The organism is Vibrio sp. SCSIO 43009, assembly GCF_023716525.1.
Lineage (GTDB): Bacteria > Pseudomonadota > Gammaproteobacteria > Enterobacterales > Vibrionaceae > Vibrio > Vibrio alginolyticus.
In genome coordinates, this window is sequence record NZ_CP071843.1 from 173,014 (window position 1) to 229,931 (window position 56,918).

At 45.2% G+C, this 56,918-nt stretch carries 57 protein-coding genes, 1 pseudogene and 1 riboswitch (1 of these 59 running past the window's edge); of the genes and pseudogenes, 22 read left to right on the forward strand and 36 right to left on the reverse strand.

What is annotated here, in order from left to right; translation table 11 throughout:
* From J4N43_RS16435 to nfsA, 4 genes are all read right to left on the reverse strand, one after another.
* Positions 1–1,980: the 5' portion of a polysaccharide biosynthesis tyrosine autokinase gene (locus J4N43_RS16435; protein WP_033906668.1), read on the reverse strand. It extends 180 nt beyond the left edge of the window; 1,980 of the gene's 2,160 nt are visible here — the first part of the coding sequence; it begins with the start codon at positions 1,978–1,980; its stop codon lies off the left edge, out of view.
* A 29-nt stretch (positions 1,981–2,009) separates the two neighbouring features.
* Positions 2,010–2,450, reverse strand: coding sequence for a low molecular weight protein-tyrosine-phosphatase (locus tag J4N43_RS16440; protein ID WP_033906669.1), 441 nt, complete (start codon positions 2,448–2,450; stop codon positions 2,010–2,012).
* Between the two features lie 69 nt (positions 2,451–2,519).
* Positions 2,520–3,641, reverse strand: coding sequence for a polysaccharide export protein (locus J4N43_RS16445; protein ID WP_053350000.1), 1,122 nt, complete (start codon positions 3,639–3,641; stop codon positions 2,520–2,522).
* 418 nt (positions 3,642–4,059) lie between these two features.
* Entirely contained in the window at positions 4,060–4,782 is a 723-nt protein-coding gene (gene nfsA / locus J4N43_RS16450) for an oxygen-insensitive NADPH nitroreductase (RefSeq protein WP_053350001.1), read from the reverse strand.
* A gap of 195 nt (positions 4,783–4,977) precedes the next feature.
* On the opposite strand from nfsA, the gene J4N43_RS16455 reads away from it, so the two are divergent.
* Both J4N43_RS16455 and J4N43_RS16460 read left to right on the forward strand, forming a co-directional pair.
* On the forward strand, positions 4,978–5,619 hold the full coding sequence (locus J4N43_RS16455) for a MarC family protein (RefSeq protein WP_005374889.1): 642 nt from the start codon (positions 4,978–4,980) through the stop codon (positions 5,617–5,619).
* Positions 5,620–5,809: 190 nt separating this feature from the next.
* The gene (locus tag J4N43_RS16460; protein WP_053350002.1) at positions 5,810–6,682 is read left to right on the forward strand and encodes a patatin-like phospholipase family protein; all 873 of its coding nucleotides are present in this window, start codon (positions 5,810–5,812) and stop codon (positions 6,680–6,682) included.
* Between the two features lie 54 nt (positions 6,683–6,736).
* On the opposite strand, the pseudogene gbpA reads toward J4N43_RS16460, so the two are convergent.
* The 3 genes and pseudogenes from gbpA to J4N43_RS16475 form a co-directional block, all read right to left on the reverse strand.
* Positions 6,737–8,200, reverse strand: a pseudogene (gene gbpA / locus J4N43_RS16465) (N-acetylglucosamine-binding protein GbpA).
* 98 nt (positions 8,201–8,298) lie between these two features.
* Positions 8,299–8,399: riboswitch (cyclic di-GMP riboswitch) on the reverse strand.
* Positions 8,400–8,671: 272 nt separating this feature from the next.
* The gene (locus J4N43_RS16470; RefSeq protein WP_053350004.1) at positions 8,672–9,172 is read right to left on the reverse strand and encodes a fasciclin domain-containing protein; all 501 of its coding nucleotides are present in this window, start codon (positions 9,170–9,172) and stop codon (positions 8,672–8,674) included.
* An 80-nt stretch (positions 9,173–9,252) separates the two neighbouring features.
* On the reverse strand, positions 9,253–10,734 hold the full coding sequence (locus tag J4N43_RS16475; protein ID WP_053350005.1) for a cryptochrome/deoxyribodipyrimidine photo-lyase family protein: 1,482 nt from the start codon (positions 10,732–10,734) through the stop codon (positions 9,253–9,255).
* Between the two features lie 108 nt (positions 10,735–10,842).
* On the opposite strand from J4N43_RS16475, the gene J4N43_RS16480 reads away from it, so the two are divergent.
* The gene (locus J4N43_RS16480) at positions 10,843–11,148 is read left to right on the forward strand and encodes a DUF6482 family protein (protein ID WP_005374898.1); all 306 of its coding nucleotides are present in this window, start codon (positions 10,843–10,845) and stop codon (positions 11,146–11,148) included.
* 68 nt (positions 11,149–11,216) lie between these two features.
* On the opposite strand, the gene trhO is transcribed toward J4N43_RS16480, so the two are convergent.
* The gene (gene trhO, locus J4N43_RS16485; protein WP_047102398.1) at positions 11,217–12,197 is read right to left on the reverse strand and encodes an oxygen-dependent tRNA uridine(34) hydroxylase TrhO; all 981 of its coding nucleotides are present in this window, start codon (positions 12,195–12,197) and stop codon (positions 11,217–11,219) included.
* A gap of 455 nt (positions 12,198–12,652) precedes the next feature.
* A complete protein-coding gene (locus J4N43_RS16490) occupies positions 12,653–13,948 on the reverse strand; it encodes an alpha/beta fold hydrolase (protein WP_053350006.1) in 1,296 nt (431 codons plus the stop codon).
* A gap of 210 nt (positions 13,949–14,158) precedes the next feature.
* Here J4N43_RS16490 and J4N43_RS16495 point away from each other — a divergent pair, with 210 nt between their 5' ends.
* Complete coding sequence (locus J4N43_RS16495) at positions 14,159–15,316, forward strand: D-alanyl-D-alanine carboxypeptidase family protein (RefSeq protein ID WP_024701007.1); 1,158 nt, start codon at positions 14,159–14,161, stop codon at positions 15,314–15,316.
* 85 nt (positions 15,317–15,401) lie between these two features.
* Here J4N43_RS16495 and J4N43_RS16500 read toward each other — a convergent pair whose 3' ends face one another.
* A complete protein-coding gene (locus tag J4N43_RS16500; RefSeq protein ID WP_033906680.1) occupies positions 15,402–18,059 on the reverse strand; it encodes an alpha-amylase family glycosyl hydrolase in 2,658 nt (885 codons plus the stop codon).
* A gap of 129 nt (positions 18,060–18,188) precedes the next feature.
* Positions 18,189–19,652, reverse strand: coding sequence for a helix-turn-helix domain-containing protein (locus J4N43_RS16505; RefSeq protein ID WP_172677726.1), 1,464 nt, complete (start codon positions 19,650–19,652; stop codon positions 18,189–18,191).
* Between the two features lie 167 nt (positions 19,653–19,819).
* Here J4N43_RS16505 and nfsB point away from each other — a divergent pair, with 167 nt between their 5' ends.
* Together nfsB and J4N43_RS16515 are read left to right on the forward strand one after the other, a co-directional pair.
* Complete coding sequence (gene nfsB, locus J4N43_RS16510) at positions 19,820–20,473, forward strand: oxygen-insensitive NAD(P)H nitroreductase (protein WP_031411911.1); 654 nt, start codon at positions 19,820–19,822, stop codon at positions 20,471–20,473.
* A 69-nt stretch (positions 20,474–20,542) separates the two neighbouring features.
* On the forward strand, positions 20,543–20,833 hold the full coding sequence (locus J4N43_RS16515; protein WP_025504417.1) for a putative quinol monooxygenase: 291 nt from the start codon (positions 20,543–20,545) through the stop codon (positions 20,831–20,833).
* Here J4N43_RS16515 and J4N43_RS16520 read toward each other — a convergent pair.
* Entirely contained in the window at positions 20,830–21,753 is a 924-nt protein-coding gene (locus J4N43_RS16520; RefSeq protein ID WP_005374928.1) for a LysR family transcriptional regulator, read from the reverse strand. The genes J4N43_RS16515 and J4N43_RS16520 overlap by 4 nt on opposite strands.
* Before the next feature lie 132 nt (positions 21,754–21,885).
* On the opposite strand from J4N43_RS16520, the gene J4N43_RS16525 reads away from it, so the two are divergent.
* Positions 21,886–22,104, forward strand: a complete 219-nt coding sequence (locus tag J4N43_RS16525; protein WP_005374929.1) for a VF530 family protein — start codon at positions 21,886–21,888, stop codon at positions 22,102–22,104.
* A 526-nt stretch (positions 22,105–22,630) separates the two neighbouring features.
* Here J4N43_RS16525 and J4N43_RS16530 read toward each other — a convergent pair.
* Positions 22,631–23,083 (reverse strand): acyl-CoA thioesterase, encoded by a 453-nt coding sequence (locus tag J4N43_RS16530; protein ID WP_005374933.1) that lies wholly within the window; start codon positions 23,081–23,083, stop codon positions 22,631–22,633.
* Positions 23,084–23,293: 210 nt separating this feature from the next.
* Between J4N43_RS16530 and J4N43_RS16535 the strand changes: the two genes are divergently transcribed.
* Positions 23,294–24,058 carry a ferredoxin--NADP reductase gene (locus J4N43_RS16535; RefSeq protein WP_062730902.1) on the forward strand — a complete coding sequence of 255 codons (765 nt, stop codon included), beginning with the start codon at positions 23,294–23,296 and terminating at the stop codon, positions 24,056–24,058.
* Positions 24,059–24,238: 180 nt separating this feature from the next.
* Positions 24,239–24,685: an RDD family protein gene (locus tag J4N43_RS16540; protein ID WP_017634410.1), complete on the forward strand. Its 447-nt coding sequence runs from the start codon at positions 24,239–24,241 to the stop codon at positions 24,683–24,685.
* A gap of 59 nt (positions 24,686–24,744) precedes the next feature.
* Here the strand turns inward: J4N43_RS16540 and J4N43_RS16545 are convergent, their stop codons facing one another.
* The 10 genes from J4N43_RS16545 to J4N43_RS16590 form a co-directional block, all read right to left on the reverse strand.
* A complete protein-coding gene (locus J4N43_RS16545; RefSeq protein ID WP_062730903.1) occupies positions 24,745–25,416 on the reverse strand; it encodes a DUF2057 domain-containing protein in 672 nt (223 codons plus the stop codon).
* A gap of 216 nt (positions 25,417–25,632) precedes the next feature.
* Positions 25,633–26,781, reverse strand: coding sequence for an AI-2E family transporter (locus tag J4N43_RS16550; protein WP_017634412.1), 1,149 nt, complete (start codon positions 26,779–26,781; stop codon positions 25,633–25,635).
* Entirely contained in the window at positions 26,774–27,460 is a 687-nt protein-coding gene (locus tag J4N43_RS16555) for a potassium channel family protein (protein ID WP_017634413.1), read from the reverse strand. Before J4N43_RS16555 ends, J4N43_RS16550 begins: the two co-directional genes overlap by 8 nt.
* 16 nt (positions 27,461–27,476) lie before the next feature.
* The gene (locus tag J4N43_RS16560; protein WP_047102391.1) at positions 27,477–28,367 is read right to left on the reverse strand and encodes an efflux RND transporter periplasmic adaptor subunit; all 891 of its coding nucleotides are present in this window, start codon (positions 28,365–28,367) and stop codon (positions 27,477–27,479) included.
* Positions 28,368–28,379: 12 nt separating this feature from the next.
* On the reverse strand, positions 28,380–28,583 hold the full coding sequence (locus tag J4N43_RS16565) for a DUF1656 domain-containing protein (protein WP_005374946.1): 204 nt from the start codon (positions 28,581–28,583) through the stop codon (positions 28,380–28,382).
* A complete protein-coding gene (locus tag J4N43_RS16570; protein WP_062730904.1) occupies positions 28,583–30,226 on the reverse strand; it encodes a TolC family protein in 1,644 nt (547 codons plus the stop codon). The genes J4N43_RS16565 and J4N43_RS16570 overlap by 1 nt, the downstream gene beginning before the upstream one ends.
* Before the next feature lie 10 nt (positions 30,227–30,236).
* Positions 30,237–32,414 carry an FUSC family protein gene (locus J4N43_RS16575; protein ID WP_062730905.1) on the reverse strand — a complete coding sequence of 726 codons (2,178 nt, stop codon included), beginning with the start codon at positions 32,412–32,414 and terminating at the stop codon, positions 30,237–30,239.
* Between the two features lie 387 nt (positions 32,415–32,801).
* A complete protein-coding gene (locus J4N43_RS16580) occupies positions 32,802–33,671 on the reverse strand; it encodes a DMT family transporter (protein ID WP_062730906.1) in 870 nt (289 codons plus the stop codon).
* A gap of 141 nt (positions 33,672–33,812) precedes the next feature.
* On the reverse strand, positions 33,813–34,781 hold the full coding sequence (gene yidZ, locus J4N43_RS16585) for an HTH-type transcriptional regulator YidZ (RefSeq protein WP_047102388.1): 969 nt from the start codon (positions 34,779–34,781) through the stop codon (positions 33,813–33,815).
* Entirely contained in the window at positions 34,756–35,946 is a 1,191-nt protein-coding gene (locus J4N43_RS16590) for an MFS transporter (RefSeq protein ID WP_053350013.1), read from the reverse strand. Before J4N43_RS16590 ends, yidZ begins: the two co-directional genes overlap by 26 nt.
* 132 nt (positions 35,947–36,078) lie before the next feature.
* Between J4N43_RS16590 and J4N43_RS16595 the strand changes: the two genes are divergently transcribed.
* Entirely contained in the window at positions 36,079–36,549 is a 471-nt protein-coding gene (locus J4N43_RS16595; protein WP_053350014.1) for a GNAT family N-acetyltransferase, read from the forward strand.
* Between the two features lie 24 nt (positions 36,550–36,573).
* Positions 36,574–37,032 (forward strand): GNAT family N-acetyltransferase, encoded by a 459-nt coding sequence (locus J4N43_RS16600; RefSeq protein WP_053303884.1) that lies wholly within the window; start codon positions 36,574–36,576, stop codon positions 37,030–37,032.
* 34 nt (positions 37,033–37,066) lie between these two features.
* Here the strand turns inward: J4N43_RS16600 and J4N43_RS16605 are convergent, their stop codons facing one another.
* A complete protein-coding gene (locus tag J4N43_RS16605) occupies positions 37,067–37,579 on the reverse strand; it encodes a DUF2799 domain-containing protein (protein ID WP_053350015.1) in 513 nt (170 codons plus the stop codon).
* Between the two features lie 259 nt (positions 37,580–37,838).
* On the opposite strand from J4N43_RS16605, the gene J4N43_RS16610 reads away from it, so the two are divergent.
* The 4 genes from J4N43_RS16610 to J4N43_RS16625 all read left to right on the forward strand — a co-directional run bounded on the left by J4N43_RS16610 (position 37,839) and on the right by J4N43_RS16625 (position 41,822).
* A complete protein-coding gene (locus tag J4N43_RS16610) occupies positions 37,839–38,549 on the forward strand; it encodes a response regulator (RefSeq protein ID WP_053350016.1) in 711 nt (236 codons plus the stop codon).
* Positions 38,549–39,991, forward strand: coding sequence for a two-component system sensor histidine kinase CreC (gene creC / locus J4N43_RS16615; protein WP_053350017.1), 1,443 nt, complete (start codon positions 38,549–38,551; stop codon positions 39,989–39,991). The genes J4N43_RS16610 and creC overlap by 1 nt, the downstream gene beginning before the upstream one ends.
* 75 nt (positions 39,992–40,066) lie before the next feature.
* Positions 40,067–41,407, forward strand: a complete 1,341-nt coding sequence (creD, locus tag J4N43_RS16620) for a cell envelope integrity protein CreD (protein ID WP_053350018.1) — start codon at positions 40,067–40,069, stop codon at positions 41,405–41,407.
* Entirely contained in the window at positions 41,394–41,822 is a 429-nt protein-coding gene (locus tag J4N43_RS16625; RefSeq protein ID WP_053350019.1) for a ribosomal maturation YjgA family protein, read from the forward strand. Before creD ends, J4N43_RS16625 begins: the two co-directional genes overlap by 14 nt.
* A gap of 239 nt (positions 41,823–42,061) precedes the next feature.
* Here J4N43_RS16625 and J4N43_RS16630 read toward each other — a convergent pair whose 3' ends face one another.
* The gene (locus J4N43_RS16630; RefSeq protein WP_053350092.1) at positions 42,062–42,736 is read right to left on the reverse strand and encodes a fructose-6-phosphate aldolase; all 675 of its coding nucleotides are present in this window, start codon (positions 42,734–42,736) and stop codon (positions 42,062–42,064) included.
* Between the two features lie 256 nt (positions 42,737–42,992).
* Between J4N43_RS16630 and J4N43_RS16635 the strand changes: the two genes are divergently transcribed.
* Entirely contained in the window at positions 42,993–43,934 is a 942-nt protein-coding gene (locus J4N43_RS16635; RefSeq protein WP_053350020.1) for a glycyl-radical enzyme activating protein, read from the forward strand.
* Between the two features lie 2 nt (positions 43,935–43,936).
* Positions 43,937–46,375: a formate C-acetyltransferase/glycerol dehydratase family glycyl radical enzyme gene (locus J4N43_RS16640; RefSeq protein ID WP_158159423.1), complete on the forward strand. Its 2,439-nt coding sequence runs from the start codon at positions 43,937–43,939 to the stop codon at positions 46,373–46,375.
* 84 nt (positions 46,376–46,459) lie between these two features.
* Here J4N43_RS16640 and J4N43_RS16645 read toward each other — a convergent pair whose 3' ends face one another.
* Entirely contained in the window at positions 46,460–47,005 is a 546-nt protein-coding gene (locus J4N43_RS16645) for a TetR/AcrR family transcriptional regulator (RefSeq protein ID WP_025768600.1), read from the reverse strand.
* Between the two features lie 98 nt (positions 47,006–47,103).
* On the opposite strand from J4N43_RS16645, the gene J4N43_RS16650 reads away from it, so the two are divergent.
* From J4N43_RS16650 to J4N43_RS16665, 4 genes are all read left to right on the forward strand, one after another.
* Positions 47,104–47,577 carry an HPP family protein gene (locus J4N43_RS16650; protein ID WP_005374998.1) on the forward strand — a complete coding sequence of 158 codons (474 nt, stop codon included), beginning with the start codon at positions 47,104–47,106 and terminating at the stop codon, positions 47,575–47,577.
* Between the two features lie 138 nt (positions 47,578–47,715).
* Complete coding sequence (locus J4N43_RS16655; RefSeq protein ID WP_005374999.1) at positions 47,716–47,931, forward strand: TIGR02450 family Trp-rich protein; 216 nt, start codon at positions 47,716–47,718, stop codon at positions 47,929–47,931.
* 112 nt (positions 47,932–48,043) lie between these two features.
* Complete coding sequence (locus tag J4N43_RS16660; protein ID WP_005386881.1) at positions 48,044–48,421, forward strand: PH domain-containing protein; 378 nt, start codon at positions 48,044–48,046, stop codon at positions 48,419–48,421.
* A gap of 10 nt (positions 48,422–48,431) precedes the next feature.
* A complete protein-coding gene (locus J4N43_RS16665; RefSeq protein WP_017634431.1) occupies positions 48,432–48,650 on the forward strand; it encodes a DUF6500 family protein in 219 nt (72 codons plus the stop codon).
* Here the strand turns inward: J4N43_RS16665 and J4N43_RS16670 are convergent.
* The 9 genes from J4N43_RS16670 to fliD form a co-directional block, all read right to left on the reverse strand.
* Positions 48,647–48,934, reverse strand: a complete 288-nt coding sequence (locus tag J4N43_RS16670) for a hypothetical protein (RefSeq protein WP_005375002.1) — start codon at positions 48,932–48,934, stop codon at positions 48,647–48,649. The two genes, J4N43_RS16665 and J4N43_RS16670, sit on opposite strands and share 4 nt — an antisense overlap.
* 77 nt (positions 48,935–49,011) lie before the next feature.
* The gene (locus tag J4N43_RS16675; RefSeq protein ID WP_252094187.1) at positions 49,012–50,007 is read right to left on the reverse strand and encodes a flagellar motor protein MotB; all 996 of its coding nucleotides are present in this window, start codon (positions 50,005–50,007) and stop codon (positions 49,012–49,014) included.
* Positions 50,007–50,864 carry a flagellar motor stator protein MotA gene (gene motA, locus J4N43_RS16680; protein WP_005375006.1) on the reverse strand — a complete coding sequence of 286 codons (858 nt, stop codon included), beginning with the start codon at positions 50,862–50,864 and terminating at the stop codon, positions 50,007–50,009. Before motA ends, J4N43_RS16675 begins: the two co-directional genes overlap by 1 nt.
* Positions 50,865–50,874: 10 nt before the next feature.
* A complete protein-coding gene (locus tag J4N43_RS16685) occupies positions 50,875–51,603 on the reverse strand; it encodes a FliA/WhiG family RNA polymerase sigma factor (protein ID WP_005375008.1) in 729 nt (242 codons plus the stop codon).
* A gap of 12 nt (positions 51,604–51,615) precedes the next feature.
* Positions 51,616–52,116, reverse strand: coding sequence for a flagellar basal body-associated FliL family protein (locus J4N43_RS16690; protein ID WP_005375011.1), 501 nt, complete (start codon positions 52,114–52,116; stop codon positions 51,616–51,618).
* Positions 52,117–52,138: 22 nt separating this feature from the next.
* A complete protein-coding gene (locus J4N43_RS16695; RefSeq protein WP_053350025.1) occupies positions 52,139–53,212 on the reverse strand; it encodes a flagellar hook-length control protein FliK in 1,074 nt (357 codons plus the stop codon).
* Positions 53,209–53,529 carry a hypothetical protein gene (locus tag J4N43_RS16700; protein WP_005375013.1) on the reverse strand — a complete coding sequence of 107 codons (321 nt, stop codon included), beginning with the start codon at positions 53,527–53,529 and terminating at the stop codon, positions 53,209–53,211. The genes J4N43_RS16695 and J4N43_RS16700 overlap by 4 nt, the downstream gene beginning before the upstream one ends.
* Positions 53,513–53,899, reverse strand: coding sequence for a flagellar export chaperone FliS (gene fliS / locus J4N43_RS16705; protein WP_005375014.1), 387 nt, complete (start codon positions 53,897–53,899; stop codon positions 53,513–53,515). Before fliS ends, J4N43_RS16700 begins: the two co-directional genes overlap by 17 nt.
* A gap of 32 nt (positions 53,900–53,931) precedes the next feature.
* Positions 53,932–55,278, reverse strand: a complete 1,347-nt coding sequence (gene fliD, locus J4N43_RS16710) for a flagellar filament capping protein FliD (RefSeq protein WP_158159422.1) — start codon at positions 55,276–55,278, stop codon at positions 53,932–53,934.
* 416 nt (positions 55,279–55,694) lie between these two features.
* Between fliD and J4N43_RS16715 the strand changes: the two genes are divergently transcribed.
* Positions 55,695–55,982, forward strand: a complete 288-nt coding sequence (locus J4N43_RS16715; protein ID WP_005375016.1) for a hypothetical protein — start codon at positions 55,695–55,697, stop codon at positions 55,980–55,982.
* Between the two features lie 70 nt (positions 55,983–56,052).
* On the opposite strand, the gene lafA is transcribed toward J4N43_RS16715, so the two are convergent.
* A complete protein-coding gene (lafA, locus tag J4N43_RS16720) occupies positions 56,053–56,904 on the reverse strand; it encodes a lateral flagellin LafA (protein ID WP_005375019.1) in 852 nt (283 codons plus the stop codon).
* Positions 56,905–56,918: the final 14 nt, after the last annotated feature.

Genomic DNA, 56,918 nt, shown 5'->3' on the forward strand with positions numbered 1-56,918 from the left:
AGTTGTTCCTGCAAGCGCGCCAACAATGCTTGGGTCGGTAACTGCGAGTACAGGCGGCGTATCGATGATGACTAGATCGTATTCTTTTGATACTTGTTCTACAAATTCAACAAATCGTGGATGCATCAAAAGCTCTGATGGATTTGGTGGTACTTGACCACGAGTAACCACATCCAAGTTTTCAACTTGACTTGGCTTGATTGCGGTTGCTCGATCAATTTTTCCACTTAGTAAGTCAGATAACCCTTGCTCTGCTGTGAGGCCAAAACATTGCTGTAAATAACCTTTTCGCATGTCAGCATCCACCAAAAGGACTTTTTGACCCGTTTTAGCCGCAACGGCAGCAAAGTTAGTTGATACGAACGTCTTACCAATGGAAGGCGCTGGGCCTGAAATCATTAAGACATTGTTTTTGGCTTCCAACATTGCGAAGTGTAAGCTGGTTCGAAGTCCACGTAGTGCTTCAATTGATAGATCTGCTGGATTGGCATTTGCTAAAAGAAGTAAGTCTTTGTTGTTTTTGCGTTTTAGCTTGTTCGCGACTTCCAATTGTTGTGCCGATTTAGGAACACTTGCATATACAGATATTCCAGTTTGCTCAATTACATCAGGAGAAGTCACTCCACGATGAAACGCGGTTTTTACCAGAACAAATGCGACAGCTACCATGCCTCCAAGAAGAGTAGCCAAAACCACAATCAAAGGTTTTTTTGGTTTAATAGGAACGGCGTAAGATTGTGCATTGTCAATAATACGCACATTACCCACGGTGCCAGCTTTTATGATATTTAGCTCTTGAACTTTATTCAAAAGTTGGATGTAGATTTGCTGGTTTACTTCGACATCACGAGTCATACGCAAGACTTCGCGCTGTGTTTTTGGCAGTTTTTGAACTTGTTTGTTAAGACGCTCTTTCTCTTGCAGTAATGTCTGACGTTTGTCTAACAGCGATTTATAAGCTGGGTGGTCTTGGGTGAATTTTTGACTGATTTCACTTTCTTTAAATGTTAGCTCATTAAGTTGGGCTTCAAGTGCCACCATCACTTTTAGAGTCGATTGTGCTTCGAGATTTAAATCGATAGATTCGTTTTCTTGTCTAAAACTGTTCAATGTATCTTCTGAAATAGTTAGCTTGTCCTTAATCTCGGGTAAATGACCTTTAAGGAAGTTGAGGCTCTGCTCAGCTTCAGCTGAGTTTCTTCTAACATTCTGCAAAAAATAGTTTTGAACAACATCATTTAAAACAAGCTGATTGTGGTCTGGGTATTCACCTTCAATGCTTAGAGATACAATACCTGTTTGGCTACCTCTCTCTGAAATAGAAAGTTGTGAGGCTAACTTGTTGATAGCATCTAACTTGCTTATTTTACTTATTGTAAAAGTATCTTCATTTTGAGCATTGAGCTGGTTCACTTTTACACGATAGCCATTCATCTCAATCAGTTGACCAACTGAACCAGAAAGTACCATTTGGTCTTCAAGCATCAAGCTGAATTGACCTTTCTCGATGTCTGTAGCAATCAGTTGATGAGATAATCCTCTAGCCGTTCGAGGTACTTCAAACGTGGTCAAAGAAATGTAGTTTTGAGTACCGTTGATTCGTGCTAGACCTTTACCAACAAAAGGTAAGTAATCAGGAGTGGCAATGGTTGTTAAGTTAAACTTATCAACGGTATCGCCAAGAATCATTCTCGATTTAATTATTTCAATTTCTGTAGTTGCAGATGATTCGGCAGAAAAGAGTTCTCCCATGTCACCGACCATCGCCGAGATACCACCTGAACTCTTCTTTTCGATTTGTATTAACGCGTCGGCTTTGTAAATCGGAGTTGATAGCAACGCGACCGCGATACCTAATGTTGCAAAAAAGAGTGTAATGCTGATGATAAACCATTTCGCGTCTATCAATATGCCGAAGAGCTTGCCTAGGTCGATCTCATCATCAGCAAGAGCAGATGATTGTATTGTTTGGTTAGCCATTATTTTTTATTTCGCCAAGTGATCTGAATTTATATTTTTTTTGCCCATGCATGAGCAGCATTTTCAATCAGAGATAATGCATGCTCAAAGGCTTCTCTACTCTGTCTGTATGGATCTGGAATATCCACGGAACCTATCCAGTGACCAAATAACATTGCTTTACCTCTAGCCTCCGGTACCAGCTCCGTCAAAGCATCGATATGACCTTGTTCCATCACCAATATTAGGTCTTGCTTTGCGCACAACTGAGCGGTTAGCTGCTGTGCTTTGTGGTCTAGCAGGTAGATACCACGTTCTGACGCGACAAGTCTGGCGGTTTCATCTGCTGGCTTTCCGGTTAGGCGACTTTTTTCTACGGCAATACCCGCCGAAGAAATCTGTTTATTTGGGAGTAGTTGCTGTAGTAACCGCTCTCCTGTGGGGGAACGACAAATATTACCTACACACACGACAAGAATGTTCGAAAACATGTTTTGCTCCTTATAGACAACGTTTGAATGACTTGTTTATGTTCAAACAAGCCCTTCAGAATGCTTTTTCTATGGCCAAGTCCTGACTCGAAGGACGCCTTCTGTAAGTTCATTGAAGCCTGAGATGGTAGGTACTAGTTGTGCAATAACGCGATTCCAACGACTGATAGGCGCCGCAGTGACATAAACGATGTCATACGGTTTCAGAGCAAATTCAGTACCAATAACGAGCGCTGCCGCATCGGAGACATCAAGTTGATATATGTCGCCCAGTGAACCTGCGTCTTGTGACCTCCTAATTACGAATACACCTGTCGCATCCGCTGATATCTGATTAATACCGCCAACGTTGCTCAGAGCTTCCGTAAGGCTCATGCCAGCGCGATCTATTTTCAGTAGTTTAGGATCGTTAACTTCACCCATAACGAAAACCTTTTGTGAATCATTTCTTGGCACATGGATGATATCACCTGGTTGAAGTAGCCTATTTTCAGTGAGGTCGCCTTCTTGCATCAGCGCATAAAGAGATATGTTTTCAACTATGCCGTTTCTTGTCAGTGTTACATTTTTCCAGTCGGCGTTTTCGGCTAATCCACCTGCACGGTTAATTGCATCTAACAAGGTGAGTGGGATGTTGGTGATTGGTTGTTGTCCAGGATTACTTACTTCACCAGTAATGTAGGATTTTTTCGAACGAAAAGCTGCTACGCTGACATCCACTTGAGGACTTTCTATGTACTTTGCTAATCGGCGAGAAATATCAGCACGAATTTGACGAACGTTTTTACCCGCAACTTCAACAATACCTATATATGGATAGAAGATAGTACCATCAGCATGTACCCAGTTCCCCGCTTCAGCAGAGCTGCGATAAGAACCAGCAGGAATAGTTAGTTCTGGGTGATCCCAAATAGTAATGTTTAGTATATCTCCAGGGCCAACCTCATACTCATAAGCGTTAAGTTGGCGATCTAGTTCAGGGTTGGATTTGGCTTCTATCCCCAAACTTTTAAGTTGAGATACTTTATCAAGTGTAAGTGGAAAAACATTGAAATCAGAAGTGCGACTAACATTGCTGTCTTCGACGAAGTTTTTTCCATCTGTGGAAAGGTGACTACCGGGTACAGTACATCCAGAAAGAAGTACTGAGGAAAGCACTAAACTAGCTAGCTTTTTATGTTTGAAATTCATGTTTTTTCATTCATCTGACGTAAAGAGCGAGTTGCTGGTAGCAACATTCTTTTCCAGAAAAGACTTCACAACATAACCTTATAAGCACCACCTTCTTCTATTTATAAAGTGCCCAATAAGGGATTGATTGCATCTGGAAGCATGAACTCTAATGAATTTCAATGGTTAGAGCAATAGACAGTAATGCAGCAAGTGTCCAAATAAATATCGTATTTTTATGTTTTCACTTACAAGATTTCATATTGCGGATAAAAAACTTGTTCAATTAGCTCAAATTTTGTTTATTAGCTCTATATGTAGTGTTTTCTTTCTAAAATACAACCAAGAAAGTCTACCGACTAATTATCTCGTTGTATTAAATGGGATTATTAAAAATGTGACTCATGTCTCTTTTTTGTTTTGTTGTCTTTCGACATGGTCACTTCTTCGCTAACCCCTTCCCATTCAAATACGGAAGGATGTGCGGACGTGATTCGCCAGCCAGTTTACTGGTGACTTCTTGCGACCAAGTACTCTGTTTTTGATTGCTCGAACGGTTTGCATAGTAGTTTTGCATGGTTTGGTCATACGTCTGAATATCATCCAAGTTTAGGTCTTGATACTGATTCTCATGCACCACGACATGCTTAGGTAGGCGAGGTTTTACTTCAGGGGCTTGATCTGGATGACCAAGACACATACCAAATAAAATGGCGGTATTTTTAGGTAAACCTAATAATTCGTCTACTTTTGGGGCATTGTTTCGTAAACCACCAATATACACGCCTCCTAGTCCCATCGACTCCGCCGCAAGCAAGCAATTTTGTGCCATGATCCCCGAGTCTACAGCGCCTATTAGCGTTAACTCGGTAAAATCAGCTTGAACATCTGGGTTGATACTGGCATGGCGCTGGTAATCAATACAAAACACCAAAAACTCAGCCGCGCTTTCAACGTACCCTTGATTTCCGGCATATTGAGCTAATAGTGTACGTTTTTCTTTGTCGGTCACGCGGATAATTGAAACGACTTGCAACATGCTTGATGAGGACGCCGCAAGGCCGGCTTGAAGAATGGCATCTAATTGTTCGCTCTCAATCGGTTGTGAGGTGAATTTTCGAATTGAGCGGTGATTGAGAATTGTTTGAATCGTGCTGTTCATGGTGACTTAACATCCCCTGTTACGTGTAAAGGCTGAAGACTCACCTTAGCGACATTTGATGAGTCGGTAAACTATCTCAAAAGAAAAACAATGCTTGGCGCATAAGTGTGAAGGCGAATCGAGAATACACCACTCTTTCTGTTTGAGAGCGTATATACTGTTTTTAGAATCAATAATTTAAATGCAGTGGAAAATATGAAAGAACTCATTGTTCATACAGTTACGGTGTTTATGGGCTTCTTTGCCATCATGAACCCTATCGCCAATATTCCCATCTTTTTGAGTTTAACTGCTGATGAAGATAAAGAAACCATCCGTTCCATTGCGCTCCGCTCGGTTTTTATTGCATTTATTATCATCGCGATATTTTCTATTGCCGGTAAGTTAATTTTTGATTTGTTTGGTATCACGCTTTATGCATTGCGAATAACAGGCGGTATTTTGGTGTTTTTGATAGGTTTTAACATGCTTCAAGGTGATTCGACGCATCAAAAAACCAAAGAGAAGGCGTATTCACCAGCTCAGCAACGGGCGGCATTGAGTATTGCAGTGTCTCCACTGGCGATGCCAATATTAGCTGGGCCTGGAACGATTGCTACCGCGATGAACTTTGCGACAGCGGGTGGTTTCGATCAAACCATTATTACTATCGTTTCTTTCGCTGTCCTTTGTGTGATCACCTATGTACTGTTTTTGTTTGGAGACAAATTGGTCAAAGCGGTTGGACCAAGTGCTCTAAATGTTGTGACTAAAATGATGGGCTTAATTCTAGCGGTTATTGGTACTCAAATGTTCATTGATGGCGCGGGCGAAGCCTATAAAACGGTTTTCTCCTAGATTTCTCTTAGACCTTGCCACCTTGGTTAAGCCCGCAATTACATTTCTAACGGGTACGGATTTTTTGAACTTTAGTTTTCATTTTCTAAGAGAGAAATAAATAGACTTCACCTATTTCAATAATAAGAATATTCAATTGTTGTGATTGCACGAATTTCATTACTCTTTTGGCAAGGAGAATGGGGGAAATATGGCAACAAAAGCAATTGTAGTAGAAGGTGGCGCGATGCGAGGCGTCTTCGCAAGCGGAGTGTTAGATGCGTTTTTAGAGCAGAGTTATAAACCGTTTGATTTTGCAATCGGTGTATCTGCTGGTGCATCAAATTTGATTGGGTATTTGACCGACTACCCGCATCGCAGTATTAACGTCATTACTAAGCTGGTCACAAGTAAACGCTTTTTTGACCCGACTCGCTTCGTTAAAGGTGGGGACCTCATCGATGTGAAGTGGTTGTTTGAAGAATCTAATCGCTTGTATCCCGTCGATGAAAATAAACTGTTTAATGGCGTTCCTTTTCTCGCAGCGACAACAAATGTAGATACAGGGCAGGCAGATTACTATCGCGTGACACGTGATAATTTTCACCATGCGATTGAAGCGACAACAGCATTACCGATTGCCTACAAGCATACCCCTTGTTTTTCTGGCGGTTGTTATACCGATGGTGGGGTCGCTGACTCTATCCCAGTGCGTGAGGCTTATCGTCGAGGGGCTCGCGACATAACCGTAGTACTCTCTCACCCACTGAATTATGCCAAAAAGCCAGTTAAGACCACATGGCTGATGAAGAAACTTTTTGCGGAGCACCCCAAAATGGCGGATGCGATGTTAAGACGTGCAGATAACTATAATCAATCATTGGAGTTTATTCGTAACCCTCCACCAGGAACACATGTTAGGGTAATTGCCCCACCAGATAATTTTCATGTTCAGCGCTTATCAATGCGACAATCCGTTTTACTAGAAGGGTATGAAATGGGGCTGATTGAGGGGCGAGCGCATCTCACTAGTTTATCTGGTGTTTATGGTTTAGACCGGGAAAATTGTCATTTTTGCGTTTGATTATAAAAGAGCCTCATAGTGAGGCTCTTTTTACTTAACGTTCAAAAGGGTGATTTAGTTGACTTTATCCCAAGCCATCTGCCAGTGTGAACCTATTCCAGGCTCGTAATGGTTTGCGCTTTCTTTCCACTGCATACAGTAACCAGAGTATGGGAAAGGTTTACATTGATAAATGCCCCCGTCGCTGGCAAGCACTTTTGTGCCCGCCGTGTAGCTAGATAGTCCTTCAGGGAAGACAAAATCGTACTCACCAGATGGTGGCGGAGTAACTGACTCTTCTTTTAAGTGAAAGTCGAGTGTTTGCTGATCCACCAAGTTGCCATCTTTATCCTTAATACGTGTCACGAGCATATGGTGACCCGGCTCCGATTTACTTAAAGCGAGCGATATCGCCTCTACCGAGCCGTCTTTCATTTCGTTTGCCTAACTTGCAAGTGGTTCGCGATGGTGATTGTAAACGGTGAGTTCTGCATTTAAATCGCCTTCAGAAGTTAGTGTCAGATCCAACGTTGTCGGTGTTGACTCAATGATATACTCGTCTGCTAAGCCATCTACTGTGAGTGAGTATTCTGGAACAGGAGTTTCAATGTTATAGCCGATCTCTACTCGCTCAAGGCCGCTATTTGCTTGCAGATACACCGGATTAGTACCATAAACAGGAGTGAATTTATCCTCTGCATACTGCCCGGCTTGCAGTTTTGCTTGTTCTTGGTTTAGCTTAGTCGCGAGTGCGTAAGACCAGTTTTTCGCTTGGCCCATTGCTGCATCGGTAATTTCTAGTTCAGTTCTATACGCCACGTTTTCACCTGCTTGATCAAATACGCGTGTATAAACCGAATCCCCAATATTTAAATCCATTGTAGGAATAATTTGACCGCCTTGCTTCCAATCTGGAATAACGGGACTGCCACCATCAAATTTCACATCGATCACGTTATAAAATGAGGCTGCAGTGTCGCCAACATCCCATACTGCCAGGATGACATGGTATCCCTCGCGAGTAGGCACATTACATTGATGGCTTACCTGTTTCGGGGGTTGAACCATATTGCCGTCGACGACACAGAAAGGAGTTAGATCAAAAGAGTCTCGTGATAGTGAAGCGTTTGGGTTCCAATCAGGCTTGGTGATGTAATATTTCCAGTCGCGCGTCACGTGGTTAGCGGTAAATGTCCATTCAAAAGTTTGTGTACCTGCTTGAATAGGGCGTTTTACCCAACGGTCGGCAGTTTGCTCATCAAGGGCAGCTGCTAAAGCGGTTTCGGCACTCGCTATTTTACCATCGCGAGGCCCTGTTTCGGGAAAGCCATCAGGGCCTTCAACGCTTTGCGGTTCATATTGAATCGCACCGCAGTTATTATTTTTTTCGTTAGTATCTGGCGATGGATACTTACATAGTGCCGAGCGACTTGCAGCGACACCACCATTGGTTTCTGATACATAACCGTGAGCCGCAGCACCTGAGCTAATGCTTGCAAGTGCTAACGCGAGTACGGATTTGGTTGGAAATGATTTCATCACATGTCCTCTGTTATGGCTGACAAACTAATGTCACACCCCGGCGCATGCTGAGCATAAAGCAACGCTACAGAAATTGGACTTCTGTAACACTGAGTCATGGTAACCCCGCTATCATGAGCATTCTTTTAGATTTTTAAATGCTGACAGACCGGAAGCTTTGCGTCCCACCCTTTCGAATGGTTTGCCGAAATGTGATTGAGCAGCCAAAATTTAGCTTAAGAATTTACATGTGGAAAAGTAAACGTCACTGACATGGAATCCTGTTCTCAAATTGAAAGATAACGATATCTTAACCTCGTCAATATTATGCAGTATCGTATTGCAAGATATTGATTTTAATTTTGTTTTTATCTTATTAATAATCATGGAGAATGAATGGAGGTTTGTTGGGGATAAATGGAGAGGAATCGTGCTAAGGGTGGAAGAAGTTCTGTCTAAAGGGCGGAGTGTACCGCCCTCTGGATGGTGTTATTTCGGCATAATGACAGTATCAATCACGTGAATGACACCGTTTTTAGCTTTCACATCGGTTGCGATGACATTTGCATCGTTAACCATGACTTTATCGCCCATGGTTTTAATCATCACATCTTGCCCCTGAACCGTAGTCGCTTTGTCTAGCTTAACAAAATCGGCAGCCATCACTTTCCCTGGGACGACGTGATAAGTCAAAACAGATACTAACTTGTCTTTGTTTTCCGGCATTAAGAGCATGTCGACTGTGCCGTCTGGCAGTTTTGCAAAAGCGTCATCCGTTGGTGCAAAAACAGTAAATGGGCCTTCCCCTTTGAGAGTGTCAACCAGGCCCGCTGCTTTCACCGCAGCAACAAGCGTATTGAAAGAGCCATTTTCAGCGGCAACGTCGACAATATCGGCTTTCATCATGCCATGCTCATGAGCCTGAACGGGGAGCATAAAAGATAATGTCGCCATCAGTGTCGCCGCGATAACTAAGATACGTTTGAACATAATGTGTTCCTTACTAGTTGAGGGTACAACGGGTTCCCTGGAGTGTGTTTGCATTTGTACGCATCGTGATTGAAAGATGATCATCGCGTCCTACTTTCTTTTGAGGGTCTAACATGTCGCGCAAGAATTCGTCTGCCTTCTTGTTTCACATCAGCTCGTTTCCGCCACGTCCATAAGCGCTCTCTTGCTGCCTTAGCTGCTTTGTCTGGTGCGATAAAAGGTGCAAGGTAACGGCTATCTGGCTGCAATTGATACATGACAGCTTCCATCTGGGTCATTGTCCAGGGCTCGAATAAAAGAGGGGGAGGAACCATTTGTAACTCAGGTACCCACTTGTAGATGAACGTACCGTTAGGATCATGTTCTTGGGCTTGCTTGATCGGATTATAAATACGGATTGTGTTAGTCCCGGTTACTCCTGCTTGCATTTGGAATTGTGGGTAATGAATTCCAGGCTCAAAGTCGAGAAACAGTTGCGCTAAATGCGTTACACCTACTCGCCAATCCATGTTCATGTGGTGAGTAAGAAAGCTAACCAGCATGGCACGCATGCGAAAGTTAATGTAACCAGTGTGGTGCAAACAGCGCATGCAGGCATCAATCAAAGGTACGCCAGTATGCCCGGATTTCCATGCTGCTAACTTTTCTTCATCGAAAGTACTACTTTGTCTAATCAATGGTTCGTAAGCCCGATTAACGCAGTAAAACTCCATGTCGTATTCCGATTCGAATTTTTGGATGAAGTGACAGTGCCAATGAAGCCGTGAAGACAATGCAATTAAGCTGCGACGAAATCCAGCGACTTGCCAGTGTTTCAAAAGGTATTGATAAACTTCACGCAAGGATATGTTACCCCAAGCGAGGTATGGAGAAAGTCGAGTACAGGCTGTGCGTGAGGCTGTGGGACTAGAAATACTTCGATAGTAATCACGACCTCGACGATGGAAAAAGTCCTCTAGTGTTTTCCAAGCGAGCCGGCTTCCTCCCGTTTGCATTCCTTTGCATTTTGATAGCCAGGATGATGGTGGCGAAAACGAACAGCCGAGAGCTTCTGCATCCAATGAATGCAATAAGTCGGTTTGGAGCTCAATAGGGCTTATTGAGGCTCTCATGACAGAGTCCCAATGTTTGTCCCAACCTTGCCGGTTTATTGCACCTCTGATTACAGCACCGTGTTCGAATTCAAACCAGTCGATGTTCTGCTCATACAGCCAAGCGGCAACTTGTCGGTCTCGTTCAAAGGTGCAGTTGAGTCCTATTTCTTGGTGAGAAAAAACAGCGTTGATTTGATATTGCGCTTGAATTGATTGGAAACATGCTAAGGCATCGTCAAACAGCACCGTGATTCGATGCCCATACGCTTTGAGCGTTTCATCCATGTCTTGCAGTGATTGCCAAACAAATCGCCAGTGGCGCTCAGAATAGTGTGGGTTGTTCAATAGCAATGGTTCAACAATATACAAAAGCACAGTTGGGTGCTTTGTTGATAATGCTTGAGTTAGTGGTTGATGGTCAGTCAGCCTTAAATCTCGCTTTAACCACACGACATTGATTGTTTGCATCGGAATCCTCTTTGTTTCCGATGTTGTACGCAAGTAAACCGAAGAAATCTCATCCAATGATCGGTTTTATTCTACAAAACGTAGAGGTAACTTTCAGGGAGGTGACACATGGCAATACCATTGAGTAAGTTACAAAAATACTTCTATGTAGACAAATTGGTCATTCATTCGCTTGATCTCGCATTGTACCAGGCATCTGTCGTGATTGATGGAGAAGCGCAATTTATCACTGATGACAACGGTATCTTTTTGAGGGCTCATTCCCTGATCGAGATGCAAAAGAAGTGTAGGAATATCAAAGCAAATAAGCAGGTTCTAGTGCATCAAAGTGCTTATGATGAAATGGTGGGGCTACCCGAAGGCAAAAGAGACAATCAACTAGAGGTATTGGTGAGGGATACAAAATTGTATTGAAAGAGTATTGGTGCGTAGTAAAAGCGAGCCACCTTACGGCAGCTCGCTAAATATAAGGAGAGTTGGGCTTAGTCTTGTTTACGCTGCGCTTCTTTTTGCGCGTACTTAGCGGCACGTCGGGCTTCTCTTTGCTTGGCACTTTCACCACCAACATGCTGCTCGCCTCGCTGCTCTGCAAGAACAACTTGTTTTTCACGCTCGCGGAATCGAGCAATTTGTTCTTCTGAGTGTGTGCCGTGACATTTTGGACAGCTCACGCCTTGCTCGAACAATTCTGACTGTTTGTCTTCTTCAGTGATCGGTAGACGACAAGCGTTACATAAATCGTAATCTGCTTTTTCTAGCTGGTGGTTCACTGCAACACGACCGTCAAATACGTAACAATCGCCTTCCCACATGCTCTCTTCTTGAGGAACTTCTTCAAGATATTTAAGAATGCCGCCTTCTAGGTGGTAGACCTCATCAAAGCCCTGTTCTTTCATGTAAGCCGTTGATTTTTCGCAGCGGATACCACCGGTACAGAACATCGCAACTTTCTTGTGTTTTGCCGGGTCCATGTTTTCTTTTACATAGTCTGGGAATTCACGAAAGGTTTCAGTATTTGGGTTTACAGCGCCTTTGAATGTCCCGATCTCGATTTCGTAATCATTACGTGTATCGACAACAAACACTTCAGGATCAGCAATAAGATCGTTCCACTCTTGAGGTTTCACGTAAGTACCCACTACGTGGCGAGGGTCTATACCTTCAACACCTAATGTTACGATCTCTTTTTTCAGTTTCACTTTGGTGCGATTGAATGGCTGGGTCTCAGAATACGACTCTTTGTATACGGTGCCAGTCAAACGAGGTTCGTTGTTTAGCCACTCCAGTAGCGTATCAATACCTGCACGATCAGATGCAACAGTACCGTTGATACCTTCACTTGCCAGTAGTAATGTTCCGCGAATATGGTGTTTTTCCATCAACGCAAATAATGGCTCGCGTAGCTCTTGATAGTTATTCAGCTCAACAAACTTGTACAGCGCACAAACTACATACTGACTCATGAGGTTTCCTTTAAAAATACAGGTGGTCAACGACCTTAAAATTTTAGCGGCACGAAGTATACCTGACTAAACCAGTCGGAAATACGGACAAATTATACGGATATTATGAGTAGGCGGGGCCTGGCGGTCTTTGATAGGGGGAGCATGTCCGCAGGTGAAGCCGCTATGTGTTCAAATTATAAGCATTAATTATAGTGGGTTAGGTAGGTTGGAGCCGATACTTTTGGTTTAAATTTATGCTGTTTTGGGCCCTTCAAAAAAGTTAGGCGCAAGAAGCACCAAGTAATCACCGGAGTAATTGACAAGGAAAGGACATGTCGCAGTTTTATACATGAGGTGGTGAGGGATAAAGGTTTAGGGACAAAGAGTGAATGACTGATCGCCATTGTTCATAAACCGCTATAAACGCCTTTTCATCAAATACTAAAAAGGCGTATTTCTAACGTCTGTCCTGCTTATTTCAACGCAGCTGCGGTCTGTTTACCCATGGCAATGAGCCTGTCGAGAATGCGTTCACCGTCGGCACGTAAACCGTTGTGCTCGTACTCATTGGTGATCCACGCTTTTGAATTTGGTATTAACGCGAGCGTCTCTCGACTGATATCCATTTCAACAAACATATCATCGGCGTAAACGGCGCAACTGACAGGCACTTTGTTTTGAGCCAATTGTGTTTGATCGTACAGCGCAGCCCAATCTTCTTTCGCTGCCAATATTTCTGCGGTGTCTTTTAGTGGCTTGAGGTTAACGTATTGGTCGAACATCCATGGGAAGACCATTTCCCCCGTAAAGTAAAATGGCTTGCCAGATTCATAATTAAACTCTGATCGGGTTTGGCGAACGCGGTGCGCACTCCAATTCGACGCGAAGCTTTGACAGTAAATCGATTCATGCAAAATGGCGTAGATCGGGTTGGTTTGGAAGTTTTGCTGCGCCAACATATCGTTTAAGAACTCATAACGAAGTTGTGGTTTGCCGTTCACTTCAATCAACGCGCTTTCTAGCCAATAGTAAGTTGGTAAGAAAGTATCACTCACACCAAAGTTGATGCCGATTTGTTGAAATTGTTCCACCGTGAAGCGTTGACCATTTGGTAGGTACTCTTCATTTTCTAGCAAGTGATTCGCAATGTTTTGGCAAAGTTGCTGTGCATTGGGAAATTGTTGGAAGAATGCTTGGTTTTTCTCCATGGTGCGTTTGAAGGTGGCTTCATACACATCGTCGGCATGACGCGAGACTGATGGCACGCCACCCGTGATGTAGCTTTGCAGCAAGCTGTCTGGGAACAAAGACAAATAGGTGAGGGAACAAAAACCACCAAAGCTTTGACCTAAGATCGCCCATTTTTCGACGCCAAATTGCTCACGAATGTATTCCGCGTCGCGCACGATGTTATCCGCTCGGAAGTGGCTCAAGTAGTCTGCTTGTTGCTCTGGCGTGAGGTGAGCAAGCGTCTGATGATTAATTACGCTGCTGTTGCCCGTACCGCGCTGGTCGAGAAGCAAAACTCGGTACTCTTGCAGCGCGCGCTTTACCCAGCCGCTATTGCCGTTTTGACGCGGAGAGGGAAAGCCCGGCCCGCCCTGAAAGTAAACCAACCAAGGTTTGGTCGATTCTTCATCGCCGACTAGGCAAACCGCACGGGCGAAGACTTCAATGGTGCCTTTACTCGCGTCTTGGTAATCCAGAGGAACGGTAAAGCTGTGGGGAGTGTAATGCAATCCTGCGTCGATAAATGATTGAGCGTTCATTGTTATCTTTATTTCCTTATTGAGGGGTAGCGCTACTTTACTGCGAATGGCATGAAGAACCAATGCTATTTCCCAATCGCCTCTTCAGTTCTATACCTTGGTCAAATCAATGTAAGTTCAAGAAAATGAAACGATTAGCGACTGGTGCAACTGGTTGAGTGAGCTATGCTCAATAGAGTTGCGACAAAGTAAGAGCATGGAGGAAGTCGGATGAAAGTGTCACTGGCTCGATGGACAATTGTGACTTGTTTAATAAGCGTACCTACTTTTGCCGTTGTTACGCCCAACCCACCTCAGTTACAGGCAAAAGGTTACGTATTAATGGACTTTCAATCCGGTGCCATTATTGCCGAGCATAACGGGCGAGCAGGCCTTGCTCCGGCGAGTTTAACCAAGTTGATGACCGCTTATGTAGTTGGACAAGAAATCAAAGCGGGGCGTTTGAAATGGGATGATGTTGTCACCGTGAGCGAAAACGCGTGGTCGGCCAAGTTTCCCGGTTCTTCTAAAATGTTCATCAAACCGAAAGATGAAATTAGTGTTGCGAACTTAATGCGCGGCGTGATCATCCAATCAGGAAATGATGCGTGTGTTGCACTGGCTGAGCATGTTGCAGGCAGTGAACGCGGCTTTGTCGCCTTGATGAATGGTTGGGCGGAGAAATTAGGACTGCAAGACACCTATTTTGTGAACTCCCATGGTCTTGATAGTGATGGCATCCAAACCTCACCAACCGATATGGCAAAACTCATGCAGTCGATCATCAGCGATGTTCCTGATGTGTATGCGCTATACAGTGAGAAAGTCTTCAAGTGGAACGACATTACACAGTACAACCGCAATAAATTGCTGTGGGACAATTCCATTGATGTCGACGGGGGAAAAACCGGCTACACCAGCAATGCGGGATACAGCTTGGTGAGTTCGGCCAAAGAAGGAAGAATGCGCCTTATCTCGGTGGTGATGGGCACGCCAAGTAAACAGGCTCGGATCAGCCAATCGAAGAATCTACTCAGCTATGGTTTTCGTTTTTATGACACCAAGCAAGTTGCTAAGCAAGGCCAAGTTGAGTCTAAAGTTCGCGTTTGGAAGGGAAATACCAATCAAGTTGAGGCGATCTTTGCTAAAGATGCCTATCTCACTCTGCCTCGTTCAATGACGGCTGGGCTTGATAAGAGTGTGGTGTTAAATGAACCGTTGATTGCGCCGATCGCGCAAGGAGATGAGATTGGTAAGGTCGTTTGGAAAAGCGATGACAGTACCGTGGCGAGTTATCCCTTGGTCAGCAGCCAAGCGGTAGAAGAGGGCTCGTGGTTCGCTCAGCTTTGGGACAGTCTGGTGCTGTGGGTGAAATCGTTCTTTAACTAGAATAAAAACGAGCAGAAGTGTCTTTCTGCATTTTTTTGTTGATGGCCGCCCTGCTATAACGCTGGGCGGTGTCTTATTTAACGGTTTATTCCGACAAGGTGATGATTGGTAAATCGTCCCAAATCTTACTTTCATCCGATGCGCCACCGGAGAAGTTCCAAGGGCCTTTGTCTTGCTCTAGCGGACGGTAAGTTGCCGAAAGGCCGTCTAAGTCCCAAGTCGTGACATAGAAGCGGATACCATCGAGCGAATCTGGGCGGCCTAGTGCATCGCTAGCAAAGTCCATTGAAATGGTGTTGTTGGCTTTGTCTACTGTCACTGTTGGTGCTGGCGTTACGGCTTCTCCCCATGTCGTCGCATTTGCTCCTTTGGTGTTGTAAATCGAGCTTTGCCAGCCAAAAACAACCGCATTGCGACTCCAGGTTCCGCTTGGCATAGAAGCGTTGATCTTCGGTAGCTCAGACAAGTTGGTTGCCGTTTCTTCCGGTAAATCCATAAAGATGGTGAAACCCACGTGGTCGAAGCCGTTTGGTGGTAACCAAGTGTCGGTGATTTTGTCCATAGTGAAGGTCAAACGTACGTTACTGCCAACGGTAAATACCTCAGCTTTGTTGATTGCGAGTTGGCTATTGTTTTTATCGAATGTTGGATCCGTTGGTAGCGAATAGTTACCGTTAGGACCGCCCATGCCATCTTGCGCATCACCCGCGTCATCAATAGTGTCGTCTGGCGTGTTTGACCAGCTTAAGTCCGACACAAAGTTAACATCTTCAATGCCAGCTTTTTTCTCAGTAGAATAAATCGCGAAGCGGTGTTGTTGTTCGCCAATTGCAAAGTGACGAGTCGACAGCGTGACACTAAACTGACCATCAGCGCCTGCAGTAATGGCTTGCGCTGTTTCTAAGTTACCATCGACGACAAGGTTCAACTTCTCGTTGGCGTTCGCACTACCCGCGATAACAATATCACCAGTGATGGTTTTTCCTTCCCAACCCTGCGCCAGTTGGATGTTGAGGTCTGGGGTATCTACCGATTGGGTATCGTTAGTTTTTGAGTAAATCACGGCAGATTTGGCTGGTAGCTCAAGGGTTACGTGACCGTTTTCATCTGCGATTAACTGCTCTGGAGCGTCTACCCAGTTCGACATGATTTGTTGTTTGAAGACGGTGCCACCAACTTGTTCTACATCGAGTTGGTTCATCAACATCGGCGAGTTGGACGTATTCATCACAACCAAGACTTCGTCGTTATCCAACGTTCGAGTAAAGGCGAACACGCCCGCGCCCGCTTTATCGCTGCCAATCACTTTCATTTCGCCGCGTGTCATGACTTTGTTTTCAGTGCGTAGCTTGGCAAGTTCTTGAATAAACAAGTACATCTCACTGTTTTGGTCGAATGAGTCTACGTAGTTGCCATCTTCACGATACCCTCCGGCGAACATCGCATCACGCGCCGCTGACATCGCTTGCTCTGTACCTTGGTAAATCACAGGGATGCCCGGCACTGCCATCATTGTGATCAGAGCTTGCTTCATATCGTTGACACTGCCTTGCGATAGAAAACGTGGCATATCGTGGTTATCAATGAAGTTCGGCATGATGTATGGATTCGGGAACATGTCCATCATTTTCTCAAGACGGAAACGTAAATAGTCGGTCGGTTGCCCTGATGCAAATACGCGCGTCATGGTCGCTTGCAATGGGAAGTTCAGTACCGAGGTTAGCTGTTTCGGCGAGCCACTTTCACCGATGTAAGTCAGCATCTTCTCTTCGCCTTCGGTGTGGTAGGGCGTAGATGTTTCGAATACTTCACCAAAAGTGAGGAAGTTGTCACGACCAGTATCAACCGCTTGCGTCATCACACCATCGTCGGCGTGTAGGAAATCGTTCCAGAAATCGTGTTCAACAAACTTCACCGTATCGATACGGAATCCGTCGACGCCGACTTCGCGAATCCATTTTCGGTAGCTCTCTTTTAGATAAGCGCGTACTTCAGGATCGGACGTATTTAGATCATCCAGATCCGACAGTTGCCAGGTTTTTTCTTGGACGGGATCGTTGTGGTCGGTGATGCTTGGCGTCCAGTGGTAAATGCCAGTACCGTCTTCTTTACACTCATTCATGTTGAGCGGATAAGGCAGTTCTTGCCCTGCTGGCAGCGCATTTTCAATCAAACGGAAACCTTGGCAAGGTAGGCTAGGGTCGTAATAGTATGGGTCATCGTAAGTGAAGAAGTTACCTACGTGGTTGGTCACGATGTCTTGAATCAAGAACATATTACGAGCGTGCACTTCTCGCGCTAACGCTTGGTAGCTTTCCATGTCACCAAAGTGCTCATCCACTTTTTGGAAATCACGCGCCCAGTAGCCATGGTAGCCGCCGTAGTTTTGCTCGGCATCCCACCATTGGTTTGCCACTGGCGGTGTAATCCAGATAGAGGTAGCGCCTAGGTCTTCGATGTAGCCCAGTTTGTCACTGACACCAACCAGGTCTCCACCACTGAATTTCTTGTCTGAGGTAGGATCGTATTCATTCTGACCTTGATCGTTAAGCGTGTTGTCGCCGTCGTTAAAACGGTCGATCATCAAGAAGTAAATGATCTGGTCTTGCCAATCAGGAGATGCCACGTGGCTTCCTGTATCGGTTGGCGTAGTTTCATCGCTACCACAGCCAGAAAGAGCTAGGGCGATCGCTATAGGGAGTATTTTTATTTTATTCATAGGGTTAGGTAAGGTTTCAAACACGGTTTTTGTCTCCGTTGTGCAGCAATGCGGAAACGATAAATCAAAGGTTTGAAATTGAGAGTGTCATTTCACGCCAAAAAAGACGTGAAATGATGTCACGAAGAGACGATTTTGATCTGACCGACAGTTTTAATTGAGCGGTTGCACAATAGGATATTGTATCGGGTAATGCTCTTTCGCGAGCTCGTTGCCGGATTCATCATAAAGGCGGAAACGGCACTGCTTTGTAGTTTGAGTGAGCGATAATTGCAGCACCCAACAAGCATAATGTAGCGAGTGTTTGGTTAAGCGCATTGCGTGAGGTGTGGGGTCATCATCGGCGTAACAGTCAATCCTCGCAACGTTTTCAAGTCGGCATGCCAGTTCGATAAAGAGCGTATATTGCGCCCCAATGTTAATAAGTTGCCGAGTCGGGACAATATATTCCGTTGCGCCAATTAAAAGCCCCTTAGAAACTACATAATCACGCTGGTGGTTATTCTCAATGTAACGCTCCCCATCGACTTCGTAACACAGGCGAAAGGTAAGGGGATGCGCCACCGGAAGTTCGGTCGTTGCCCAGAGTTCGGTGCCATGACTTAAAAAACGCTCGAAGAAGGCGGGGTAGCGCCGCCATGCGCCATCACGGTCACGGCATTCTACCGAGACCACTTTTTCAAACGCAATATTGTCCACTTCCATCCAGATTTTGCCGACAGGTTGGTCGATGTGGTTATCGTCGAAGGTATTGGCTTTGGCGTAGTACAAGCGGATCGGTTGCTGATTTAGCTGAGTTCGGTTATCCAAACATTGTTGGCGATACTGCATGGGTGAAAACGGATACCAACGACGAAAAGTGCGGTGAAAGTTCGATGGTTCTTCGTAACCAAGTTGATAGGCGATTTGCTGCGTTGTGAGTTGGGTGTCGGCAAGCAAAGTGAGTGCTTGCTTTCTTTTCGCGAAATCAACGCATTGAGAGTAGCTCATTTGCTTCTCTTGCAGTCGACGTTGCAAGGTGCGTTTGGAGACGCCCAGTTGCCTTGCCGCTTGCTCTAACTTGAGCGCGTAATTGCTGTTTTTGATGAACAAGGCGTTCAAAACACTCAGTAATTCTGGTTGCTCAATTGGCTGGTGAGAAAGCAGCAAATAAACATGTTTCACCAGGTCAAACACGCTTGAACTCGTTTTAGAATCTCGCGTTTCCCTTAGAAAAATATCGGCCGCGAGTGGATTGCTGGCTTGAATTTGTACCTGTATTGATTCGCTTAGCTCAAGCATTTCCAATTGCATTTTGAGCAAGCCAAACACCGACTCCGCCCAATTTGGCATATCGGCCGTTCTGCATTCGACTTGCAGATGGATTTGGGCATCACCATGTTGCAATGTGACGTACAAACGGCGGTCGAATAATGAAACACTTTTACTCCACCAAAGCAGCCCTTCTTGGAGGTTAGGCGCTTCTTTCAACATCATGCATTGCAAGGCAACCAACTTCTCAATGTGCCAATATTCGCCGGCAATTCGAAGGTGATTGTGACCGAGCTTTTTGCACAGAAAGGATGTAATAACGTTATCTTGAGGCAGCATGAGTTGAGTTTGGTTGCGAGCAAACATGCATTATTGCTAAAAAGATGAAGAAGTTCAGTGAGAACGCTCAAAGCCTTTCTTATCGTTTTATTTTCAAATTTATTTTGAAAATGTTTTTAATCGAAATCGGTTTTTCCCTTTATCTCATGAGGTTATGCTGTTACACAGCTTAAGTTCATTAATTGGAGAACCTCATGGATATCGTACAAGCTGCAAAATCTCGTTACTCAACGAAAGTGTTTGACCCAACGCGCAAGCTACCTCAAGAAAAAATCGACGCAGTTAAAGAGCTGATTCGTTTTAGTCCATCGAGTGTGAACTCTCAACCTTGGCATTTCATTCTGGCAAGCACAGAAGAAGGCAAACAGCGCATCGCTAAAGCGGCGCAAGAGAACTACGCGTTTAACGCGGCGAAGATTCTCAATGCTTCTCACGTATTGGTGTTTTGTGCAAAAACAGGCATCGATAACGACTACATTGAAGCGCTAATGGTGCAAGAAGAAAAAGATGGTCGATTCCCAACTGAAGAAGCGAAAGCGGCTGTGCGCGGTGGTCGTAGCTACTTTGTAAACATGCACCGTTTTGATCTGAAAGATGCGAACCATTGGATGGAGAAACAAGTTTACCTCAACGTGGGTACGTTGCTGCTGGGAGCTTCGACGCTAGAAATTGATGCAGTGCCAATTGAAGGGTTTGATCCCAAAGTGCTGGATGAAGAATTTGGCTTGCGTGAAAAAGGTTACACCAGCGTTGTGATCGTGCCGCTGGGCTACCACGCGGAAGATGACTTCAACGCGAAAACGCCAAAGTCTCGCTGGGACACAGAAACCGTATTCACCGAGATCTAATTCGAGCTTACTTACAGGTGACGTAGAACCCTGTAATCAATATATAAATCGCAAAAGAGTGATAAAACGATGATCCACTTAGTTGCAGAAGTGAAAGCCTACCCAGACAGCAAGGATCAGGTGGTGAATTTGCTTGCTGGTTTACTAGAGCCAACTCGTCAAGAAGAAGGCTGTTGCCAATACGAGTTGTATCTTGACGAGAAAGTTGAAGGCCTATTTATGTTCCAAGAGATTTGGGCATCGCAAGAGGCCTTGGATAAGCATTTGCAAAGCCCGCACATGGCGGCGTTTCTTGAAACATTGGAAGAGAACGATTGGGTTGAGTATACCCAGATTCGTCCTCTTCGATTTATCGCCTAATGACAGAAGGTTGCCAGCACGTTGGCGCGTTGCTGGCAGCATTTTTGTTGGATAAAGTCGCGGAAAGTCCGAATCGTTGGCGTTAGTAACCGACGATCGGCGCACACCATGTAGAGCGGCACTGGGCCGCAATCCCACTCTGGTAACACTCGCACCAATCTTCCCTCGATTAAGTCTCGGCTAATGTCCATCAATGATTTATTCGCAATGCCTTTGCCTTTGATCGCTAACCGGTGTGGCAAGTCACTATCGTTGCTCAACAAGTTACCGCTGACCACGATTTGTTCTTTCTCGCTGCCACGCGTGAGCGTCCATTTGTTGTAGACCGAATCCGCGACCATGTAGCACAAGCAGTTGTGTTGCGTTAAATCGGCAGGAGAGGCGAGTTCTGGATGTGTAGCTACGTACTCTGGCGATGCACATAATATCCGTTCGTTTGACCCACATAATGCCAATACGACCAGATTGGAGTCGGCCGGCTCGCCGTAGCGAATCGCAATATCGACAGGCTTTGTGTACATATCCGTCAAGCTATCGGACAGCTCTAGTTTGATGGAAACATTTGGGTAGAGATCGATGAACTCATCCACCCAATCGAGCAACATATTGCGACCAAAATCGGAGGGTGCAGTAATGTGCAGCTGACCAGACAACTCCCCGCGCGCACTTGAGATCTGATCCAACCCCTCTTGCAATGTTGCCAACGCTTGCGTGGTTTTGTCTAAAAACAGTTCGCCCTCTGAGGTTAAACGCAGGCTTCGGGTGGAACGCACAAACAACGGGAAACCGATTTGCCCTTCAAGACGCTTAATCGATGCGCTAATGGCGGCAGGTGTCATGTCCATACTGTTAGCGGCTTTTGAAAAGCTGCCTTGGCGCGCGGTTTCGACAAAAATATTGAGGTCGTTGAGGGCTTTCATAATGAAAAGGGCTTTTAAGAAGTTTGGGCTACTATAGGGGAGAGTCGTAGGCCAATTCAAGGTTAAAACATTAGGTTGCACGGCGAGTTTGAGTTAGATTAGCGCGCAACTTCACTTTACCGGATCAATAGCATGAGCCAACAGCAGCCGAATAACCCACTTCACGGGTTGAGTTTAGAGAAAATCGTCACCCGACTAGTTGAACACTTTGGTTGGAATGGCATGTATGAGCGCGTTCGTGTGAACTGTTTCAAGAAAGATCCTTCAATCAAATCGTCGCTGAAGTTCCTGCGCAAAACGCAATGGGCCAGAGATAAGGTGGAAGCGCTGTACATCGAGACGTTCTGCTAACCGCTCTATGGTCTGCAGCAAGCGGTAAGTAGATTCTTAGTCTCGCTATGGCTCGCTAGAATGACGCAGCTTTTCTTATCGCGTCGGCTGGAAGAGTCGCTCTGCTGATACGTCTAAAGCGAGATTCCGAGTGACTCACTTAGGTTCTTCTGGAATCGCTTTTTTGGATGGTTTTGTAGAGATCAGAGTCAAACTCGAACCGTCATTCTGAACCGCGAGGAACGAGCGTGATTCAGAATCTACTCTCAGATTGTATTGAGTTTATTCATGGCTTTATGGTCTGCAGCAAGCGGTAAGTAGATTCTTAGTCTCGCTATGGCTCGCTAGAATGACGTAGCTTTCTTATCGCGTAGGCTGGAAGAGTCGCGCTGCTGTTACGTTTAGCGAGGTTTCGAATGATTCACTTAGGCTCATTAGAATGACTCTAGTTTTCTTATTGCGTAAGTTGGAATGGTATCTCAGCATCATTCCCGATAGCGATGAAGGAGCGCTGTCGGGAACCTCGCCTTTAATCTCTCGTTTCTTGCTACTCCAAATGATGCGTACTACCCACGGTTCCTTCCAAGTCTAAAATCGACTGGCGAACGTGATCTGGAATCGCAGCTTTAACGTTGTTCTTAAAATCAAACATCACACCAGTGGCGGTCGCGATGGTCGCAATTTTCCCCCACTTCTTACTCAGCACTTGGTACTCCATTGTGATGCGATCTTCTTGCATGTCGATTACGCGAGAACCGACTAATAGCGTGTCTGGGTAAGTAACAGGCAATTTGTAGCGGCATTGAGTCTCGCTCAGTACTGGCCCAATTTGCGAGGTCTGCAGGTCGACCAGCAGGTTAATTTTGTTGAAGTAATCTAAACGCGCCGTCTCGAAGTAGCGAAAATAGACCACGTTATTAACATGTTGCAGAGCATCCATTTCACCCCATGCGACTTTTATCTCTGTGATAACGGGAAAGTCCTTTAACAGTGTGTCCATTTTTATTGCTCCTTTTTCATCTGCTTTGCCACAAATTGCGACGCGACTTATCACTTTGAGCATTTATTCTAGATGTAATTATTTAATATGTAATAAAATTGTTTTTAAAATGTGAAATGGAATGGTGGTTTGATTATGTAAACTAGAAACTTTACATAATCGAGTTGAAGGCGTAAGTTTAACTAAGAGTAACCAGATAGGAGGTGTCTCATGATTGAACTCAAAGGTTTCAACCTCGCAAGAGTTGAGAAACGCATTGATTGGACAGGTGAGCTGTTCAGTTTGAGAATATCTGGCGCGCCTCTTTCCTTTAAAGCTGGCCAATTCACCAAGCTTGCTTTGCTTGATGATGAAGGTAAGCCGATCAGCCGTGCTTACTCCGTGGTTAATGCGCCAAGCGAGCAATTCGATTGGTTGGAATTTCTAATAGTAGCCGACCCTCAAGGACAACTTTCTCCACGGCTCCAAAAGCTTAAATCTGGTGATAGTATTTATGTCGGTGCCACTGCACATGGCGATTTAACCCATGATTCTATTCCTAAACAGGCTCATGACCTGTGGCTGCTATCTACAGGTACGGGGATTGGACCGTTTTTATCGCTGCTGGATGATATAAACCTACCGCCTCACAATGAGCGCATTGTGCTGGTTCATGCCGTTCGTTTCGAAAAAGATCTGGTTTATAAATACCTAATTGAACAGCTTCAGCAACGATATGAAGGCAGATTAAAGTATATACCGATAGTCAGCAGGGAAGTGGTTGATGGTAAATTACAAGGCCGAATTCCTGAACTCATCGAATCGGGTTTACTGTCCAACGCCGCTGATGCGCCATTCTCAGCTCAGCGTAGCTTTGTCATGATGTGTGGGAATCCACAAATGATCAAAGATACCGTGCCCGTCTTACAAGAGCTAGGCTTGGAAAAGTATCGCCATCAAACAGGGGGAAATATCATTTACGAACGTTACTGGTAGCGTTTTGTTAAATTGATACGGTTATGCTCAAGATGTAATGATTACTTTTGAGATACGACCGCGATTTAGTATGTTCTTAGTTGAATATTATGTTGGCAATACCTAAACTGCGCTCACCATTGCGCGTCTGTACACCCAGTCATTCTCGCTTAACCAATTACATTGAGGTGACTGAAGTCCATGTATGCTTTTATCGCGAGCAAGCAACAGAGAATCATTGCTGGTTTTATCGACCTGCTCTTTGCGATGGTGGTCGTGTTAATCATCGCATTGAGTATTAACTCTTTTCTTAACGACTTTCAGCTCTCTTTAGCGGATAACCTCACGCTTGTTCGTGAAACTCAGGCGTTTTACTTGCTTTCTTTACCAACGGTTTTAATGATCAACTGGAATGCATTGAGTCATGGGCAAACCATTGGTATGCGCATGATTGGTATTAAAGTTGTAATGAAAAATGATAGTAAGGCAACGAAAGTTACAGCAGGGTTAAGGCTTGTTATTAGCTACTTACTGGAGATGCTCATTCCGGGGATCCCGTTGGTAAATTTGGCATTGTTGTTCTTTCATCCGGAGCGACGTTTGTTGCATGACTTGATCGCCAATACTAAAGTTGTCCAAGTTTCCTAATTTTTGATCAAAAAAGCCACGTGAAGTGGCTTTTTTAATATCGATAAAGTTAACCAGATTTACTGTTGATTAACATATTTCTTAAAGCGAGCTTTGGTTTCTGCGTCTGCTTTTTGGTACCAGAAGTGCAGCATCTCTTCAGCTGTCGAATCCGCTTTAACCGCAGTTGCTCTCACTTGCTTCATATCCGCAGGAACCTTTGCAGGAAGCGTGACTGGCTGCATGGTCGCTGCGCTAGCAAAAGCCACGGCTGCTGCACCGCCAGCCTGGTTGTAATCTTCGATTTCACGTACGTAATCACGACCGATTTGCATACCCGGTTTGAGCAGCTTGTCCTGGTCAACCGCGATTGCGTTGCCAGAATCATCAACCAGTTTCCAATCTAAGTCTTTGATCTTCTCTTCCGCATCACGTAGGTTGCGGTATTCTGGCATTTGTAGAGTGAGTTCGGCATTGGTCGCGTCAAATCGTGTAACGATAACATCGCTTTCAACACTTAAACGGTCATTACCTTGGTTGAAGTAAGGGGCGAAACGAAATACGACTTGGTTAAGGCCATCAGGTAACGTCAGTGTTCTCTCAGAGGCGAAAAAACCACCCGAAAGATCTGCTTTTTCACCGTTAGCCGCTAATACTGAAACGTTGTCAGGAACACTCACGGTTACATCTGCGAATGCCATGCCACTCATTGCGAGAGCAAGCGCACAAGTTAAAGGCTTGATCAATTTCATTGTTTTTATCCTAAGCAAATTAGTGGTCATCGAGAGTGCATCGTTCATTGCCCGATTGCAACTCCCAAGTGTAATAAGTATGAAAATTTAACAAGAACGTCATTTTTATCGCATTTATTACGACGAAACTGTGATCCAAATAGAATCAAACCGCTGAAATTCAGCGGTTTGATATCATAAGTTATAGATTGAATTTCTTTCTAACTTATTGATTTATTATATGCCTGCACCATGTCCAGGTTCTGATTGGTCATCAGAAGCGTCTTGTTGTTCTGCCATTTCTTCTTGCTGTTGTGCTTTCTCAATGCTCAACCACCAAACAAATAACTCATACCAAATTGCTAGGATAACGGCACCTAAGAACAGACCAACGATGCCGTAGAAAAGCATACCACCGATGGCACCGAGCAGAATCACAGGCATTGGCACGTCGACGCCACGTCCCATTAACATTGGTTTGAACAGGTTTTCAGAAAGAGCCGCAACTACGACCCAAACAGTAAACATGGTTGCTGTTGAGGTGTCTTGGGTCATGTACATGAAGCCAATCACAGGTAGCACTGCGAGCAACGCCGGGAGCTGAGCGATACATAAAATCATTAGAAGCAGTGTGAGTAAACCTGCTGCCGGAACGCCAAATACGAAGAAACCAGCACCGATCAACAGTGCTTGAATCGCCGCTACACCGACTACGCCAAGCAGTACGCTTTTAATTGTCGCTGCGATAAGCGTGGTCCAGCTTTTTGCGTTTTCACCTGCGGTTCGAATCGCGATGGTTCTTAGGCCTGATGCCGCAGATTCAGAGTACGTCATGAAACCTGCTGCAATCGCAAGTGACAAGATTGAAAGCAGTAAACTTCCCAATACGCCCCCAAGTGTACCCAGTAAAGATGTGAGCCCTGCCTTTATTTGTGGCATAAAGGTTTGAATAGCTTGTTCAAGATTAGTAGCGAATAGGGTCCACACTTCGTAGAGCTTATCACCCACGATAGGCCAATCCGCTACGGAAGCTTTTGGCCCTGGTATTTTCACTTGTCCATTTTGTAGTACTTCAAGCGCGTGCGTTGCACCATCCACAATGGAGCCTGATACCATAACAAGTGGCGTGACAAGGAGGGCAATACCAAGTAAAGCAATGGTTGTGGCTGCCAGGCCTCTGCGACCACCATATACACGCTGCAATTTTTGGGTAAGCGGCATTAAAGCGACGGCTATAATAGCGCCCCAAATAACCGGAAGTATGAAGGGTTTGATGATGTCGTACGTAAACATCAGCAAGACAAAGATCAAGCCAATGCGTATTGCTGATTCCACCATATTACTGATGAAAAGCTTACTGTCGATTTTTACCGATTGTTTATCCATTTTTGTTTACCTGATGATCAATGTTAGAACTGACGAGACTTGAAACAACAATCGCCATATAAAAAACACCTGTGATGGCCTCTAAATACACCACGACTTGAGCCAGTGGTGTTAGAGGACTAATGTCGCCATAACCGAGCGTGGTTAAGGTAACGAAACTGAAATACGCTGCATTGGAGAAGTTCTGCCCCCAAGAAATCGCTTCCATACCGGTAAAGGCTTCAGGCGAAAACTCAAGCAGAATGAGGTAGGCAATCGCCCACATCAGACCAAGCAGCAAGAAAAGCGCTACCGAGCCAATGACTTTGTTGCTGTTGACATGGCCGGTGAAAAGAATCTGTCTTGCGATGGATTTAAAAGTGCCGAAAAAGAACGCAAAGGTGAGGGCAAGCATCACCACATTCATCTCTCTGATGTCGAAAACGGTCTTGATCACAATCACAAGAACCCAAACACCAAACAGGCTGTAGAGGAAACGAGACCAGGTTTTGTCAAAGCGAAGGCTCGCAAAACAGACGATAAACGTCAGAACCGTGAAAGCCTGAAGTATGTGTTCAATCGTCCCTTCACCTACTACTTGTGCCATCGCACTCCCTAGCAACAAAATCACTAGCGCTAAGGTTAGATAGAAGAAGTTGTTTTCTTCATTAATGTTTTTGAGGTTTTTACCAATGACCATGGCTCTTCTCACTTAGTTATTGTTCACTGTCTGCGGATGACTCTTTCATCACCATGATGGACGCAGAAAGCCCGAATCGAAGATCAACATCTTCAGGAAGTTCTTGTAGGGAGATTCGCACCGGAATACGTTGTGCTAAGCGAATCCACTGAAAAACAGGGTTTACGTTTGGCAGAAGGTTGTAGCCGACCGTGCCGTCTTTGGGCGCAATACCCCAACCAATCGAGTCAACCGTCGCGTCAATTGGCGTGTCTGGGTGAGACATCAAAGTGACACGCGCTTGGCTGCCAGGTTCGATTTGCGCAAGTTGGTTTTCACGGAAGAAACCAAATACCCAAAAGCTGTTTTTGTCGATCAGTGCGAGCAGTGGTTGGTTTGCGACCGCTTGCGTACCGTTTCTAATATCGAGGTTAGATACAAAACCATCGACGGTCGCATAAACTTTGGTAAAGCTGAGATTAAGGCGTGCTGATTTTAGTTGCTCTTCTGCAGATTTGATTTGCAGTAGCGACTCTTCGTAAGCGATTTCACGACGAATCAGATCCTTATGAGAAACTGCGCCACGGTCTTTGGCACGAATGTCTTTTAAGCGGTCATATTCGATTTTTTTACCGCGAGAGCTAACAATGGAGCGCTCCAGTGCTACTTCGGCTTGAGATAACGCAACCTGGTAAGTCGCAGGGTCGATTTCAAACAGTAAATCCCCCGTTTTTACTTCTTGGTTGTCTTGCACCGCGACATTTACAATTGGGCCTGATACGCGAGGAGCCACTTTGATGACGTTAGCACGCACTTGCCCATCTCGTGTCCATGGGTTATTAAAGTATTCCTCAAACTTTTGATAGCCGAGCCAAGCTGCGCCACCAAGAATGACAAGATTGAGTGCGATTACGAATAGTTTTTTCATCTTGTTTGGCACCTAAAATTGAATATAAAAGCTGTCGATGGCCACCACATAACCGACCATGATGGCAATAAACGTCAGAGACGGAAAAGCGATGAAGCGAGACAAACGTGTCTTGTTCAATATCATCACCGTTATCCACGTGGCCGTGACGGCGAGAAAGAGCACGAGTAGCGTAGGAGAAAAGTAAACGTCTCCCCAAGAGAGTTCATGAGGCATTACCGATCCTCCGTTTTGTTTTCATCACTGGTCTCAGCCGGAGTTTCGAGGCGCAAAGGCGGCAATACGCGGTTTTCTTCATTTAAATAACCATCCCAGTCAGTTCGTTCTGTCATTTGCTTGGCAATAGATTCACTGAGGAAGGGTTTGCCTGTTTGGGTTTGCCAGCCTCCACCGAGGGCTTTATAGAGTGCAACAACTTGGTTCGCCACGTTCCCTTTGATCGTTGCGTAGCTGTCTTCCGCACGGGTCATTTTTTCTACCGAGTTAAGCAGACGTTCGAATGAAATTTGTCCGTTTTCGTACTGTGTCATGGATATGTTGAACGCACGAATGGAAGAGTTGACCGATTGCAAGCGTAAATCTTTTTGTTGCAAATACAGGTCATACGCTTCGATTGCATTGGTGACTTCATTAACGGCTTGCAGTACCTTTTTGTTGTAGTTCGTCAGCGTTTCTTGGAAGCGAGCATCTTCGAAACGAATGTTATTTTTCACGCGTCCGTATTGGAAAATGTTCCAACTGAACGTTGGGCCAACCACCATGGTGAGCGAATCGCTAAAACTGAAACTGCTGCCATCGGGAACCGTACTGTCGATACCGATGGAACCGAACAACGAAAAGCTTGGGTACAGAGCGGTTTCTGCCACGCCAATCTGCGCACTTTGCGCGCGAGCTTGCATCTCAGAGACTTGCAAATCCGGACGTCGCATCACTAAGTTAGCATCCACTTGCGTATCCAAAAGCGGTGGACGTGGCACAATGGAAAGCTCGTCGGTGCCCGATAGTGCCGATTTTCTGCCCGTCGATTTGAACTGGGCTTCGTACTCAGCGATTTGCTTGTGCATCCCATCCGACTGTAGCAGTCGATCTACTTCTTCTGGTAACAGACCCAGTAGCAAAGCCAACACAGTACGTGATTGCTTCATTGCCACTTCGAGGCTCGGTAACGCTGCTTTGGTGGTGTAGAGTTGGTTTTTAGCTTGTTGAACGTCCAATTCTGTAACGTTGCCAGAGTCGAACTGCACCTGAGTAATACGTACGACACGCTCTTGAATCTCTATGTTGCGGCGAGACAGCAAAATACGTTCTTGGAATGTGCGATAGTTGATGTAATTGCGCGCCACTTCGGCGGTTATGGTGACCATGATGTCGTGATACGATGCGATGGATGCGTAGTAACCCGCTTCTGCCGACTCAATACCGCGAGCATACTTGCCCCAAACATCCATTTCCCAAGCAGCATCAAACGACAAAGTGGCGTTATTCACGCCCTGATCATTTACGTAGGCACGCGCTAGGTTTCCTGACACGGTTTGAACTTGTGGGTATTGCAAGCCAGTCGAAATACCAAGCAATGAACGTGCTTGGACAATTCGTAGCCCTGCGGCTTCTAAATCGAGGTTTTGTTTGCTCGCCAACTCAACCAGCTGATTAAGAGTCGAGTCATTAAATTGCTGCCACCATTGTTGTAGCTGTTGCTCTGATTGCTGCGTATCTTTGGCTGCTTTTTGCACCGACCAGTCACTTGGCAGTGGCGCCTGCTTTGGATGAACATAATCTGGTCCTACCGTGGTACACGCACTGAGTCCGAGCAAAGAAAGTATGGCGAGGCTTGGTTTGGTTAGTTTTGGAAGCATCATATCCCCACCTTTAAAAACGCTTCTGTTGTAAGTTCACCCAATCGATATCCTCGTAGGTTTGCTTGCAATGCTTGATTGCTTCGAACACGTTCCGTTTTAAATTCAGCAAGATATAAAAACCGGCTATCTCTGAATAAGCGTAGTCAGATAAATCCAACTCACTAAAAAAATCTTCCAGTTTATCTTCGAATGTTTGGTAATCTTGACTGTATTGGTCGAATACGGAGTCGAGTTCTTGTGTTGCTTGATGGCTGGCTAAAGCGCCCGCCATCAAAGGAATGATGGAATCGCGGTGCTGTTGGCGAAGCTGAGTAATTAGTGGATTGGTCATCAACTTTTTCTCGGCGGCCATTAAGATGTTGATGTGATTACTGAGTACATCACACGCTTTGCTAAACGCGCCAATCGCTTCTGGCGTGGTTTTATCAAAGTGTTTGTGGTTGATTTTCGAACCCCAGACTTTGAGCTTTTTCGATGAGACATTGAGCGTCACTAAGTGTAAGGCCCGTTTGAGCGGCGTAATAACCGAGCTAGACTGCTGTTGATAGGTAGTGAACAGCTCTCGGGTATGTCGGAAGTAGCGTTCTTTTATGGTCAAAAAGAGGTGTTCTGGTCGTGAGCTAAACGGGAAGTAGTGCGCGAAAATAATCATGAACACCACCATGTAGAACAACAGCATGATCGTCATGAGGATCCCGAAGTGATAAAACATGTTGTTGTCTAAACCGAGAACAAACAAGCCAATCATATAGAAAATCGTCACTGGCCCGTTAAACAGATAAAAACCGATAAAGGTGTAGATAAAGATAAACAGGCCAAGTTCTAATCCGAGATCCAATTGCGGAAGAATGAAGACGTAAGAAGGCACCGCGAACAAGAAGCCGAAAGTGAACAGCACAAGTAACAATATCGGGTGCACAGGTACGAACGACAGCAAAGACATAAACATGGTCGAGAAGACCACGAATGAATAGCCGCCTGGTGGATTGAAATAAATCCAAATCAGTCCTGCAATCCAATAGATAACAAAGGTTTTGACCGCAGTTTTAAAGTTTTCTGCGTCCCACCATAGAAACTTGCCTTTCGGTTTCGGCAGTGGCACGTCAAAGGAGACATTGTTCGTCACAGAGTCAATACAGCTAATGCTCTCCGCTAAACGCGACAAATTTTGATGCATCAGTTCCAACAGGTGACCAAGCGTAAGCGCAGAGCCTTTCTCTAGGTGCGCTGCGTCTTCTAGCAACGCTTGGTTGTATTTGACTTTGAATTCCTGAGCACGATAAGCGGGTTCTTTTTCGTCCCAGACTTGTTGGCAGGTATCAAATAGCGCGTCAATTTCCGCCACGGCTTGATCAAAGTTGCTGATGCTTTCACGGTCTTGCTGGTGGCTAAAGTGGCTGTGCGCCGCGACGGTCAATTGTTGCGTTACCTGCTTGTTCAAATGAACTGCCAAGCGCCACTCTTTCATGTAGGCCGACACGTCACTGCATTCCACACTGACCGTGGCAAAACGCTGTTCGAGCGCATTTTGAGCGGCAAACATCTGTTCGATGAGAGTGTCCACGCTAGGAGGTTGTGGCTCTTCCGCTTCTGGATTTTCTTCTCCGCCTTCTTGAGGAGAGATTTGCCCTGCCGATTTTTGCTCGAAATTTTGCAAGATAGAGGTGAACAACGCGCGTTGTGCTTGGTTGAGTTGTTCGATGAGCTGCCTTAGGTTTTGTTCTGTTTTGGTCGGGAATAAGAAAGTCCCCACGAGTGTGTAAACCACCACCCCAAACACCGTCATGTAGGCGCGGTCAACGCCATATAGAAACGCACCTTCTGCGTCACCGCCATTGGACATCATCAGTGTCATCACGCCGGTCAGCATGAGTAGCGTTGGATCTTTTTGATAGGCATTACGGAAGTAAAAAATGAATGAGACCACAACCGACACGCTCAGCATGTACAGCAAGCGGTCTTGAGCAAACAACCCCACCAGTAACAAGCCAACCACGGCACCAACCAATGTACCTAACACGCGTAAGGTACCTTTGGCGAGTGATTCACGACGACTGCCTGTCGATGCAATCAGCATTACAGTAGTTGCGGCCGTCGATGCTTGCGGCCAACCCATGGCAAACGGGATCAGATAAGCCAGAGTCAGGCTAAGCGATACTTTAATAGCGAATTTTATTTTGTCGTTCATAGTGTCAAAGTTTGCTCAGGCTTATCGTTATAAGTTGATGAATTTCTTATATGAATAATCAGAATCTTGTTCTGAATAAATTCGGGGGCGGAATATAGCGGGTGAAAAAGTGTGCTTTGTAAACCCTTTGTCAAAACAAAAAGTGCGTATTTGGCTTGATCTCGTGCTAGCCCTTGGCGTTATTGGTGAAACGCCTAAAACGAGCAAATTCGCGATCTGTGATGATTCTCACTTTTGAAACAAAATCGTTGCATTGTGTGAGCCAATGCTCACCTTATATTCTTCGCCTGGTACCAAAGCAGACCACTTATACCATCTGCAATGAGCTTTACTGCTTTAAAAAGCATAGATGATGAATGGGTATTTGAGAGGGAAAGTTATTACTTTTTATCGGCTTGCTGATTGTTCGTTTGTTTTTTTGGATCGAGATAAAAAAACCAAAGCGATCCCACCAAGAATGATGCCGCTGGTTGAAAGAGTATGCAGTGAAAGAGGCTCGTGGAGTACGATGCTGCCGAGTAGCAAAGCAATGGCTGGCACAGAAAGTTGGCTGACGGCGGCTTGAAGCAAAGAGAGCTTACGTACGACTTGGTACCAAAGTGTATAACCAAGGCCAGAGGCAATGGCACCAGATGCGATAGCGAGCAACACTCCGCTCCAAGAAAGGTGGATTGAGGACAAGATTAATGGCGAAAGGAGCACGCCAATTATTGATGCAGCGATGAATCCCCACGTGATGCCACTACTTGGAGAAGGCGCTTGTTTACCGAGCGCAGTAAACGCAGCCCAACAAACGCCAGAAATCAACATGAGAAGTGCAGAACTGGTGTCGGGGCGAGTGGCAGATGGCAACATTAACCAAACAAAGCCAACAATCGAAAGGCCGATACCGATGATTTCGAGAAACTGAAAGCGCTCACCTTGCAACCAATAGATCGCCAGTAATGTAAGTTGCACGGCACCAAACAAAAGCAAAGCACCAGTTCCTGTCGCCAGTTGTAAGTACGCGAAAGAGAAAAGGGCTGCGTAACCAAATAACGCCACGCCAGCAAAAAAGCGAAAGCGAGAAGTTGGCCGATCGGTTTTCCACTGACCTCTCACGACAAGCATTGCGATTAAGGTAATCGCGCCAGATATCAATCGAACGAGCGTGAAGCTTCCTGCATCAATTAACCCTTCTGCCAAGGCAAGTCGGCACAATAATGAATTGGCAGCGAACGCCAGCATTGCAATAGCAGTGAGTAAGAAGGTCGGCATCCTTGATCCTTAGCGTGTAAATGAACAGCTAGTGTAGATCCAAAAGAACATTTTTATTAGTTGATAAAGTGATTAGTTATAGCTATCAGAGCAAGAAAGTCATTAAAAATAACCAGAGAAAACCTGACCTTAGCCTGAGTCTTACTGTGGTTGGGAAGGTTGTTTGTACAATGACTTAATGGTGTTTTTCAACCATAGCAATTTGGGATTGTACGCATTGCGTTTATGCCAAATCATGGTAAATGGAATCAGTAACTTGTCTTGTTGAGCTTGGTCTAATGGAATTGGCAAGCACACCAAATCGAGATGCAGCTTTTCTGTGTAACTTTTGCAATAGTGCGGCGCGGTGGTGATCATGTCATGCGTCGGCTGCGCTGCCATAAAAAGGGATTGCTCAAAGTTGGACATCGTCAGCCCGATAGAGCGCTGTAGCCCTAGTTCCGTTAATACTTCATCCAACGCCCAAGTTTCACTTTTTTCCCAAACAATATTGATGTGTTGGTAGCTCAGAAAGGTCTCGAGATTCCACTCTTGCTGTAATGCCGGATGATCTTTATGTAAATACACCATCGGCAGGTCATAAAATAGAATCTCAAAATCCAAGAAATACGGCAGAAGATCCAACGACTCTTTCGATCTCGGGTGACTCTCTCGGCCGGTAAAACCGATATCCGCCTCGCCTCGAATGATGGCGTCGAGTGAGTCGTAATCCCAGTTACTGGTTTTTACTTTCGCTTCAGGGTATCGCTGGTGGATAGCGACGATGAGTCTGTCCAGCATTGTGAGCACTAATGGCGACTCAATCGTGATATCAAAACGCACTCCTTTAGGCGTAATATCGCTGCGTTTTTCTGCAATCTGGCAGCCAATTTGCAGCCATTCTGCAAGATCTTGCTCCATGCTTTGCGCCAAGGGCGTTGGCGCAAGACCTTTAGGTGTTTTGACAAACAAAGGATCATCGAACCAATGACGAAGTTTGTTGAGCGACTTACTTACGGTAGAGGGCGTAACGTTCAGCTTTTTCGAGGCTTTCGAGACGCTTTGCTCTTGCAACAATAATTGCAGAGTGAACAGTAAGTTTAAATCAAGTCGCGCTAGGGATTTCTTCATAATGGGTATCGTGAACAGGCTTTGGAATCAATAGTATTAGAGCAAGGCTGATTACGCTACCTAGCACTAAGATAAACACCAACATATTCAGTGCAGTAACGCCGATGAAACCCATAAACCAAATATAGAACGCGGAACTACAAACTTGAGCAATGCCCAGTAACGAGCTTGCCACGCCAGCTTGTTGAGAGAATGGGCTGAGCGCTTGACTCATGGCCACGCCAAAGCCAATCGAGAAGCCTGCGCAAATCAGCCCAAGTCCGAAAACATAGTAAAAAGGTTGTCCATCATGGAAATGGGCTGCACTGAGCACGATGGCTGAACAAACGAGCAATCCTTGAGAGCTCATCATTAAGGTTCGCTGCTTGAAAATCCCCAATGCCAATGGCGCCGAGAACGAAATCAACATACTGATCGTCGCAGTCCCCGCCATGATGGAAGAATAGCCACCGCGATCAAAACCAAGCATACTCATCACAACAATTGGTGAAGCGTTAACAAAGGTCAGGATGGTGGTCACTCCAAGTGCAGTAATGATCAGCCTACTGATAAAAAATCGCTCGAAGAAAGTCTCTTGATGGCTCTCTGGCGTTGTCTGTTCTTCACATTGTTGGCTGGGTAGTGATTCTTTGAGAACAAAAATGGCCAATACACTGACGAGAATGCCCATTCCTGCCATCGTGGTAAACAAACTCGGCCAAGGAAATTTCAGCATAATCAAGTGACCAATCACGGGTGCGATCACTGGAATGATACAGGTGATGCCATTGAGCATCGACAATACTTTCGCGCGGCGTTCATCGTCTAACGTGTCGCGTAAAATCGCGAACGCGACGACATAGCAAGATCCAGCACCGATGCCTTGGCAAAAGCGAGCAATCAAGAAAGCGTTTGGTTGTTCAGCCATTCCGCCGAGAAAAGACGCGAGCACGAAGATCATCGCGCCGACGACGGCAACAGGCTTTCGTCCCACAGAGTCTGCAATTTTCCCCGCGAATAACATGGTGGTAGCCATGCCAGCTAAATAGATCGAAAACGCAATATGCAACTGAGATTCACTGGCGTTGAGATCTGACGCAATTTGAGGCAAACCAACAAGATACAAATCAATGGCAGTAGGGTAGAGTAAAACGAGTGCAAAACTACAAAGTAAAAAACGGGACATGGAAACCTCTCTATCGAATGGCGAGGATAATAGAGTGCTAAACGTTTGCCTGCGAGTGGGAAATACGACACTAGGTATTTCTATTTACGACATACCCTGTATGAATTGAGCATAAAAACAACAAGGAAGATTATGATTACTATTGAAAAGTATTCGCCTGAGCGACATGAACACACTTGCGAACTTAGCGTGCTAGAAGAGCAATCGCAGTTTACGGTCGCGGATGTGGGTGAAATGCTTGCACGTCTTGAACCCACAGAGCTTCCGCATCTGATTCTGGCGGACGATGACGTGGTTGGCTTTTTTCTATTTGATGCTGCTTACAGCGAGAAATACGATTTTTGCCCGAAAAACAGTTTAGGCGTGCGTGCTTTGCTGGTGGATCACCGTCATCAAGGCAAAGGCATCGCCAAGCGAGCAATTCAACAGTTTGCCAATTTCGCCAAACGCCATTATCCCGAATTTGATGCGCTTTATCTCACTGTGAATTGCCGCAACATACCTGCTTATCAGTGCTATTTAAAATCAGGGTTTGAAGATACCAATGAGCTTTACCACGGCGGCCCTGTTGGACCGCAGCACATTATGAGACAGCCGCTTTAGCTATGAAAAACCAAGGATGGAAAGATGAGGATTGAAATCGACAATTTAGAACGGTCGCAAGTGATAGCGCTGTTGGAAGGACATTTACAGGACATGTACGCCACGTCACCACCAGAAAGCGTGCATGCGTTAGATTTAGATAAGCTCAAAGCGCCAGAAGTGACATTTTGGACCGGATGGAAAGGTGAGCAACTGCTTGGGTGTGCGGCGATTAAAGAGTTGGATGACCAACACGCGGAGCTGAAATCCATGCGCACCACGCCTACGGCAAGAAACCAAGGTGTGGCATCTCAATTATTGATTCATGTGATTGAGCAAGCGAAGCAAAAAGGTTTGCAGCGCTTGAGTTTAGAAACGGGCTCGATGGAGTTTTTTAAACCAGCGCGCCTGTTGTATGAAAAGCATGGCTTTGTGTACTGCGAGCCGTTCGGGGATTACGAACTCGATCCGAACAGTCAATTCATGACCCTAGAACTGAGCTAGGGCCATGAATTTTTAGAAGCTAAATCCAATCGATTTAGAAATTCAGATTCAAGTTGATGGTTGGCGACAAGAGGCTTGAACGCTCGTCAGCCAATCGCTTTCTCTTCTCTTTCAGTCTCTTGGCATTATCTTTGTCTGGATTGCCATCAAGCTGATTATCGATGACCGAGATTTCAGTATCGATTTGTTGGATGCGTTGCTGGCGTTGATATTCTTGATGACCTAACTGGTAGTTCTCAATAAACTCTTTGCTGCTGCATACACCGTAATATTCTTTGCCTTCGATACCGACAGTGTACCCATTGTCTGGTGAGCAATATTGGATAGTGCCTTTATCAAAGCCTTCTTTCCATTTCGCTCGGTCGGGTGTCACACCCGCTTCACCACAGTCTTCGGTATAGCTATTGATAATGTTTGGATCGTTGCCATCTTGGCCATCTTGATAACCTACGTTGTACCAGTTTGCCGTTTTGCACTCATCCGGAGACATGCTAGCGCAACCTGAGAGCAAAGTCAGTAAAGCCAGGGGGATTAGCGCTCTTTTCATCAGTGACTGTCCTTTAAATAAAATCGAATTGATAACTTGAGTTTAAAATGAACACTGTTCATATCAATGGTTGAAATCATTGTATCCACAATTGTGGTGACTCATTAATCTAAGTGATAAATTTATTATGCTGAATAGAAGTGTGTTTGATTAGTATTATCCACGAACTGCGCCTTTGCTGCATCAATCCACTAGCCTTGGCCCCAAATTAAGTGATAATACCAACATAAAGATAAACACCGTCAATGAGGCTAAGACATTGAGCGAACAACCCACCGTCCTTATTATCGAGGATGAATCTGCTATCGCAGAGAACCTGATTCATGTATTAGAGATGGATGGCTACCACGCAGAGTGGTTTGCAACGGCAGGAGAGGGCTTGGCCTTTTTGCAGCACAACTCCGCAGCGTTACTTGTCTTAGACGTAGGCTTACCGGATGGTAATGGTTTTGAATTGTGCAAAACCATCCGTGAGTTTTCTGATATTCCCATTATCTTTCTCACCGCAAGAAGCGATGAAATTGACCGCGTCGTGGGCTTGGAGATTGGCGCGGATGATTACGTGACTAAGCCATTTAGTCCGCGTGAAATGTTGGCTCGCATTAAACTTAGAATCAAAGCTAAAGCGCCAATGATGGAGCACAAACCAGAGCCTGTGGCTGTTCCAGAACAACCTCATTTGAACCATGATTTAGTTGCGCAGAACTTCGACTACGGTGTTGGCGGGCAAATGCTTGGGCTGACCGCGGTGGAGTTCAAGATCCTCGATAAACTGATTTCTGTCTCTTCCAATGTATTGAGTCGAGAGCAACTTATGGTCGCTGCTGACATGGCGCCAGAGGCTGCATACGAGCGCAATATTGATACCCACATCAAAGCCATTCGCCATAAGTTGAAGCCGTTTGAGATGTCTGAACGCATCTGTACCAAACGTGGCTTTGGTTACTTTTACTGCATTAAAGGTGAATGATGAATCGCTGGCCGAAGATCCCACTTGGACTCAGACTGTTTTTTCTCTACTTCATCTTAGTCGGGATGACGGCTTACATGGTGAGCAAAACGGTTGTCCAAGAACTTAAGCCAACCGTGCGCCAAACCACCGAAGAGACGCTGGTGGATATGGCGAACTTGCTTGCGGTATTGGCGGAAGAAGACGTCGCGAATGACAAGTTGTCTGAGAATCGCTTCTCCAAACTATTAACGGCTTATGGACAGCGAGAGCCTCAAGCGCGCATTTGGGAAATTGGCAAAAAAGCGATTAACCATCGAATTTACATCACCGACAAACAAGGCATTGTGATTGCGGATTCTTGGCAGCAAGACGTAGGCAAAGACTACTCGCAATGGAACGATGTTTATCTCACGTTGCGTGGTCAATACGGCGCGCGCAGTACCATCGAAGACCCGAAAGATCCACTCTCAACCGTTATGCATGTTGCTGCGCCCATTTACCACAAAGGTGAAATCATTGGCAGCGTGACGGTGGCAAAATCCAATCGCTCAGTACAACCCTTCATCGATCTTTCTAAACGCAATGTGCTGTTTTGGATGGTGTGGATGAGTGGTTTAGTGCTATTGGCAGGGGCATTGTTTGCTTGGCGAATTCACTCGGCACTGAACAAGCTAGAAGACTACGCGACCAAAATGGGTGAGGGTGAAAAGGTCTCTAAGCCAACATTTCGTATCTTTTACGAGTACGGCACGCTAAGCGACGCATTAGAGAAAATGCGCAATCAGCTCGATGGCAAACAATATGTGGAAGAGTACGTACAGACGCTGACTCATGAGCTGAAAAGCCCGTTATCAGCGATTAAAGGCGCGAGTGAAATATTGCAAATGCCGTTGCCTGAAGAAAAGGTCGCGCGCTTTGCTGGTAACATTGAGCGAGAAAGCGATCGCATGCAGTCATTGATTGATAAGCTGCTAGAACTTGCTCGTCTTGAAAAGCGCCCTGAACTAGAACAAGTCGAAGCTATCTCGCTAAAACAAATGGTCAATGAAGTGGTTGAATCGGCGGATGCGCGTTTGAGTGCTAAGCCGGTCACTGCCAAAATCCAAATTGATGACCATCTCTCCGTGTTTGGTGATGCCTTCTTGCTGAAACAAGCCGTTTTTAACTTGATGGACAATGCGCTGGATTTTGTTGATTCGGAGGGATGCATTGAATGGAAAGCTGAGGTCACGAAAGAGAAAGTGTGCTTGTCGATTTTCAATTCAGGCCCTCAGATTCCCGACTATGCAATGCCTCGTTTAACCGAGCGCTTCTACTCCGTCGCTCGGAAAAATGGTGTTAAGAGCACTGGGCTCGGGCTGAATTTTGTTGAGCAAGTGATCAAACTGCACAAGGGTAAGTTGCAAGTCGAAAACGTCGATTCTGGCGTGAAAGTGACGCTGGTTTTACCAACTCCATAGAAACTCCACATTAGCTCCATTCGTTCTCCAAATTGCTGATTTAGATTACTCCTATCAGCAAATGGAGAATGAAACATGAAAAAGATCCTCAATAACCAACTCGGCACGAAGTTCGCCTTCGTGCTGTTTTTGTTTGTCTTACTGCAAATCCCGCTTTCAATGGTCACTGGGCTGATCTCAGAACGCTCATATCGCCAAGATGAAGTCAGAAACGACATCGCACGCAGTAGCAGCGGCGAGCAGCGCATCATTGGTCCATTCATCATGGTTAACTACACCGAAACCAGTTACCGAGATGACAAAGTACAGATTAAAGAGCGTCGTAAATTTCTTTTACCCAGCACTTTTGATATGAGCGCGAATCTGGACAGTTTTGAAAAGTACCGAGGCATTTACCGCGCGCGTTTATACAAAGCACAAGTGGCACTGAAAGGCACTTTTGATGCAGACGATCTCTCGGCGTTGCAGGGGCTTGATATTGAAAACATGAGCCTAGTGGTTGGCATTGAAGACAGCCGCGGATTGATTCGTTTGGATGACATGACCATGGCGAGTTCTGAAATCGAAGTCGCACCGGGAACGGGGTTAGATCAGTTACCACAAGGCTTCCACAGTGCTCTGACACCCGCAGACCTAAATACAGAGCAACCTTTGGCGTTCGATCTTAACTTCTTGCTGCAAGGGATGGGACAGCTTCAAGTCACACCAATCGGCAGTCAAACAACAGTTGAGCTCTCTTCAGCATGGGCGCATCCAAGCTTTATCGGTGATTACTTACCAGTGTCGTCAGAGGTATCCGAAGATGGATTTAACGCGCAGTGGGCGAGCAATAACTTCTCTACCAATATCGCGCAGCTGTTCCAAAGCTGTTTGTCATCGAATCACGCTTGTCACGAGCTTGAACAGCGACAAATGGGCGTAGATTTGATTGATCCCGTGGACCACTATTTGAAATCCCACCGAGCTGTGAACTATTCACTATTGGTTATCACATTAGTATTTGCGAGTTTCTTCTTACTGGAGCTGTTCCAAGCGCGTCCGGTTCACCCAGTGCAATACGGCTTTATTGGTCTGGCTTTAGCACTTTTCTATCTATTGCTGATTTCGATGAGTGAACATCTGGGCTTTAACTGGGCGTATGTGGTGTCGGCAGTCGCCTCGACGGGACTTTTAAGTGTGTACGTGAGCGGTATGTTGAGCAACACCAAACACGGCGCGATATTCGGAGCGTGTTTACTTACTCTCTACGGATTACTGTTTGGCTTGCTACAAGCAGAAAGCTATGCATTGGTGATGGGGACATTGCTGTGTTTCGCGATTTTGAGCTTCACTATGGTCATTACACGCAACATCGACTGGTACGCACGAAATAAGAAAGCGGAAGAAAGCGCAAAGGCGAATCATGAAGATGTTTAAACGAGCAATTCTCACTGGGCAGCCAAGCAATATGGTGGAAGAAACGTCCGCTATCCACCTGCGATTTTCGGTAAAAAATGGACTGAAAAGTTTGGTGTGTTTTATCGCATTGGTCGTTATTGCGCTCTATGTTCGAGACAGCTTTATTCGTCCGACATTTGGTGATGTTCTCGTTGTGGTTTGGCTCTACTACTTTCTTGCAAGTATGTTCTCTATGCCCGTTAACTGGCTGGTTTCATTGGTGGTGTTGATTGCGTTTGCCGTCGAGTTGGGGCAATTGCTTCAGGTCGCAGCTTGGCTTGGTATCGAATCTTCATCGCCTCTGGCTGTAATTTTGGGCGCCACATTTGATTGGAAAGATCTGCAGGCTTACTGCATCGGAGGTCTACTGTGTTGGTGGATGGAAAAGAAATGAAAACCGAGATGAAAGCCATTGTGCTACCAAACCGACTCCACCATTCCAAACGAGGTGTTCGTAAGAGGCTCAAAATCAGTTTACTCAAGCGCGTGTACCTTTGGTCACTGACCAATAGAGAACTGCTGTAAACCTCACCTCTTTATATGAAATACAAAAGGGAATCTTAAACTCACCGGCGCACAGGGTGAGTTAAGATTCCCTTATTGTTGACTAAAATATTGAGTTCTTACTTTTAATTAGCTTTCAAATGAAAGCTTGTCGCCGAACGTCTCTTTCCAGTCTTTATCGAACTGTTCAACCGCAGGTTTTACTGCTGGATGAGCGAACATTTGCGCTGCCACATCGGTTGGCAATGTAATGGCTTCGATACCCAGTTTCATCACCTCCATTGCTTGTTGAGTATTCTTGAAACTCGCTGCCAAAATCTTCGCTGGTAGTTGGTTTTGATCGAGCAACAATTGAAGATCCGCGACCACTTCAACACCGTTGCCGTTCATCGCATCAATGCGGTTTACGTAAGGTGCTAGGTAGTCTGCACCGCACAGTGCTGCAAGGAACCCTTGTTGAGCTGAATAGATAGCGGTAGCAAGAACCTTAATTCCCTCTTTTTTCATTAGCTTAATTGCAGCTAAGCCTGTTTCTGTGGCTGGCACTTTTACCACCATATCGTAAGGCAATTCATTCAGTTGGCGCGCTTCTGCCACCATGCCTTCGACGGTTGAACTCACGACTTGAGCGTGAAAGCGAGGTGTACCGCCAAGTGCTTCTTGCATGCCTGCTAGGGTTTCATTCAGTCCCTGTTTTGACTTCGCCAAAATGCTTGGGTTTGTCGTCACGCCTTTTAGCGGTAGGCACTGGTTAAAGCGTTTTACTTCTGCCACATCAGCAGTATCTAAATAAAGTTCAATCATGGTTTCTACCTTAAACAAAATCTTCGTTTTGATGATGGGATCACTATAGATCTGACAATCGAACGAGATCTTGATTTTGATCAATTGAAATTTCATTTGAAACTATAATAATTTCATTAAGTGAAAGTTAAGTGAAACTTGTAAACGCTCAAATGAAGCTTTCAGTTAGAAAACAGAAAAGCTGTTCATAAGACTCAACGAGCAAAAGAAACGAATTAAGTAAATAGCGGTAGCACAGACCAAGAGGCAAGCAGAGATGTATTTCAATATTCAACGATTCTCTACCCATGATGGTGATGGCATTCGTTCCATTCTTTTTCTTAAAGGATGCAGCTTGTCTTGTCCTTGGTGTCAAAACCCAGAAAGCCGCAGCGAAAAGTATTCACTGTTGTTTGATCAGCGAAGCTGCATGGAAGATTGCCAGCTGTGCGTTTCTGCTTATCAAGCCACAACTCAAACCACGGCGGATAGTGAAACGGTGGGTGATGGTATTCAACGCATCGACAACCAGATCATCATCAATCGCAAAGCCATCAAAGAAGACCAACTGATCGCGCTGCGAGACGTCTGTCCTACGCAAGCACTGACTGTCTGCGGTGAAGAGGCAAAATCAGACATGCTGTTCGACACCTTAATGAAAGACAAACCGTTCTACGACCAAAGCCAAGGTGGCGTGACCTTCTCCGGTGGTGAGCCTCTCATGCAAGCGGATTTGGTGGCAGAACTCGCGCAGCGTCTGCGTGACAACCAAGTCTCTACCGCTATTGAATCGTGCATGCATGTGCCGTGGAAGAACGTTGAAAAAGCCGCGCCGCATATCGATTGTTGGTTGGCAGATTTAAAACATACCGATGAAGAGAAGTTTCTTAGTTGGGCGAAAGGTTCACTAAAACGCATCAAAGATAATTTCCGAAAACTGGCACCTATCGCGAAGCGCATTGTGATTCGTGTTCCCGTTGTGCCGGGGTTCAATGACACCATCGAAGAGTTGAAAGACATCATCGATTTTGCGGCTTCACTAGAAAGCTGCCAAGAACTTCACTTGCTGCCGTACCACACGCTCGGCATCAATAAATACCGTTTGCTCGATATGCCTTACGAGTGTTCTGACAAGCCATTAAACAAACCAGAACTGCTAGAAAGCGCCATGCAATACGCAAGCGAAAACACCCAACTTAACGTGATTGTAAGAGGTTAACTATGGACCTGAATTACCTTCCTGAGCGTATCAAAGCGCACAAATCGGCACTGGTAAATATCGTTACGCCACCTGTCTGTACCGAGCGTGCAGAGGCATACACTCGTGCTTATCAAGCAAACGAAGACAAACCTGTGATTGTCCAACGTGCGCTAGCACTGCAAGAGCACTTACGCACTCGTACGATTTGGATTAAACACGATGAATTGATCGTCGGTAACCAAGCGAGCAAAGTGCGCGCTGCGCCTATTTTCCCAGAATACACTGTACGTTGGATTGAAGCGGAAATTGATGAGCTAGCCGACCGTCCTGGTGCAGGTTTTGCGGTCACTGAAGAAGACAAGCAAAGCATTCACAGCATCACACCGTACTGGCGTGGCAAAACCGTTCAAGACCGTTGTTATGGCTTGTTCACTGATGAGCAGCAAGAAATCTTAGCCAGCACCATCATTAAAGCTGAAGGCAACATGACTTCGGGTGACGCGCACCTAGCGGTGGATAACGAGAAAATCTTGAAGCTAGGCATGAACGGTTTGCTAGAGGATGTTCGTCAGCACCGTGCTAACAATGATGTTTCGACCTTTGAAGGCTTGAAGAAAGAGCAGTTCTATAAATCAGTCGAAATCGTACTGCTTGCCATTCAAGACCACATGGTGAGCTACGCTGAATTGGCGGCAAAAATGGCGCTTGAAGAGAAACGCCCGCTGCGCAAAGCTGAGTTAGAAAGCATTGCGGCAAACTGTCGTCATGTAGCAAGTCACGCACCAGAAAACTTCTGGCAAGCACTGCAGTTGAGCTACTTCGTTCAGTTGATGCTACAAATTGAATCGAACGGTCACTCGGTTTCTTTCGGTCGTATGGACCAATTCCTCAACGAATTTTATGTTCGCGATATCGAAAATGGCACGATTGAGAAAGACTTTGCATTAGAGCTTTTACAAAGCTGTTGGTTGAAGCTGCTTGAAGTAAACAAGATTCGCTCTGGTGCTCACTCGAAAGCATCGGCAGGTTCTCCGCTGTATCAAAACGTGTGTATCGGCGGTCAGAAGTTGAATGAAAAGGGTGAGCCTGAAGACGCAGTGAATCCTCTTTCTTGGGCGATTCTGGAATCTTGTGGTCAGTTGCGTTCGACGCAACCTAACTTGAGTGTGCGTTACCACGAAGGTTTGAACCAAGAGTTCTTAATGGGCTGTATTGAAGTGATTAAATGCGGCTTCGGTATGCCAGCGTTCAACAACGATGAGATTGTTATTCCTGAATTCATCAAGCTTGGTGTAGAGAAAGAAGACGCTTACAACTACGCATCTATCGGCTGTATCGAGACCGCAGTTCCGGGCAAATGGGGTTACCGTTGTACGGGCATGAGCTTCATTAACTTCGCCCGTATCTTGCTAGCTTCATTGAACGAAGGTGTGGATGCAACAACGGGTAAAGCTTTCTTGCCACACGATAAGTCATTAGCAAAAGGCAACTTTGAGAACTTTGAGCAAGTGACCGCTTCTTGGGCAGAGCAAATCCGCTACTACACCCGTAAATCGATTGAGATTGATACTGTAGTCGACAGCGTACTTGAACAGCAAGCTCAAGACATTTTCTGTTCAACGCTGGTGGATGACTGTTTGGCTCGCGGTAAAACCGTGAAAGAAGGTGGCGCGAAATACGATTGGGTATCTGGTTTGCAAGTCGGTATCGCGAACTTGGGTAACAGCCTAGCTGCCATCAAGCACCTTGTTTTCGATGATGCGCAAATCACTCAGCCCCTTATCTCACAACAACAGCTAGCAAAAGCATTGGCAGAAGATTTCGATGGCATGGAGAACGAACAGCTTCGCCAACGTCTTATCAACTTTGCACCAAAATACGGTAACGATGATGACGCGGTAGACCAACTATTGGCAGACGCTTACCAAGTGTACATTGATGAGCTAGAGCAGTTCGTTAATACGCGTCATGGGCGTGGTCCAATTGGCGGCGGTTACTACGCAGGTACATCAAGTATCTCGGCAAACGTCCCATTCGGTGCTTCAACCATGGCAACGCCAGATGGTCGTAAAGCGAAAACGCCATTGGCAGAAGGTGCAAGCCCGTCATCTGGCTCAGACCGTTTAGGTCCAACGGCAGTGTACAACTCGGTTGGTAAGATTCAAGCGAATAAGATCCTTGGTGGCGTGCTGCTTAACCAGAAGTTAAGCCCGGCAGCAGTTGAGTCTGAAGGGGACAAGCTCAAGCTTTCTATGTTGATTCGCACCTTCTTCAACCACCACAAAGGCTGGCATGTTCAGTACAACATCGTCTCTCGCGAGACCTTGCTAGCAGCGAAGAAGAACCCTGAACAATATCGTGATCTGGTTGTGCGAGTTGCAGGCTACTCAGCCTTCTTCACCGCGCTATCACCAGATGCTCAAGACGATATCATTGCTCGTACCGAGCACGAGCTGTAAGTACACTCACTAACTAAAACGAAAGGCACCGATTGGTGCCTTTGGTTTGCATACTTAATCCGCAAATGACTATACCTGAACGCATTAAAGCTTGTGCAAAATGGTCACGCATTTCTTCGTGATGTTGTCGTACTCTTTCGTCATGTAAGCGGTAGTGATCGCGCCCTCTTTCATGATGCAAATGGCATCGAGTAATGCAGCGTTGTCTGATTTGAGATAGTGATGAATTAGCTCTCTGACTTGCTGCTTATGGTAGCGGCAATACGTTGCGATCTCGCCACTGTCGTCACTGAATTCCGCGGACGTATTGATGAAAAAGCAACCGCGAAACTCGCCCAACTTTTCTTCAGAGCCATGAAACCAGCCGTTGAGTGCTGTAAATAACTGATCGATCACCTCCGCGCACGTTTGTGCTGAAGAAAGCTTTTCCTCCAACCATTCCATAAATACTTGGTGGCGTTGTTCTAATGCGGCGATGATAAGCGCTTCTTTGCTCTCAAAATGGTTATATAGCGTGCGTTTAGCCACGCCGGAAACATTGAGGACTTCATTGATGCCAATAGAGTTGATGCCTTGTTTATAAAACAGTGACAAAGCTGTGTCGATCAATAACTGTTTCTTTTTGTTCATAACTACGTCCTCAAAAAGTTCCATAAACACATATTGACAAAGGTAGACAGATTTGTCTATTTTATTTTGTAGACAATTCGGTCTACTTTGAGGTGTTTATGAATAATTTAATTTTATCGTTGGTTGCCGGGCTTGGCGCTACGTTGGCTATTGGCGTATTGTCCTACGCAGAGGTATCACTGACGGAGGTTGTACTCCTGATGGCACCATTTGGTGCTACCGCAGTACTGGTGTTTGGGGTGCCTAGCAGCCCTCTCGCTCAACCAAAAAACGTGATCATTGGTCACTTCATTACGGCATCTATCGGTATTGCGTTTAGCCAGTATGTTGACGTCACGCCGGTCACGCTCGCGATTGCGACGGGGCTAGGTGTGTCTGCGATGCTGATTACGAAGACCACTCATCCACCTGCGGGGGCAAATCCAATTTTGATCATGGCGTCTGGGCAGGGATGGAGTTTTCTCTTCACGCCTGTCCTGATTGGCGCGGTAGTGATTGTTCTGGTCGGTAAAGGGTTACAGTTGCTACAAAGTCAGTACTTAAACCCTCGACTGAATGGTCAGAAGACCTAGTCGGATTGTAGTTAGAGCCGCGAAAGGGAGTGATCTCTTTTGCGGTTTTATCTTTTGTCGGTTTGCAAAAACAAAATCTGATTCTCTCTTGGTATTCAGTCGTATACATCAACATGGTAGTTAAATTGGTACAATGCGATGAACAGAATCCACCCTAAGAAACTATTGCACAGTAAATGGACGGCAATTTCACCTAAAAACAAAGAGAAGCATTTTGTCGTGACGGAAATGGAACTAGATGAAGATGGTAACGTTGTGAGATGTGTCATCGAGGCAGTCATGAGTAAACGCGACCGAGAGATGAACTGGCAAGACCTAAAAGACTCTGAGCAATGGATGCAAGGGTGGAAGTGAGTGACGCTTCGTTGTTGGGCGAATCAAGCAGAAACGTGCGTTGCGAGTAGGCAAAAGTGGTGCTATCTGATACGTTGATAATTCGTTCTAACGCCCACTCAAAGGATTAATTATGATTGATTTCGACAATTCCTCTGTATTTAAGCTTAAGCCGATTGACGTTTCTAATGCCAGAGAAGACTTCCTTAAGTTCTTGATTGATGGTGAGACTATTTTCGCTGCTTTTAAAACAGTTCGTGACCAAGTGGTGTTTACGAACAAGCGAGTGATAGCGGCAAATGTGCAAGGGATTACCGGCTCAAAAGTGGATTACACTTCTTTGCCTTACAGTAAGATCAATGCATTTTCTATCGAGACCTCTGGTACTTTTGATTTGGATTGTGAAATCGAGTTCTTCATGAGTGAGGTGGGAAGAGTGCGTTTTGAAATTAAAGGCTCGTTTGATTTGATTTCTTTCAACCGTATGGTTAGTGAGTATGTACTAGGTTAAGGGATTAGAAATGAGAGCTTCGCTGAGAGACAAAATTATAGAGGTCTGTGACAAAAAGATCGCGAGTAAAGGTGAATTGGTTGGTCTCTCATTTTATGCGTTTTTCGCTAATAAAAATGACGACCCAGAGCTGTTGATGGAAGCGGCTACGTGGTGGATTCAGACTCATCAGCTCGACCACTTCGAAAAAGCAGTAAAAATAAAATCAATGGTCGAGTCGGGGAGCTAAATTAAAAAAAAGAAGTAAAGAAAGCAGACAAATGCTAATAACGTTGCGGACAAAACAGGGTAGATAATGTAAGAGTCCTGCTTGTTGGTTCGTTGAAAACATAGCGAAACAAGTAAGACGTTATAAACAACAAGTAACAAGCTGATCATGGTTCCGCTGTTTAGTGTCATACTTGATAGCTGAGTTAAGAAAAACGCCAATAAAAGGTAATCGAAGACAATGAGCCATAAAAAGGCTTTCTTCAGTAAGTCGCTTTTTCTTTTTTCGGATGATGTTATGTGCATATAGAACTCAACTAAAAAGTCACAGTAACAGAGGCTTTGGTTAGAGAGGTCACCATCAGAGTGGTGACCTTTTAAGATTATAATTCTTGAATTTTTACTTCGCTGGTGGCGGTATCGCCGGAGTAATTGATGACTTCTTGACGAATGACTGGTTGGTTGAATTCAGCCTTCTCTTTCGCTTTTTGCAGTTCGCTTTCTTGGTGGTTGCCAAAAAGGGTCTCAAGCACTTTAGCGGCAGGAGTCGTTAAAACAAACAGCTCAATACGACGGTTTTCGCTAGAATCTGGCTCATCAGGATTAAGCAGCGCTCTATCTGACATACCCGTTACCTGCATTACTCTATCATCCGGCATACCGCCTTCTACTAACGTATTTCTTGCTACGTCTGCTCGAGAGGCTGATAACGCCCAGTTAGATTGACGACCAAAACGCTTTTTAAATGGAATTGCATCTGTGTGTCCGCTGATGATCAGAGGGTTGTTAACACGATGAAATACAGGTGCTAGTGCGAGCAGTAAATCTTCAAAAAAAGGAGTAAGTTTTGCACCACCACGGCTGAACATATGCTGTTTGTAATCATCTTGAAGGACGATACGCAAACCTTGTGGTGTCACCGTGACGTTTACATTTCCCTGCGCATTAATTTGGGCAGTCATTTGCTCAATTACTTTCGCTAGTGCGGCAAGTTGCTCTTGAGTATCGAAGTTACCAGGAATCAAAGAATCAATTTCTGGTCCATCCCCATCACCTTTGAAGTAAGAGCTTACCACATGGTTGGAGTTGTGTTTACTTGGCACAGAAGAGTCCTGTGCCAAGTCGATAGGAGAAATACTTTGTGACGTATCAAATGGGTTGCCGTAACTCTTGTCGAATACGCTTGAACTATGCAAGTGGGCAACAATCGCTTTACGCTCTTCTTTGTCTACCACCTGCATAACCCAAAGTACAAGAAACAGCGCCATTAGGGCGATCATGAAGTCAGCAAACGCGACTTTCCACGCGCCGCCATGAGACGACTCATCATGGCTGTATACTTTGGCACGTTTGAACACTACATGCTCTTGTTTTTGCATTATCCCTCCTGTTCAGCTAACCACTTCTCCATTTGGTTGAATGTTGGTTTGATGTCTAGCTGAATATGTTTACGACCAGCGTCAATGGCGAGCAATGTCGGCTTTTTCGCTACGTAGGCAACCAAGGTTGCACGAACGCACTCAAAAGCAGTCATATTACGTTTTACTCGCTGAGCCATGGCGTTACTTAGTGGATCTAAGCCACAGTAACAACCGAAAATACCAATGAATGTACCAACGAGAGCTGCCGCAACGTGATAACCAATCATAGCGATTGAGCCATCAATAGCTTGCATGGTGATAATGATGCCACCAACTGCTGCAAGAATACCGAAGCCAGGTAGTGCTTCTGCTGTACGCTGTAGTGAGCGTGAAGGTAAAAGCATTTCGTTCTGTATTGCTTCGATTTCTTGCTCTAGCAGTCCCTCTAATTCATGAGGCGACATCTGTCCCATTGCCATTAAACGTAAATTGTCAGTAATGAAAGAAATTAGGCGATGATCTTCTGCGATCGTCGGGTAAGCGAGGAACATAGAACTTTGCTCCGGAGCCTCAATATGAGAATCCAGAAACTTGTATCCGCGGTTTCTCGCTGTCTCTAGCAAGTTGTTGAGTAGTGCCATTAATTCCATGTAGTACTCATGCTCTTCTGTTGGACCTTTAATGGTCGCTGGCACTTGGCGACGCATTTCTTTCAGTACATGAGGCGGATTACCGATGATCAGAGAACCAGCAGCGGCGCCAATAATGATAAGGAATTCGGCTGGCTGCCAGATAGCACCTAAGCTACCACCGGCCCACATATATCCACCGAAGACGCACACCAGGATAGTGAGCACTCCAAAAAACTTTTGCATCTTGTGACTCCTAAGAGGACATTAATTGGTTGAGTTGTTTCAGCGCTTGTTTGTGAAGCTGACATATACGAGGTGGTGTCAGATCCAATACCAGAGCTATTTCGTGTAAGTTGAGTTCATGTTGATAGAACAGAGTCAGGAGCAGTTGATCGCGCTTAGGTAACTTACCCAAAGCACTGTCTAAACTACGACGAATATGTTCATGTTCCATGCCATCGTATTGCCCGCCAATGTAGCTATCACCGCTGCTCTCCATCAGTTGGTCAAGGCTTTGCATCTCGCCTGCGAGAGCGGCATTTTGGCGGTTGTAATAATCTTGCTCATTCGTCCCTAAAGCCTGGATGATTTCGGCATCCGTTGGCATTCGACCTAACGTTCGAGTGAGATCTCGAGTCACGTCGTTGAGCTCGTGGGCTTGTTGACGAGTCTTACGTGAACGCCAATCTAGTCGGCGTAATTCGTCTAAAATAGCTCCCCGAACTCGACAAACGGCGAAAGCAGGAAAGTGAGGATCGTCAACATCGCCATATCGGCGTCCAGCCTCGACTAGAGCGATAAGGCCTATCTGCTGCATATCTTCAATACTACAGTGAGAAGTGGCATGAACGCGCAGCTGGTTAACTACGCGTTTTACCATGACCTGATGACGTTGTAGCAATGCGTTTTCATCAATTGGTCGTGACGGTGTTGTCACTTCCTCTTCTGTGGTGTAAGTGTCTTGTACATTCATGTCTAACATGGTTGTGCTCCGTTATTGCACAACATATTTAGTCAACAAAACATCGTCGATTTCTCGGACGATGTCTGTTTTAGCAAAAGCGAGTAGAAGCGTTTGCTTCACTTCGTCTTGCAGAATATCGATGGCACCCGCTTGCTGTAACTGATCAAACGTTTTGTCGCTAAACAGTTTTAATAGAGAGTTTTGTACCATAGGCATGTATTCATCGATCTCTTTGATACGCTCTGGACGGCGTGTCTCAATTGCCAGTTCTAGCATCACAAAGTGAGTCTGTTTCTTGCCTTTAACGGTCAAAACGACTTTGTCCAAAGGATGGAAGCTAGGACCTTTGCTTGTCGGTTGTTCTGTGACCAAAAAAGACAGTGGAGAGTCTTCGATCAGTGAACCAGAGTCAGGTGACTCTTGAGCGTGTTTGTTTAAGTACCAGATTCCGCCCATAATTGTGACGGCCGAAACGAGGGCACTGGTGATGATCATGGCGATAAACAGGGCGATCATTTGTTGTTTGGTCATAACCTTTTTCCTCGAAGATTCACTAAGCTTGAGTGCTTAGCCAGTGTTCTGAATAGTTAGTTGTTGTCGTGGTTTGGAATGCACCAGATTCTCGTGCGGCGAAAATATTGGCGTCTTCTTCGTTTGCATGTGGGTCATTTCGACCTTGGTTTTGATCAGAGCCAACATTGACATCGACATGAACGAAGTTTTGCTCTTGTAACTCAGTACGCAATCGTTCCGAAACTTGCATTAAAGCTTCTCGTGTTGCTGCGGCATTGGCGTTGATGTGGACACTCAATCGGTCACCTTCAACACGTACAAGTAAATCCAATTTCCCTAAGTCTGGTGGGTCTAGGCGGATTTTTGCTTCTTGTACATTTTGTTGAGCTTGGAGCGTCACGCGATCATGTAATACTTGCATCATTTGCTCCCCCCACTTTCCGGCAGTGGTATCAACACGCACCGCTGCCCACTCAGAGCCTTGAGCTTGAACATGACTCGTCGCAACCGGTGAATGTGCAGGTTGTGTTGTAGGAGCTTGTGCTTGAAGTAGTGAGGCGGTTGGTTGCCCTTGAACAGGTTGATTCAAAAGAGTTTGAAACTCAGCACCGGATATAGGCAAACGCGAACTCGATGAAGTCGGCAGACTTTGCTTCACATCTTGTTTTGATGATGTGTTTAACATAGCGTTAGACGAATCTTGAGTAACAGACTTAACTTCGCTCGCAGTCATTAAAGATGACGCTTTTCCTAGTTTCTCAACCTGCTTCTCTGCCATGGTAATCATACCCTGGGTTAAAGCTTGAGCTTGCGCTGCAAGATCAGTCGATTCTGTTAACCCTAGTGTACTGGTCAAGTTGGCATCCGGATCTGAAGCTGAGCGGTCATCAGTATCAAAACCATGACTTTGTACTTTGTTTGCGCTGTTCAAAGTAGAGGCCGTAAGGTGAAAACTCGGTACCGCTGACGCAGAGTTAAAGTCTTGCTCACCATTCTGCTTGTTCCCTGATTTAAAACCATGAGAAAAGCCGTGTACCGAGTTCGCTTGCTTGATGTGACCCTCATTGTTAGCTGGCGAATTACCCGAGTGCTGAGTTGAAGAAGGTATGATCATTGAGTTAGCTCCATGGTCATTGCTAATTGATAGGCCATAGCGCGTTCTTGATGGTCATTGACCATGTTCATCTCTTTTTTCAACTCGTTGGTCGACTTCTCTAATACTGCGAAGGCATTAGCGTGCACTGTTTTCGCTCGCTGGATTTCAGGTGCAAGCTTAGGATCTTTCAAAAAAGGCTTGTGACTGATCAAAAGCTCTCGCAACTGCAAGTCGTACCGCTTGAGCGCATGCCAATCGGCCGTTTTTGCGGCGAACTGGATGAGCTGAGATAAATGACGGAATCGCTCTGGCGATACTTTATGCTTGTTGTCCAAAATTCATCCAACCTTCACGAATGTTACCCATTACACGCTCAACGTTAACCAAGCGATTTGCATCGTTTTGCACGCTAGCGTAATAAAGTTCGACTTGGCAGAAGTCATACAGCTGGCGTAGGTTTTCCGCAATTTCACCGCCGTTTTCATCATCTAAAGCACTTGTTAGTCCAATCAAGATGTTCATGCATTTGTTGATTCCATTCCCTTTCTCGGCCAAACGATTTGCGGCTAGGTGGCCGCGAATACGTTCAACTTCATCGAGTAGGCCATCGATTAACATGATGACCAATTGGTGTGGATTTGCTGCTGCCGCTTGAGCGTCGAGATCGACTTGTTGGTACGAATCGTAACCAGAATCCATAAGCATGAATATTTCTCCTAAATTTGGAACCAAATGTCTTATTTTTGAGCATTAAACATGGACATGGTTTGGTTCATTTGGGTCATAATTGAATTCATTTGAGTGAATTGTTTGAGATAGCGGTTGTACGACATTTCGTACTTACGCTCTAAATTGGTTTGTTTATCTTTGATTCGGTCTAAGCTTGACTGTATTGCGTCTTTACGCGTGCTGAAGGTTCCTGATGAGAACTTCAAGAAAGGCTCTACCATCGCGTCAAGAGAATCTAGCAAAGCGTCATCCCCATTAAACAACGCCTCTAAGCCTGCGCTGTTTGTTTGTTGAGCTTCTTTGAACTTTTCTTGATCAACTTTCATTTTACCGTTGCGGTCTAGGCTCACGCCGATTTCGCTTAGGCGCATACCATTGTGTTCACCTCGGATTAACCCCGTTAACTGACTCTCAATAGAACGCAATGTCGAGTCGCTAGCGAGCACGCCGCGTTTCTGATCTTCACCGCCAATTTGGGTGTACTGATCGATAGTCGAAACAAGGGCATTGTAGGTTTCCACAAACTTATCTAGTTGTTCTTTAGTGCCTTCGCTATCAGCTCCAATTTTTAAACCGATTGGCGAATCTCCCGCGGCTTGCGGTTTAGATACGGTAATGTCAACACCGTCGATGACACCTTCAAAAGTATTACTTGCGTTGGTTAGTTTCAGGCCTGAGTCTTTTGCACCTAGCCACATAATCGCATCTTGCGGAGCGTTAATTTGCTTGAGGTTGGTGAAGGCGTCTTCAAACCACGCTTGGCCAGTACCCGATGCAGATACGTTGATCTTATTTTCGACACCAGTCTCAGTGCTCGATAGCATAAAGTGTGTTTGACCATTCGAGCGAACTAGAGTGGCGTTAACGCCAGGGTTATCCGTGTGATTGTTAATCGCACTGGCTAAATCGCTGATCGTTGCAGTGCCGTCACCATTAACATCAACGGAGGACAAGTCTAGAGTCATTGTTTCACCGTTGATGGTGAATTCTAAAGATCCAGTTGTTGGTACTTCTGTCGTTGCCTCAAGGTCTGCAGGCATACCTGTAGATACTTGATGCGCCGTTGCCACTTTTTCTACAAAAATCTGATAGTTACCCGTTAGCGCTTTAGCATCCGCGTTTGCAGTAAAGTTACCTTCTTGAGAGAGTGTCGCACTGTTTTTGATGATGCTGTTTGTGCTGTTATTCATCTCTTTCATTGCAGTACGAAAATCACGTAGTGCGCTTTCAACTTTATTAAAAGCTGACAGTTGTGACTGGTACACATTAGCTTGCGCTTGGTAACGGTTTTTGAATGGGTTTGTGTCCAATTGTGCGAATTGGGTTGCCATTTTTACTGGGTCTAAAGAACTCATGAGGTGTGCTCCTCTCATCTCTTATTGGCTTGAATACTTTGAATGCTACGCCTTAGTTTAATTATCAGTGGCAAGATGCGTGCCGTATATTAAATTCAATTAAAACAAAGGTTTAGAGCTATTTTGTTTTCTTGGGAGGAAGTGGTGTTTCCACCTTGTTTGTTCCGCCTTCCTCCATGGAAAAAGTAATTTCCTTATAAGAAAAGGCGACCTAAACAAAGAAAATATTTAATTGTATTGACGGTTCTAATTAGGAGAGATGTTTTAATTAGACGTTATATTCAGCCTTTACTTCAGCTTGATTCAGATAATTCTTACAGAGTGCATTAATTGCGTTCTGATATTATTTTTGATAGTGCGATGTGCAAGTGTTCTCACTAAAAATTAAATTTTTTACGTTTCAAAGAATGTCAGTTATGAATGAATTTGCGTTACGATTGATGAAATGTGCTCGTGCATATGAAGAGTTCATTAACAAAAAACTATTAAGTAAACAGAGCATCAATTCTGATGAGATAGCTAGTATCTTAAAGGAGGCTAAGTTCAATTTTCCTGAACTTAGAGATAGTAAAATAGGAAGCAAATTAGAGACGATAGAATTAGAACTGTTTAATAAGGTTTTATTTAATATTATGTTGAAATTCGGATTCAGAGTGCCTGAATCTCACAAAGATAATACGAGCTCTATTTATATTCGTAGATAAAAATAAAGCCTTCCATAGGAAGGCTTTATAATTAAGACGATTTAAATTAAGCGCACTATTAACTAAGTAATTAGCGTAGTAGTGACATTGCCATGCTTGGAAGCTGGTTAGTTTGAGACAGAACAGTTGTACCTGCTTGCATCAACATTTGGTTCTTAGTCATGTTTGAAGACTCTACTGCAAAGTCTGTATCCATGATACGACCTTTAGATGCTGTAACGTTTTCTACCATGTTACCAAGGTTAGCCATAGTGTGCTCAAGACGGTTGATGTTCGCACCGAAGTCTGCACGAGAGCTACCAATTTTTTCTACTAGACCGTCAGCGCCGCTGATTTTGTCTAGTGCTGCTTTTGCTTTAGTCGCGTCATCGATACCATCTGTAATTGCTGCATCAGCAAGAATAGTAGTGATTTCACCGATACCTGCGCTTGCGCTTACAGTCAATGTTTCAGCAGAAGATGCACCGATTTGGAATGTTACGTCACCTGCACCGAAGCCGCCGCCTTTAAGAAGGTTTTGACCACCGAACTTAGTGTTGTCTACGATGTTGTTTAGTTCTGCAGTAAGCTGTGTGAACTCTTTGTTAAGAGACGCACGGTCTGTTGCACTGTTTGAACCGTTCAACGATTGTGTAGCAAGGTCGTTCATACGGTAAACGATGTTTGTCATTTCATCCATCGCACCTTCAGCAGTTTGCATCATAGAGATGCCGTCTTGTGCGTTACGCATTGCTACTGACATGCCGCGTGTTTGCGCTTCTAGACGGTTAGCAATTTGAAGACCAGCAGCGTCATCAGCAGCTGAGTTCACACGGTAGCCTGTGCTTAGACGTTCCATTGCTGTGTTTAGAAGTCCGCTTGTTGTGTTCATTGTGTTTTGAGTTACAAGCGAAGCGTAGTTAGTGTGCATTGATAAAGCCATCTTAGTCTCCTTAG

Coding starts and splice junctions, on each gene's coding strand:
- J4N43_RS16440 (WP_033906669.1), bottom strand. CDS start 2,450: ATGTTTTCGAACATTCTTGTCGTGTGTGTAGGTAATATTTGTCGTTCC.
- J4N43_RS16445 (WP_053350000.1), bottom strand. CDS start 3,641: ATGAATTTCAAACATAAAAAGCTAGCTAGTTTAGTGCTTTCCTCAGTA.
- nfsA (WP_053350001.1), bottom strand. CDS start 4,782: ATGAACAGCACGATTCAAACAATTCTCAATCACCGCTCAATTCGAAAA.
- J4N43_RS16455 (WP_005374889.1), top strand. CDS start 4,978: ATGAAAGAACTCATTGTTCATACAGTTACGGTGTTTATGGGCTTCTTT.
- J4N43_RS16460 (WP_053350002.1), top strand. CDS start 5,810: ATGGCAACAAAAGCAATTGTAGTAGAAGGTGGCGCGATGCGAGGCGTC.
- J4N43_RS16470 (WP_053350004.1), bottom strand. CDS start 9,172: ATGTTCAAACGTATCTTAGTTATCGCGGCGACACTGATGGCGACATTA.
- J4N43_RS16475 (WP_053350005.1), bottom strand. CDS start 10,734: ATGCAAACAATCAATGTCGTGTGGTTAAAGCGAGATTTAAGGCTGACT.
- J4N43_RS16480 (WP_005374898.1), top strand. CDS start 10,843: ATGGCAATACCATTGAGTAAGTTACAAAAATACTTCTATGTAGACAAA.
- trhO (WP_047102398.1), bottom strand. CDS start 12,197: ATGAGTCAGTATGTAGTTTGTGCGCTGTACAAGTTTGTTGAGCTGAAT.
- J4N43_RS16490 (WP_053350006.1), bottom strand. CDS start 13,948: ATGAACGCTCAATCATTTATCGACGCAGGATTGCATTACACTCCCCAC.
- J4N43_RS16495 (WP_024701007.1), top strand. CDS start 14,159: ATGAAAGTGTCACTGGCTCGATGGACAATTGTGACTTGTTTAATAAGC.
- J4N43_RS16505 (WP_172677726.1), bottom strand. CDS start 19,652: ATGTTTGCTCGCAACCAAACTCAACTCATGCTGCCTCAAGATAACGTT.
- nfsB (WP_031411911.1), top strand. CDS start 19,820: ATGGATATCGTACAAGCTGCAAAATCTCGTTACTCAACGAAAGTGTTT.
- J4N43_RS16515 (WP_025504417.1), top strand. CDS start 20,543: ATGATCCACTTAGTTGCAGAAGTGAAAGCCTACCCAGACAGCAAGGAT.
- J4N43_RS16520 (WP_005374928.1), bottom strand. CDS start 21,753: ATGAAAGCCCTCAACGACCTCAATATTTTTGTCGAAACCGCGCGCCAA.
- J4N43_RS16525 (WP_005374929.1), top strand. CDS start 21,886: ATGAGCCAACAGCAGCCGAATAACCCACTTCACGGGTTGAGTTTAGAG.
- J4N43_RS16530 (WP_005374933.1), bottom strand. CDS start 23,083: ATGGACACACTGTTAAAGGACTTTCCCGTTATCACAGAGATAAAAGTC.
- J4N43_RS16535 (WP_062730902.1), top strand. CDS start 23,294: ATGATTGAACTCAAAGGTTTCAACCTCGCAAGAGTTGAGAAACGCATT.
- J4N43_RS16540 (WP_017634410.1), top strand. CDS start 24,239: ATGTATGCTTTTATCGCGAGCAAGCAACAGAGAATCATTGCTGGTTTT.
- J4N43_RS16545 (WP_062730903.1), bottom strand. CDS start 25,416: ATGAAATTGATCAAGCCTTTAACTTGTGCGCTTGCTCTCGCAATGAGT.
- J4N43_RS16550 (WP_017634412.1), bottom strand. CDS start 26,781: ATGGATAAACAATCGGTAAAAATCGACAGTAAGCTTTTCATCAGTAAT.
- J4N43_RS16555 (WP_017634413.1), bottom strand. CDS start 27,460: ATGGTCATTGGTAAAAACCTCAAAAACATTAATGAAGAAAACAACTTC.
- J4N43_RS16560 (WP_047102391.1), bottom strand. CDS start 28,367: ATGAAAAAACTATTCGTAATCGCACTCAATCTTGTCATTCTTGGTGGC.
- J4N43_RS16565 (WP_005374946.1), bottom strand. CDS start 28,583: ATGCCTCATGAACTCTCTTGGGGAGACGTTTACTTTTCTCCTACGCTA.
- J4N43_RS16570 (WP_062730904.1), bottom strand. CDS start 30,226: ATGATGCTTCCAAAACTAACCAAACCAAGCCTCGCCATACTTTCTTTG.
- J4N43_RS16575 (WP_062730905.1), bottom strand. CDS start 32,414: ATGAACGACAAAATAAAATTCGCTATTAAAGTATCGCTTAGCCTGACT.
- J4N43_RS16580 (WP_062730906.1), bottom strand. CDS start 33,671: ATGCCGACCTTCTTACTCACTGCTATTGCAATGCTGGCGTTCGCTGCC.
- yidZ (WP_047102388.1), bottom strand. CDS start 34,781: ATGAAGAAATCCCTAGCGCGACTTGATTTAAACTTACTGTTCACTCTG.
- J4N43_RS16590 (WP_053350013.1), bottom strand. CDS start 35,946: ATGTCCCGTTTTTTACTTTGTAGTTTTGCACTCGTTTTACTCTACCCT.
- J4N43_RS16595 (WP_053350014.1), top strand. CDS start 36,079: ATGATTACTATTGAAAAGTATTCGCCTGAGCGACATGAACACACTTGC.
- J4N43_RS16600 (WP_053303884.1), top strand. CDS start 36,574: ATGAGGATTGAAATCGACAATTTAGAACGGTCGCAAGTGATAGCGCTG.
- J4N43_RS16605 (WP_053350015.1), bottom strand. CDS start 37,579: ATGAAAAGAGCGCTAATCCCCCTGGCTTTACTGACTTTGCTCTCAGGT.
- creC (WP_053350017.1), top strand. CDS start 38,549: ATGAATCGCTGGCCGAAGATCCCACTTGGACTCAGACTGTTTTTTCTC.
- creD (WP_053350018.1), top strand. CDS start 40,067: ATGAAAAAGATCCTCAATAACCAACTCGGCACGAAGTTCGCCTTCGTG.
- J4N43_RS16625 (WP_053350019.1), top strand. CDS start 41,394: ATGAAGATGTTTAAACGAGCAATTCTCACTGGGCAGCCAAGCAATATG.
- J4N43_RS16630 (WP_053350092.1), bottom strand. CDS start 42,736: ATGATTGAACTTTATTTAGATACTGCTGATGTGGCAGAAGTAAAACGC.
- J4N43_RS16635 (WP_053350020.1), top strand. CDS start 42,993: ATGTATTTCAATATTCAACGATTCTCTACCCATGATGGTGATGGCATT.
- J4N43_RS16640 (WP_158159423.1), top strand. CDS start 43,937: ATGGACCTGAATTACCTTCCTGAGCGTATCAAAGCGCACAAATCGGCA.
- J4N43_RS16645 (WP_025768600.1), bottom strand. CDS start 47,005: ATGAACAAAAAGAAACAGTTATTGATCGACACAGCTTTGTCACTGTTT.
- J4N43_RS16650 (WP_005374998.1), top strand. CDS start 47,104: ATGAATAATTTAATTTTATCGTTGGTTGCCGGGCTTGGCGCTACGTTG.
- J4N43_RS16655 (WP_005374999.1), top strand. CDS start 47,716: ATGAACAGAATCCACCCTAAGAAACTATTGCACAGTAAATGGACGGCA.
- J4N43_RS16660 (WP_005386881.1), top strand. CDS start 48,044: ATGATTGATTTCGACAATTCCTCTGTATTTAAGCTTAAGCCGATTGAC.
- J4N43_RS16665 (WP_017634431.1), top strand. CDS start 48,432: ATGAGAGCTTCGCTGAGAGACAAAATTATAGAGGTCTGTGACAAAAAG.
- J4N43_RS16670 (WP_005375002.1), bottom strand. CDS start 48,934: ATGCACATAACATCATCCGAAAAAAGAAAAAGCGACTTACTGAAGAAA.
- J4N43_RS16675 (WP_252094187.1), bottom strand. CDS start 50,007: ATGCAAAAACAAGAGCATGTAGTGTTCAAACGTGCCAAAGTATACAGC.
- motA (WP_005375006.1), bottom strand. CDS start 50,864: ATGCAAAAGTTTTTTGGAGTGCTCACTATCCTGGTGTGCGTCTTCGGT.
- J4N43_RS16685 (WP_005375008.1), bottom strand. CDS start 51,603: ATGTTAGACATGAATGTACAAGACACTTACACCACAGAAGAGGAAGTG.
- J4N43_RS16690 (WP_005375011.1), bottom strand. CDS start 52,116: ATGACCAAACAACAAATGATCGCCCTGTTTATCGCCATGATCATCACC.
- J4N43_RS16695 (WP_053350025.1), bottom strand. CDS start 53,212: ATGATCATACCTTCTTCAACTCAGCACTCGGGTAATTCGCCAGCTAAC.
- fliS (WP_005375014.1), bottom strand. CDS start 53,899: ATGCTTATGGATTCTGGTTACGATTCGTACCAACAAGTCGATCTCGAC.
- fliD (WP_158159422.1), bottom strand. CDS start 55,278: ATGAGTTCTTTAGACCCAGTAAAAATGGCAACCCAATTCGCACAATTG.
- J4N43_RS16715 (WP_005375016.1), top strand. CDS start 55,695: ATGAATGAATTTGCGTTACGATTGATGAAATGTGCTCGTGCATATGAA.
- lafA (WP_005375019.1), bottom strand. CDS start 56,904: ATGGCTTTATCAATGCACACTAACTACGCTTCGCTTGTAACTCAAAAC.